This window comes from Pseudomonas sp. MPR-R2A5, assembly GCF_058793055.1.
The window spans coordinates 1-54,142 of sequence record NZ_JBXAFK010000032.1 but is presented as its reverse complement, the minus strand read 5'-3'; the positions used below and the strand labels follow the sequence as shown (position 1 = coordinate 54,142).

60 protein-coding genes, 1 tRNA gene and 1 pseudogene (1 of these 62 cut by a window edge) are annotated in these 54,142 nt (G+C 60.7%); 27 read left to right on the top strand and 35 right to left on the bottom strand.

Annotated features, from left to right (window positions below):
• The 4 genes from AC1Q6I_RS21920 to AC1Q6I_RS21905 all read right to left on the bottom strand — a co-directional run.
• Positions 1-136 carry the start of a DHA2 family efflux MFS transporter permease subunit gene (locus AC1Q6I_RS21920; protein ID WP_102624649.1) on the bottom strand. The gene continues 1,430 nt to the left of window position 1, outside the view, so 136 of the gene's 1,566 nt are visible here — the first part of the coding sequence; its start codon is at positions 134-136; its stop codon lies off the left edge, out of view.
• Positions 133-1,242 carry an HlyD family secretion protein gene (locus AC1Q6I_RS21915; RefSeq protein WP_102624648.1) on the bottom strand — a complete coding sequence of 370 codons (1,110 nt, stop codon included), beginning with the start codon at positions 1,240-1,242 and terminating at the stop codon, positions 133-135. The genes AC1Q6I_RS21920 and AC1Q6I_RS21915 overlap by 4 nt, the downstream gene beginning before the upstream one ends.
• Before the next feature lie 22 nt (positions 1,243-1,264).
• Positions 1,265-1,786 (bottom strand): winged helix-turn-helix transcriptional regulator, encoded by a 522-nt coding sequence (locus tag AC1Q6I_RS21910; protein ID WP_024075685.1) that lies wholly within the window; start codon positions 1,784-1,786, stop codon positions 1,265-1,267.
• 428 nt (positions 1,787-2,214) lie between these two features.
• Positions 2,215-2,301, bottom strand: a tRNA-Leu gene (locus AC1Q6I_RS21905).
• 224 nt (positions 2,302-2,525) lie between these two features.
• Here AC1Q6I_RS21905 and AC1Q6I_RS21900 point away from each other — a divergent pair.
• Complete coding sequence (locus AC1Q6I_RS21900; RefSeq protein WP_069076046.1) at positions 2,526-3,002, top strand: hypothetical protein; 477 nt, start codon at positions 2,526-2,528, stop codon at positions 3,000-3,002.
• Positions 3,003-3,050: 48 nt separating this feature from the next.
• On the opposite strand, the gene deoC is transcribed toward AC1Q6I_RS21900, so the two are convergent.
• Complete coding sequence (gene deoC / locus AC1Q6I_RS21895; protein WP_102624647.1) at positions 3,051-3,731, bottom strand: deoxyribose-phosphate aldolase; 681 nt, start codon at positions 3,729-3,731, stop codon at positions 3,051-3,053.
• 142 nt (positions 3,732-3,873) lie between these two features.
• On the opposite strand from deoC, the gene deoR reads away from it, so the two are divergent.
• The 10 genes from deoR (at position 3,874) to AC1Q6I_RS21845 (ending at position 13,673) form a co-directional block, all read left to right on the top strand.
• Entirely contained in the window at positions 3,874-4,632 is a 759-nt protein-coding gene (deoR, locus tag AC1Q6I_RS21890; RefSeq protein ID WP_041160948.1) for a DNA-binding transcriptional repressor DeoR, read from the top strand.
• A gap of 154 nt (positions 4,633-4,786) precedes the next feature.
• Positions 4,787-5,761: a substrate-binding domain-containing protein gene (locus tag AC1Q6I_RS21885; RefSeq protein WP_024075682.1), complete on the top strand. Its 975-nt coding sequence runs from the start codon at positions 4,787-4,789 to the stop codon at positions 5,759-5,761.
• Between the two features lie 42 nt (positions 5,762-5,803).
• The gene (locus AC1Q6I_RS21880) at positions 5,804-6,820 is read left to right on the top strand and encodes a galactitol-1-phosphate 5-dehydrogenase (RefSeq protein ID WP_024075681.1); all 1,017 of its coding nucleotides are present in this window, start codon (positions 5,804-5,806) and stop codon (positions 6,818-6,820) included.
• A gap of 99 nt (positions 6,821-6,919) precedes the next feature.
• On the top strand, positions 6,920-8,440 hold the full coding sequence (locus AC1Q6I_RS21875; RefSeq protein WP_102624646.1) for an FGGY-family carbohydrate kinase: 1,521 nt from the start codon (positions 6,920-6,922) through the stop codon (positions 8,438-8,440).
• Positions 8,437-9,423, top strand: a complete 987-nt coding sequence (locus AC1Q6I_RS21870; protein ID WP_102624645.1) for a sugar-binding transcriptional regulator — start codon at positions 8,437-8,439, stop codon at positions 9,421-9,423. The genes AC1Q6I_RS21875 and AC1Q6I_RS21870 overlap by 4 nt, the downstream gene beginning before the upstream one ends.
• Positions 9,416-10,903, top strand: a complete 1,488-nt coding sequence (locus AC1Q6I_RS21865) for a sugar ABC transporter ATP-binding protein (RefSeq protein ID WP_102624644.1) — start codon at positions 9,416-9,418, stop codon at positions 10,901-10,903. Before AC1Q6I_RS21870 ends, AC1Q6I_RS21865 begins: the two co-directional genes overlap by 8 nt.
• Before the next feature lie 20 nt (positions 10,904-10,923).
• A complete protein-coding gene (locus tag AC1Q6I_RS21860; RefSeq protein ID WP_024075677.1) occupies positions 10,924-11,952 on the top strand; it encodes an ABC transporter permease in 1,029 nt (342 codons plus the stop codon).
• 11 nt (positions 11,953-11,963) lie between these two features.
• Positions 11,964-12,638, top strand: coding sequence for an HAD-IA family hydrolase (locus tag AC1Q6I_RS21855; protein WP_024075676.1), 675 nt, complete (start codon positions 11,964-11,966; stop codon positions 12,636-12,638).
• 93 nt (positions 12,639-12,731) lie between these two features.
• Positions 12,732-12,923, top strand: coding sequence for a DUF2188 domain-containing protein (locus AC1Q6I_RS21850; protein ID WP_173903846.1), 192 nt, complete (start codon positions 12,732-12,734; stop codon positions 12,921-12,923).
• A 291-nt stretch (positions 12,924-13,214) separates the two neighbouring features.
• A complete protein-coding gene (locus tag AC1Q6I_RS21845) occupies positions 13,215-13,673 on the top strand; it encodes a GFA family protein (RefSeq protein WP_102624642.1) in 459 nt (152 codons plus the stop codon).
• 2 nt (positions 13,674-13,675) lie between these two features.
• Here AC1Q6I_RS21845 and AC1Q6I_RS21840 read toward each other — a convergent pair whose 3' ends face one another.
• The 11 genes from AC1Q6I_RS21840 to AC1Q6I_RS21790 all read right to left on the bottom strand — a co-directional run bounded on the left by AC1Q6I_RS21840 (position 13,676) and on the right by AC1Q6I_RS21790 (position 23,502).
• The gene (locus AC1Q6I_RS21840) at positions 13,676-14,203 is read right to left on the bottom strand and encodes a DinB family protein (protein ID WP_069076045.1); all 528 of its coding nucleotides are present in this window, start codon (positions 14,201-14,203) and stop codon (positions 13,676-13,678) included.
• 102 nt (positions 14,204-14,305) lie between these two features.
• Positions 14,306-15,127 (bottom strand): PA4824 family protein, encoded by an 822-nt coding sequence (locus AC1Q6I_RS21835; RefSeq protein ID WP_102624641.1) that lies wholly within the window; start codon positions 15,125-15,127, stop codon positions 14,306-14,308.
• Between the two features lie 18 nt (positions 15,128-15,145).
• Positions 15,146-15,493, bottom strand: a complete 348-nt coding sequence (locus AC1Q6I_RS21830) for a DUF2493 domain-containing protein (RefSeq protein WP_102624640.1) — start codon at positions 15,491-15,493, stop codon at positions 15,146-15,148.
• 77 nt (positions 15,494-15,570) lie between these two features.
• On the bottom strand, positions 15,571-18,285 hold the full coding sequence (gene mgtA / locus AC1Q6I_RS21825; RefSeq protein ID WP_041160946.1) for a magnesium-translocating P-type ATPase: 2,715 nt from the start codon (positions 18,283-18,285) through the stop codon (positions 15,571-15,573).
• Between the two features lie 235 nt (positions 18,286-18,520).
• Positions 18,521-18,814, bottom strand: coding sequence for a hypothetical protein (locus tag AC1Q6I_RS21820; protein ID WP_102642566.1), 294 nt, complete (start codon positions 18,812-18,814; stop codon positions 18,521-18,523).
• 318 nt (positions 18,815-19,132) lie between these two features.
• Positions 19,133-19,744 carry a LysE family transporter gene (locus AC1Q6I_RS21815; protein ID WP_024075668.1) on the bottom strand — a complete coding sequence of 204 codons (612 nt, stop codon included), beginning with the start codon at positions 19,742-19,744 and terminating at the stop codon, positions 19,133-19,135.
• A 74-nt stretch (positions 19,745-19,818) separates the two neighbouring features.
• The gene (locus AC1Q6I_RS21810) at positions 19,819-20,610 is read right to left on the bottom strand and encodes a helix-turn-helix transcriptional regulator (RefSeq protein ID WP_173903831.1); all 792 of its coding nucleotides are present in this window, start codon (positions 20,608-20,610) and stop codon (positions 19,819-19,821) included.
• A gap of 50 nt (positions 20,611-20,660) precedes the next feature.
• Positions 20,661-21,347, bottom strand: coding sequence for an arsenical resistance protein ArsH (arsH, locus tag AC1Q6I_RS21805; RefSeq protein WP_024075666.1), 687 nt, complete (start codon positions 21,345-21,347; stop codon positions 20,661-20,663).
• Between the two features lie 12 nt (positions 21,348-21,359).
• Positions 21,360-21,830, bottom strand: a complete 471-nt coding sequence (locus AC1Q6I_RS21800; protein ID WP_024075665.1) for an arsenate reductase ArsC — start codon at positions 21,828-21,830, stop codon at positions 21,360-21,362.
• Between the two features lie 12 nt (positions 21,831-21,842).
• Positions 21,843-23,126 (bottom strand): arsenic transporter, encoded by a 1,284-nt coding sequence (locus AC1Q6I_RS21795; RefSeq protein ID WP_024075664.1) that lies wholly within the window; start codon positions 23,124-23,126, stop codon positions 21,843-21,845.
• Between the two features lie 19 nt (positions 23,127-23,145).
• Positions 23,146-23,502 carry a metalloregulator ArsR/SmtB family transcription factor gene (locus AC1Q6I_RS21790; RefSeq protein ID WP_024075663.1) on the bottom strand — a complete coding sequence of 119 codons (357 nt, stop codon included), beginning with the start codon at positions 23,500-23,502 and terminating at the stop codon, positions 23,146-23,148.
• Between the two features lie 174 nt (positions 23,503-23,676).
• Here AC1Q6I_RS21790 and AC1Q6I_RS21785 point away from each other — a divergent pair, with 174 nt between their 5' ends.
• The 4 genes from AC1Q6I_RS21785 (at position 23,677) to AC1Q6I_RS21770 (ending at position 27,497) form a co-directional block, all read left to right on the top strand.
• A complete protein-coding gene (locus AC1Q6I_RS21785; protein WP_024075662.1) occupies positions 23,677-23,892 on the top strand; it encodes a hypothetical protein in 216 nt (71 codons plus the stop codon).
• A 145-nt stretch (positions 23,893-24,037) separates the two neighbouring features.
• Positions 24,038-26,389 (top strand): dermonecrotic toxin domain-containing protein, encoded by a 2,352-nt coding sequence (locus tag AC1Q6I_RS21780; protein WP_146015750.1) that lies wholly within the window; start codon positions 24,038-24,040, stop codon positions 26,387-26,389.
• A gap of 104 nt (positions 26,390-26,493) precedes the next feature.
• A complete protein-coding gene (locus tag AC1Q6I_RS21775) occupies positions 26,494-27,189 on the top strand; it encodes an AzlC family ABC transporter permease (RefSeq protein WP_024075660.1) in 696 nt (231 codons plus the stop codon).
• Positions 27,186-27,497, top strand: coding sequence for an AzlD domain-containing protein (locus AC1Q6I_RS21770; RefSeq protein ID WP_102625021.1), 312 nt, complete (start codon positions 27,186-27,188; stop codon positions 27,495-27,497). The genes AC1Q6I_RS21775 and AC1Q6I_RS21770 overlap by 4 nt, the downstream gene beginning before the upstream one ends.
• A gap of 175 nt (positions 27,498-27,672) precedes the next feature.
• On the opposite strand, the gene AC1Q6I_RS21765 is transcribed toward AC1Q6I_RS21770, so the two are convergent.
• The gene (locus AC1Q6I_RS21765; protein ID WP_024075658.1) at positions 27,673-27,912 is read right to left on the bottom strand and encodes a hypothetical protein; all 240 of its coding nucleotides are present in this window, start codon (positions 27,910-27,912) and stop codon (positions 27,673-27,675) included.
• A 109-nt stretch (positions 27,913-28,021) separates the two neighbouring features.
• On the opposite strand from AC1Q6I_RS21765, the gene AC1Q6I_RS21760 reads away from it, so the two are divergent.
• Positions 28,022-28,375 carry a hypothetical protein gene (locus tag AC1Q6I_RS21760; RefSeq protein ID WP_024075657.1) on the top strand — a complete coding sequence of 118 codons (354 nt, stop codon included), beginning with the start codon at positions 28,022-28,024 and terminating at the stop codon, positions 28,373-28,375.
• Between the two features lie 154 nt (positions 28,376-28,529).
• On the opposite strand, the gene AC1Q6I_RS21755 is transcribed toward AC1Q6I_RS21760, so the two are convergent.
• The 11 genes from AC1Q6I_RS21755 to AC1Q6I_RS21705 all read right to left on the bottom strand — a co-directional run bounded on the left by AC1Q6I_RS21755 (position 28,530) and on the right by AC1Q6I_RS21705 (position 38,382).
• On the bottom strand, positions 28,530-29,234 hold the full coding sequence (locus AC1Q6I_RS21755; RefSeq protein ID WP_102625022.1) for a YoaK family protein: 705 nt from the start codon (positions 29,232-29,234) through the stop codon (positions 28,530-28,532).
• 69 nt (positions 29,235-29,303) lie between these two features.
• A complete protein-coding gene (locus AC1Q6I_RS21750; protein ID WP_102625023.1) occupies positions 29,304-30,926 on the bottom strand; it encodes an ABC-F family ATP-binding cassette domain-containing protein in 1,623 nt (540 codons plus the stop codon).
• A 123-nt stretch (positions 30,927-31,049) separates the two neighbouring features.
• Positions 31,050-32,099, bottom strand: coding sequence for a DNA topoisomerase IB (locus tag AC1Q6I_RS21745; protein WP_024075654.1), 1,050 nt, complete (start codon positions 32,097-32,099; stop codon positions 31,050-31,052).
• Between the two features lie 79 nt (positions 32,100-32,178).
• Positions 32,179-33,264: a molybdenum ABC transporter ATP-binding protein gene (gene modC / locus AC1Q6I_RS21740; RefSeq protein WP_024075653.1), complete on the bottom strand. Its 1,086-nt coding sequence runs from the start codon at positions 33,262-33,264 to the stop codon at positions 32,179-32,181.
• Positions 33,264-33,944, bottom strand: a complete 681-nt coding sequence (gene modB, locus AC1Q6I_RS21735) for a molybdate ABC transporter permease subunit (RefSeq protein ID WP_024075652.1) — start codon at positions 33,942-33,944, stop codon at positions 33,264-33,266. The genes modC and modB overlap by 1 nt, the downstream gene beginning before the upstream one ends.
• On the bottom strand, positions 33,945-34,664 hold the full coding sequence (gene modA, locus AC1Q6I_RS21730; protein ID WP_370531124.1) for a molybdate ABC transporter substrate-binding protein: 720 nt from the start codon (positions 34,662-34,664) through the stop codon (positions 33,945-33,947). It abuts the gene before it with no gap.
• A 166-nt stretch (positions 34,665-34,830) separates the two neighbouring features.
• Entirely contained in the window at positions 34,831-35,889 is a 1,059-nt protein-coding gene (locus AC1Q6I_RS21725) for an NAD(P)H-dependent flavin oxidoreductase (RefSeq protein WP_102625024.1), read from the bottom strand.
• 201 nt (positions 35,890-36,090) lie between these two features.
• Positions 36,091-37,143: a bifunctional DNA-binding transcriptional regulator/O6-methylguanine-DNA methyltransferase Ada gene (gene ada, locus AC1Q6I_RS21720; RefSeq protein WP_102625025.1), complete on the bottom strand. Its 1,053-nt coding sequence runs from the start codon at positions 37,141-37,143 to the stop codon at positions 36,091-36,093.
• Between the two features lie 75 nt (positions 37,144-37,218).
• Positions 37,219-37,884: a DNA oxidative demethylase AlkB gene (alkB, locus tag AC1Q6I_RS21715; RefSeq protein ID WP_069076037.1), complete on the bottom strand. Its 666-nt coding sequence runs from the start codon at positions 37,882-37,884 to the stop codon at positions 37,219-37,221.
• Between the two features lie 4 nt (positions 37,885-37,888).
• The gene (locus tag AC1Q6I_RS21710; protein WP_168232635.1) at positions 37,889-38,053 is read right to left on the bottom strand and encodes a hypothetical protein; all 165 of its coding nucleotides are present in this window, start codon (positions 38,051-38,053) and stop codon (positions 37,889-37,891) included.
• 26 nt (positions 38,054-38,079) lie between these two features.
• Positions 38,080-38,382 carry a DUF1883 domain-containing protein gene (locus AC1Q6I_RS21705; protein WP_024075646.1) on the bottom strand — a complete coding sequence of 101 codons (303 nt, stop codon included), beginning with the start codon at positions 38,380-38,382 and terminating at the stop codon, positions 38,080-38,082.
• Between the two features lie 212 nt (positions 38,383-38,594).
• Between AC1Q6I_RS21705 and AC1Q6I_RS21700 the strand changes: the two genes are divergently transcribed.
• The 3 genes and pseudogenes from AC1Q6I_RS21700 (at position 38,595) to AC1Q6I_RS21690 (ending at position 39,480) form a co-directional block, all read left to right on the top strand.
• Positions 38,595-38,945 carry a hypothetical protein gene (locus AC1Q6I_RS21700; protein ID WP_024075645.1) on the top strand — a complete coding sequence of 117 codons (351 nt, stop codon included), beginning with the start codon at positions 38,595-38,597 and terminating at the stop codon, positions 38,943-38,945.
• 121 nt (positions 38,946-39,066) lie between these two features.
• Positions 39,067-39,172: pseudogene (locus AC1Q6I_RS21695) on the top strand (c-type cytochrome); the annotation flags it as partial.
• Positions 39,173-39,249: 77 nt separating this feature from the next.
• Positions 39,250-39,480 (top strand): hypothetical protein, encoded by a 231-nt coding sequence (locus AC1Q6I_RS21690; RefSeq protein WP_069076036.1) that lies wholly within the window; start codon positions 39,250-39,252, stop codon positions 39,478-39,480.
• Positions 39,481-39,491: 11 nt separating this feature from the next.
• On the opposite strand, the gene AC1Q6I_RS21685 is transcribed toward AC1Q6I_RS21690, so the two are convergent.
• Both AC1Q6I_RS21685 and AC1Q6I_RS21680 read right to left on the bottom strand, forming a co-directional pair.
• A complete protein-coding gene (locus AC1Q6I_RS21685; RefSeq protein WP_024075349.1) occupies positions 39,492-39,773 on the bottom strand; it encodes a hypothetical protein in 282 nt (93 codons plus the stop codon).
• Positions 39,774-39,916: 143 nt separating this feature from the next.
• Positions 39,917-40,102, bottom strand: a complete 186-nt coding sequence (locus AC1Q6I_RS21680) for a hypothetical protein (RefSeq protein WP_016969599.1) — start codon at positions 40,100-40,102, stop codon at positions 39,917-39,919.
• A gap of 309 nt (positions 40,103-40,411) precedes the next feature.
• On the opposite strand from AC1Q6I_RS21680, the gene galU reads away from it, so the two are divergent.
• Together galU and gorA are read left to right on the top strand one after the other, a co-directional pair.
• Positions 40,412-41,251, top strand: coding sequence for a UTP--glucose-1-phosphate uridylyltransferase GalU (gene galU, locus AC1Q6I_RS21675; protein ID WP_003212579.1), 840 nt, complete (start codon positions 40,412-40,414; stop codon positions 41,249-41,251).
• Positions 41,252-41,369: 118 nt separating this feature from the next.
• Positions 41,370-42,728 carry a glutathione-disulfide reductase gene (gene gorA / locus AC1Q6I_RS21670; RefSeq protein WP_069076035.1) on the top strand — a complete coding sequence of 453 codons (1,359 nt, stop codon included), beginning with the start codon at positions 41,370-41,372 and terminating at the stop codon, positions 42,726-42,728.
• Here gorA and AC1Q6I_RS21665 read toward each other — a convergent pair whose 3' ends face one another.
• A complete protein-coding gene (locus AC1Q6I_RS21665) occupies positions 42,729-43,736 on the bottom strand; it encodes a DNA-binding protein (protein ID WP_069076034.1) in 1,008 nt (335 codons plus the stop codon).
• Positions 43,737-43,906: 170 nt separating this feature from the next.
• On the opposite strand from AC1Q6I_RS21665, the gene AC1Q6I_RS21660 reads away from it, so the two are divergent.
• The 3 genes from AC1Q6I_RS21660 to ahpF all read left to right on the top strand — a co-directional run bounded on the left by AC1Q6I_RS21660 (position 43,907) and on the right by ahpF (position 47,228).
• Positions 43,907-44,839: a site-specific integrase gene (locus tag AC1Q6I_RS21660; protein ID WP_024075352.1), complete on the top strand. Its 933-nt coding sequence runs from the start codon at positions 43,907-43,909 to the stop codon at positions 44,837-44,839.
• 133 nt (positions 44,840-44,972) lie between these two features.
• Positions 44,973-45,536, top strand: coding sequence for an alkyl hydroperoxide reductase subunit C (gene ahpC / locus AC1Q6I_RS21655; protein ID WP_003173835.1), 564 nt, complete (start codon positions 44,973-44,975; stop codon positions 45,534-45,536).
• Positions 45,537-45,662: 126 nt separating this feature from the next.
• Entirely contained in the window at positions 45,663-47,228 is a 1,566-nt protein-coding gene (gene ahpF / locus AC1Q6I_RS21650; protein WP_069076033.1) for an alkyl hydroperoxide reductase subunit F, read from the top strand.
• Between the two features lie 51 nt (positions 47,229-47,279).
• Here ahpF and gloA read toward each other — a convergent pair whose 3' ends face one another.
• Positions 47,280-47,801, bottom strand: a complete 522-nt coding sequence (gene gloA / locus AC1Q6I_RS21645; RefSeq protein WP_024075354.1) for a lactoylglutathione lyase — start codon at positions 47,799-47,801, stop codon at positions 47,280-47,282.
• Positions 47,802-48,000: 199 nt separating this feature from the next.
• Here gloA and AC1Q6I_RS21640 point away from each other — a divergent pair, with 199 nt between their 5' ends.
• A complete protein-coding gene (locus AC1Q6I_RS21640; protein ID WP_069076032.1) occupies positions 48,001-48,537 on the top strand; it encodes a DUF4946 domain-containing protein in 537 nt (178 codons plus the stop codon).
• A gap of 109 nt (positions 48,538-48,646) precedes the next feature.
• On the opposite strand, the gene AC1Q6I_RS21635 is transcribed toward AC1Q6I_RS21640, so the two are convergent.
• The 3 genes from AC1Q6I_RS21635 to AC1Q6I_RS21625 form a co-directional block, all read right to left on the bottom strand.
• Positions 48,647-49,012: a histone-like nucleoid-structuring protein, MvaT/MvaU family gene (locus tag AC1Q6I_RS21635; protein WP_024075356.1), complete on the bottom strand. Its 366-nt coding sequence runs from the start codon at positions 49,010-49,012 to the stop codon at positions 48,647-48,649.
• 198 nt (positions 49,013-49,210) lie between these two features.
• The gene (locus tag AC1Q6I_RS21630; RefSeq protein WP_069076031.1) at positions 49,211-50,752 is read right to left on the bottom strand and encodes an EAL domain-containing protein; all 1,542 of its coding nucleotides are present in this window, start codon (positions 50,750-50,752) and stop codon (positions 49,211-49,213) included.
• 47 nt (positions 50,753-50,799) lie between these two features.
• A complete protein-coding gene (locus AC1Q6I_RS21625; protein ID WP_024075358.1) occupies positions 50,800-51,711 on the bottom strand; it encodes a LysR family transcriptional regulator in 912 nt (303 codons plus the stop codon).
• Positions 51,712-51,788: 77 nt separating this feature from the next.
• On the opposite strand from AC1Q6I_RS21625, the gene AC1Q6I_RS21620 reads away from it, so the two are divergent.
• Together AC1Q6I_RS21620 and hppD are read left to right on the top strand one after the other, a co-directional pair.
• Positions 51,789-52,712 (top strand): DMT family transporter, encoded by a 924-nt coding sequence (locus AC1Q6I_RS21620; protein WP_024075359.1) that lies wholly within the window; start codon positions 51,789-51,791, stop codon positions 52,710-52,712.
• A 245-nt stretch (positions 52,713-52,957) separates the two neighbouring features.
• A complete protein-coding gene (gene hppD, locus AC1Q6I_RS21615; RefSeq protein WP_102625026.1) occupies positions 52,958-54,034 on the top strand; it encodes a 4-hydroxyphenylpyruvate dioxygenase in 1,077 nt (358 codons plus the stop codon).
• Positions 54,035-54,142: the final 108 nt, after the last annotated feature.

Sequence of the window (54,142 nt, the reverse complement as noted above, 5' to 3'; positions counted from 1 at the left end):
ACAGCCCGCCGCCGATGTCCTTGAGGGAAGCGGACACGATCTGGATATCGATCAAGGCGATGAACATGCCCACGCACATGGTGGCGAAGGCTGTGACCTTTTGCGCAGTGCTGAGGGCGGGCAGCGGGTTGTTCATAGCTGGGCCTTGAGGGCGCTGGCCTGGTCTTCGAACGCCTCACGGGTGTTGACCTTTGCCATCACCGACAGGCCTGGGCGCAGGGCGCCAAAGTCGGCGTCATTGCTGTCGAGCCGCACGCGCACCGGCACGCGCTGCACGATCTTGGTGAAGTTGCCGGTGGCGTTTTCCGGCGGCAGCACACTGAATTGTGCGCCGGTGGCGGGGGCGAGGCTCTCGATGTGCCCGTGGAATTCGCGGCCGGGGAGGATATCGGCGCGGATGCTCACGCTTTGCCCAATCTGCAGGCGGCCCAGTTGGTCTTCCTTGAAATTGGCGTCCACCCACAGCCCTTTTGCCGGCACCACCGAGATCAACTGGCTGCCGGCCGCGGCGTAGGCACCGACCCGGGCGCGGCGATTGCCCACGTAGCCGTCCACCGGGGCCCGCAGTTCGGTGTAGCTGATGTTCAGTTGTGCCTGGTCGCGTTCGGCTTGGGCCTGCTGCAGTGCGGCGCGGGCCTGACCGCGTTGGGTTTCGATCACGTCGATCTGCCGGCGTGCCGCCATCAGCCCGGCTTGCGCTCGGGAGTGATCGGCGCGGGCGGTCTTCCACACGGCGTTGACCCGTTGCGCACTTTCCACCGACACGGCCTGGCTGCGTACCAGGTGCTGGTAGCGCGTCTGATCGTCGCCGGCCCGTTGGGCTTCGGCGTCGGTAGCGTCGATCTGCGCCCTGGCCTGGTTGATCACTGCCAGTTGCAATTGTTCGGTGGCGTCGAGGTTGGCGAGCGCGGCCTGTTGCGCTGCCACGGCGCCATCGGCCTTGGCCAGGGCGGTGCGGTAGTCGCGTACATCAATGCGGGCCAGTACGTCGCCGGCGTGTACGAACTGGTTGTCCTGCACGGCCACTTCGCTGATATAGCCCGGCACTTTGGCGCTGATCACCGTCACGTCCGCACCCACGTAGGCATCGTCGGTGTCCTCGATAAATCGGCTGACCAGCCACCAGTGGCTGGCGTTCCAGACGCCGCCCACCACGGCCAGGGTCAGCAGCCCCACGCGCAGTACGTGTTTGCGCCGGGAAGTTTTCGTGGGTTCGGGCAAAGCGCCGACTTGAGCGTCCATGACGAAATGACCTCATTGCGTATTAGTGGGGGAAGGGGCTGACCAGTTGATCTTTTGCGGTGTAGGCCCTACCGGTTCGCGCGCGCCACAGGCTCAATGGTTCGGCGTCGGCGGCGACATGCACGCGGTGGTCTTCGCGGGTGATGGGCTTGCCGGTGTTGGCATCCATCAGCGCGAGTTTCACGGGGCGCCCGGTGTCCTCATCGGCGAGAAACACCTTGGATGACCCCTCGGCATGCCGCGCGCCCCAGGCCATCAGCGTGAGAATCACCTGGCGCAAGTCCCGGCCGGCTTCGGTGAGGTGGTATTCGTGGCGCGGCGGGTTGTCCTGGTAGGGGCGCCGCTCCAGCAAACCGTTGGCCACCAGCGTGTTCAGGCGGCGAGTCAGCGTGTTAGAGGCGATCCCCAGGCTCGTGAGAAATTCGTCGAAACGACGCAGCCCATAGAACGCATCGCGCAAGATCAAAAGGCTCCAGCCATCACCGATGTGCTCCAGGGCACGGGCGACCGGGCAGGGCATGGACTGGAAGCTGGCTTTCTTCATGACGATCTCCGGGATTTGTTGCTAAGTATTACGATAATAATATTGCACGGTGAATTTCATAATGAAAGTGACTCGCGCGAATTTATTATTGTGTTCGGCGTGCGCCCCCTCGTGCACCCGCTCGCTTCGCTCGATACGGATGGTGCGTTGGCCTCGAATGGCTCACTGGTTGTTTCTACGCGGATGCAGCCTTGATGAGATGGGGAAAAACGGGGAGGGGAAGATCAATCCATGAGACAGAGGGGTATTCGACCGCTCCAGGAACGCCTTGCCTGCAGCGATTCCGTTAGCGTACGGGTGAAGAACAGAAACTGTTGATTTGAGTCGGCAGAACGCCAGGGAAGGGAAGTGCGGGACAGATCCTGAAATTGAGGAACACAAAAGATAAGGGCCTGCATGAAGTTCATCATGCAAGCCCTTGATATCTATGGTGCCCGAACCCGGAATCGAACCGGGACGCCCTTACGAGCGGGGGATTTTAAGTCCCATGCGTCTACCAGTTTCGCCATTCGGGCGGTAGCGCGGTGCAACAGGGTTGGGAATATATAGATCCAGGCTCCTGGGCGCAAGGTGGCCGGGCACCTTTCTTGTGCAAAGGGCTGGATGAAAAAGCTTGATAGATCAGTGATCTACATAGGCTTCACGAACAACGCAAAAGGCGTGCGAGACCCGGGAACAAGGCTCATAAATGACAGTCATAGCGATATGCCATCCCGGCAGTTCGGAAAGGAATCAATTGATGCTCCGTGTTCGTAAGCGTTCTTGGATGATGACAATAGGCGCCGTGGCGGTATTGGCGGGTGGTGTGGTCGGCCCGGTGCAGGCGGGGAGTGCGGTGAAGTGGGGGGATTTCAGTGCGTCGGCCGGTGACCGGTTGACGGCGACTTCGATGGAGGCGGGTAACCAATATGTGTTGAAGTCGTCGAGCCTTTCGGTGGGCGATATCGAAGCGTTGCAAGCGGAGCAGAAGCGTAGCACCAGCGCACTGCAAAGCCTGACCAGCAAAGTCGAGGGCCAGGGCCGCGAGCTCGACGAGCTCAAGCGTAAGGGCGGTTCCGCCGCCAGCGCCGGTGATAGCCAACTGTCGAGCCTCAAGAGCACGATCCAGGATCAGAAAAGCACGATTGACCGGCAGAAAAGTGACATCGACGCCTTGAAGCGTAGCCTGGACGATTTGAAACGCAGCGTTGAAAGCCTGAGCAGCAAAGTGAAGTAACCGACGCGTTACCGCAGGCGCGAGAATGTTCGCGCTTGCGGGTCTTGCTTAATAGGCGTCGGCCACTGCACTGGCCCCATTGACAATCGCTATCCCGGAGCTGCTGCCCAGGCGCGTAGCGCCTGCCTCGATCATTGCCTGAGCCGTTGCCAGGTCGCGTACGCCCCCTGAGGCTTTCACCCCGATCGCCGCGCCGACCACTTTGCGCATCAAGCGCACATCCTCCAAGGTGGCGCCCCCGTGGCCGAAGCCGGTGGAGGTCTTGACGAAGCCAACATTGAGTTCACGGCACACTTCGCATGCCTTGATCTTCTGTTCGTCATTGAGCAAACCGGTTTCCAGGATCACTTTCAATGGCACCTCGCCACAGGCCTCGAGCACCTGGGCAATATCGTCACGCACCTGGTCGAGCAAGCCATCTTTCAACCAGCCGATGTTCAGCACCATGTCGATTTCCCGCGCACCCGCCTGGATCGCCAGTTGTGCCTCGCAGGCCTTGGCCGCACTCAGCCCGGCGCCCAGTGGAAAGCCGACCACCGCGCACACCAGGGCAGCTGACCCGCGCAGGCATTCGGCCGCCAGCGGTACGTTGGCGCTGTTGACGCATACCGACTTGAAGCCGTACAGGCGAGCTTCGTCGCACAATTGGCGCAGGCTGGCCTGGGAAGCGTCTGCGGTCAGCAAGGTATGGTCGATGTAGGCAGCGAGGGACAGGGGGGCTTGGGGCATGGTCGGAGTCCTGTGGGGGAGGGTGCTGAGAAAAGCCTGTTTGTGTTAAGTTGGATGCATTAAATGTTAAATAAATAACATTGTAAATGGGATTTGTGAGCCTTGTTATCTATCGGCCACGTTCAAACCGAGTGAAAACGCAGTGGATTCAAAGAAAAGCGAACGATTCAAAGCCATGCACAGGGCCTTGCAAGGCGAGGCCGCCGTGCATTTACGCGAGATGGCGGCATTGCTCGGCGTGTCGGAAATGACGGTGCGCCGCGACCTGGTGGACAGCCCCCAGGGCCTGCGCCTGCTGGGCGGGCATGTCACCCGCAGCGGTGCGCCGGAGCCGGATTACCAGGTGGCCGAACAAGACCAGCGCAACCTCGTCGAGAAGCGTCGCATCGGCAGCGTGGCCGCCAGCCTGGTGCGCCCGGGCGATACCGTTTTCATCGATTGCGGCACCACCACGCCGTTTATCATCGACGCGTTGCCCGATGACCTGGAGTTCACCGCCCTGTGCAACTCCCTTAATGTCCTGCTCAAACTCCAGCAAAAGCCCCACTGCACGGTGATCCTGTGCGGAGGCATGCTGGATCGGCGCAACCTGGTCTTCGAGAGTCGCGCCGAGCTGGGCATCCTTGAGGGGATCCGCGTGGCCTGGGCATTTATCTCCGCCGCCGGGGTGAGCGCCGTGCATGGCGTGACCTGTTACAACCTCAATGAAGTGGAGGTCAAGCGCCGGGTCATGGCACGGGCGCAACGTTGTGTGCTGGTGGCCGACCACACCAAGTTCGAGCAGGTACGTGCGGCGCATTTTGCTGAACTGGCCGACTTCCAGCGGGTGATCAGTGACGTTGGCCTGCCAGTGGCGCAGCGGCAGCTCATCGAGGAGGCCGGGGCGATTCTGATGCTGTGATTTATTTATCGTATGTTTGGATTCTAACAAAATTGCCTTGACACCCTGGCGGGCAAGGCATAATTTTTCAAATGTGATCGCTGTTCACATTTGTGAGCACTGCCTCGCTGAAGGCAGTGCCCGAATCCAGACAACAATAAAAATAGGAATCACCATGCTACAGATCGCCCGTAAACCTGTTCAGGTGCTGTCCCTTGCACTGGCTGTCGCGGCCTCGGTACTGGCGTTGAATGCCCAGGCCAAGGATCTGAAGATCGGTTTCAGCCAGGTCACCCTCCAATCGCCTTTCTATGTGCAACTGCGTGACGGTGCCAAGGCGGCCGCCGCGAAAGATGGCGACGAGTTGATCTTCCTCGACGCCAATGGCGACATCAGCAAGCAAAACAACGATATCCAGGACCTGCTGACCCGCAAGATCGACGTCCTGATCATCAATGCAGTCAACCCCGACGCCGTCGGCGCCTCGCTGGATGCCGCCAAGCGCGCCAAGGTCCCGGTGATCGCCGTGGACCGCGCGATCAACGCGCCTGTCGCCGCCACCATCGGTCGCAACAATGCCGAGATGGGCGAGCTGTCCGGCAAAGCCCTGGTGGCCGCGCTGAAACAAAAAGGCGTGGTCAGCGGCAAGGTCATCGAGATCCAGGGCGATGCCGGCGGTACCGTGATGCAAGAGCGGCGCAAGGGCTTTCATACCGCGCTGGCCGGCACCGACTTCAAGATTATCGAAGGCCCCTACAGCGAATACATGCGCGCCAATGCGGTGACGGCGATGCAGGATCTGTTGCAGGCCCACCCCGACCTCAAGGCCGTGATCGCGCACAACGACGATATGGCCATGGGCGCCCTGCAAGTGCTCAATGAAAGCGGCAAGAAAAACGTACTGGTAGCGGGCGTCGATGGCCTGTCGGAAGCGATCAATGCCATTCAGAACGGTGACCAATACGTCGCCACCGCCCTCAACGATCCGCGTTACCTAGGCGAAGTCGCGATTGAAGCGGCGCGTGGCCTGGTTACCGGCAAGACCATCCCGGCCTTCGTCGACGCCGGCACCAAAGTCGTGACCCAGGCCGATGCGGCCCAGATCAAGCACGACGCTACCTTCGGCGAATACCGTCCCGGCGCACTCTGAAGCGCTCACCGCTGCATTGCCTATCCAACAGGGGATTTCACTGTGAAAGCTGCCGTCATGTACAAACCGGGTGATATCCGGGTCGAAGATGTTCCAAAACCTGCCGTCAAGGCCGGCCACGCCTTGGTTCGAGTAGCGGCCTGTGGGGTCTGCGGCTCGGATATCCCGCGGATGCTGAGCAAGGGCGCCCATGTGATGCCGCTGATCTGCGGCCATGAGTTTGCTGGTTTCATCGAAGAAATCGGCAGTGGCGTCGAAGGCTACGCCATTGGCGAATTGGTCACTGTGCCGCCGATGATCCCGGACGTGACCAGCGACCAGTATGCCCGTGGCTTTCCGTCGCGCTCCGAACAGTACGACTACTTTGGCAGCCGCCGCGACGGCGCTTATGCCGAGTACGTCAATGTGCCGCTGAGCAACCTGATCAAAGTGCCCAAGGGCATGGACCCGATTGCCGCGTCCCTGGTCGACCCGGCGGCGATTGCGCTGCACGCCATCTGGAAAGCCGATTTCAAGGCTGGGCAGAGTGGCGCGGTGGTGGGGTGCGGGCCGATCGGGCTGTTTGTGATCCAGTGGCTGCGCATCATGGGCGCCAAGGACATCGTCGCCATCGATATCGCCGAAGAGAAACTTGCCATGGCCCGCCAGGCCGGTGCGACCCACACCTTGCTCAGCGGTGCCTCGGATGTCGAGTTGCCGCGCTGCCAACTGGTCGTTGAAGCCGCGGGTCATCCGAGCTCGATCAACCAGGCGGTACAACTGACCAAGGCCGGCGGGCACGTGGTATTTATCGGCATTCCAACGGGCGAAGTGCCGATCAGCACCGCGACTTTTTCGCACTTCCTGCGCCAGGAAATTTCCTTGCATGGCGCGTGGAACTCCTTCTCGGCGCCGTTCCCCGGTGACGAGTGGACCGCGTCGATCGACAAGCTGGCGTCGGGTGAATTGCAGTGGCAATTCATGATCACCCACGACTTGCCGTTGGAAGAGTTGCCCACCATGTTCAAGCGTTACGCCGACCGCAGCGAAGTGGCCGCCAAGGTGATTTTCCGCCCCTGATCCAAGGCTTAGGCTGTGATTCGCCCAGCCCTGCAATGCAGGTGGTTGCAGGGCTCAAAACAAAAAGCGTCGGCGGCACAAGACGCAGGAGGACTACCGATGACGTTGGTGTTGGGACTGGATTTCGGAACAGGTGGGGTGCGTGCCGGGCTATATGACTTGCACAGCCATAAACTGATACAGGTGGCCGAGGCTGCCTACGCCACGCAGTACCCGCAATTGGGTTGGGCTGAACAAGCGCCGGCTGACTGGTGGACCTCGCTGGGCAAAGCCTGTCGGCAATTGATGGCCCAGGCCGGGCATCTACCGGTGGCCGCGGTGTGTGTCGCGACCACTGCGTCCACGGTAGTGGCCGCCCAGGCGGACGGCGAACCGTTGGCCCCGGCCTTGTTATGGATGGATTGCCGCGCGGCCGTTGAGTCGGCGCGCAGCGCCCGGATCAGCCACCCGATGATGAACCAAGGGGGGGACGCCGTGGAGTGGCTGGTGCCCAAGGCCATGTGGCTGGCTGAGCACGAACCCGAGGTGTACCGCCGCGCGGCGCGAATCTGCGAAGCGGTGGACTGGATCAATTACCAACTGACCGGGCGCTGGGTTGCCTCTCAACTCAACGCCAGTTGTAAGTGGAACTACGACACGTTGCAGCAGCGTTTCCCCGTGGAACTGTACGCCGATCTGGGCATTCCCGAACTCGCACAGAAGCTGCCGCCGGAAGTGATCAAGGTCGGTGGGCGAATCGGTCCGTTGACCGCAGAGGCCGCCAATCACCTGGGCCTGAGCCGCGACACCCTGGTGGCCCAGGGCGGTATCGATGCGCACATGGCCATGCTCAGCGCCGGCACCACGGGCGCGGGTGAAGTGCTGTTTATCGGCGGCACCTCCGTGGTGCAACTGATGCATACCCCCAAGCGTATCGACGTGCCGGGTATCTGGGGGCCTTACCCCGGCGCCTTGCTCGACGGCCAATGGCTGATGGAAGGCGGGCAAGTCTCGGCTGGCTCGATTCTCAACTGGCTCGCGCAAAAAATGTTCGGCCTGGACGATGCCGGCCACCAGCAATTGATCCGCCAGGCCGCTGCCCTGCAACCGGGCTCCACCGGCCTGCTAGTGCTCGATTACTGGATGGGCAACCGCACGCCGTATCGCTCGCCGGACATGCGCGGGGCGATCATGGGCCTGTCGCTCAATCACGACCGCCACGATCTCTATCGCGCCTCGGTGGAAGCCATTGCCCTGGGCTCGGCGAACATCTTCCACACCTGGCGCAGTGAAGGCATTGAGATCACCCGCGTGGTCGCTGCCGGCGGTTTCCAGAAAAACCCGTTGTGGTTGCAAGCCACTGTCGATGCCACCGGCGTACCGTTCGAGATGGTCCCCCATGACAACCTGACGTTGATCGGGACTGCGGCGGCGGCGGCTTGCGCCCTCGGTGAATTCAGTGACTTGCAGCAAGCCGCCACGGCCTTCACCACCGTCGGCCGCCTGATCGAACCCGACCCTTACGCCCATGAGCAGTACATCGAATTGCTTGGCCGTTACCGCGCCGCCACGGACAGCGTGGCGCCCATCAGTTGCAAACCGCCGGCGAACCGCACGCTCGGCGTAAGGCCGGCCGCATGAGCACCCAAACCTGCGCCGATTCATTGCCGCCCAAGCTCACCGCGGACTCCCAACGTGATGACCTGATGGTGCAAGTCGCCAAGCTGTACTACGACCTGGAAAAGACCCAGAGTGACATCTCCCGTGAAACCGGCCTGACCCGCTGGCAAGTCAGCCGCCTGCTGCGCGAGGCCCGCGACTGCGGCGTCGTACGCATTGACATTGTGGCCCGCTCGGCCCGCGTGCCGGCGCTGGAAGTGGCGTTGCAAAAGCGTTTTGGCCTGCGCGAGGCGCTGGTGTTGGAGGTCGACGATGACGATGCACTCAATGTCGTGACCCAGGCTGCTGCGCGCTACCTGTGCAACCTGCAACCGATGCCTGCCCTGATCGGCGTGTCTTGGGGCCGCACCCTGACCAAGATGGCCCAATGGTTGGTGCCGCGCTGGAACGAAGGGGTCAATGTGGTGCTGCTCAATGGCGCGATCAACACGCGCTCGGTCGGCGAACCCAGCCATAACGTGGCCGAACGCTTCGCCCAGGCGGCGCGTGGCCAGGCCACCTTGCTGCCCGTGCCGGCCATCCTGGGGCACGCCCATACCCGGGAAGCGCTGGAACAAGACCCGGTGATCGCCCAGGTCATGCACTTGGGCGAGCAGGCGCCAGTTGCCTGCTTCAGCCTGGGCGAGTTGTCCGACCATTCGGTGCTGATGGAGTCGGGCTACATCGACCGTCCCTTGCTCCAGGAACTTGAGCGCCTCGGTGCGGTGGGCGACATCATGGGCCGGTTTATCGGCATGGACGGCGAACCGGTCATGCCCGAACTGGATGCCCGTACCCTTGGCCTGCGCCTGTCGGCGCTGCGCGACAAAGCCTGGTCGATAGCCGTGTGCGTGGGGGCCCACAAACATCGCATCGTGCACGCCAGCGTCAAGGCCGGTTACGTCAATGTGCTGGCGACCGACGCTGGCACCGCGCGCTATTTGCTGGAGCAGGATCATGAATGATTTGGCGCTGGAGATTCAGCATGTCAGCAAACGCTTTCCACCCAATGTCATCGCGTTGACCGACGCGTCCCTCGATGTGCGCCCCGGTGAAGTGCATTGCCTGCTGGGCGCCAACGGCGCGGGCAAGAGCACCCTGCTGAAGATCGTCGCCGGCGCCCATCGGCCGGACGCTGGCGAGATGTTCATCGGCGGCCGGCGCGTCGAGTTGAAAAACCCGCAGCAGGCGCGCCAGGCCGGGATCGCCATGATCTACCAGGAACTGGACCTGATCGCGCAGATGACCGTGGAAGAAAACCTGATGCTCGGCTACGCGCCACGGCGCTTCGGCATGATCGACCGTGGCAAGCGCAGTGCCTTGGCCAAGGCTGCGCTGGTGCGGGTCGGCGCCACGTTCTCCAGCACCGACTGCGTGGGCAGCTTGTCGATTGCCAACCAGCAACTGGCGGCCATTGCCCGGGCGCTGACCTGTGAGGCCAAGGTCGTGGTGATGGATGAGCCGTCCGCCGCGCTGAACGAAACCGAACTCAAGCAGGTATTCCGGGTGATCCGCGAGATCACTGCCGCCGGGGTCGCGGTGTTGTACGTGAGCCATCGCTTGAATGAGATTCGCGAGATCGGCGACCGGGTCACCGTGCTACGTGCCGGGCGCACGTTGCGCACCTATGAATTGGCGCAGATCGATGACCAGGCGCTGGTGGCCGCGGTGGTCGGCGAACATCGCGACCTGCTGGAGCGCAGCCCGCGCCAGCCGCCGCGCGAGGCGCTGGCCCTGGATATTCGTCGCTTGCAGGGTGCCCAGGGCTTGGATGTGCGTGGATTGCAGGTGCGCCAAGGTGAAATTGTCGGCCTGGCGGGGCTCAACGGCGCAGGGCGCAGCACCTTGCTCAAGGCGTTGTTCGGTGTGGGCCGTACCGACAGCGATGTCGAACTGTTCGGTGAGCCCTACCGCCCATTGACCTCACGCCAGGCTATTCGCCAGGGCGTCGGCCTAGTCCCGGAAAACCGCAAGACCGAAGGTCTGCTGCTGGACGCGCCGATCTACCGCAACGCCTGCCTGGTGCATGCGCGGCATCTGGGCTGGTTCTCCCATCGCCAGGCCAAGGACCGTGCGGGCCCGGTGCTGCAACGCCTGCAAACCAAGCTCGACAACCTGGAGCAACCGGTACGCCAGTTGTCCGGCGGCAACCAGCAAAAAGTGGTCATGGCCAAGTGGGTGATCGACGGTGCGCGGTTGTTGCTGCTCGACGAGCCCAGCCGTGGCTTGGATGTCGGCGCCAAGGCCGACCTCTACGCCCTGGCCCGCAGCCTCGCGCAGGAGGGGGCGGCCGTGTTGGTCGCCAGCAGTGAGCTGGATGAGTTGTACGTCAATTGTGACCGGATCTGGGTCATGCACGAAGGGCGTAACGCGGTGTGTTTCGACCCGTTGAGCGCCAGCCGTGACCAGATCGACCAGGCCATCCTTATTGGTCGACATCCTTGAACGGTAAAGAGTGCAGAACCATGACTATTGCCAGCAACCCGACACCCGTTTTCGACAAGCCCATGGCCCTGACGCCCAGCCGACGCAGTGCGGTGCTGGAATGGGTGATGCGCTACAACTTCGTGTTCATTTTCCTGTTCGCCGTGACAGTGGCGACGTTTTTGTCCGATGACTTCCTGACCTTCGGCAATATCGCCAACCTGTTCCAGCAAGGGGCGATCGTGGGGATCGTGGCCATCGGCATGACCTTCGTCATCCTGACCGCGAACATCGATTTGTCCGTCGGCAGCTTGTGCGCCTTTGGCGGCATCCTGGTGGCGGTGCTGTTGCAGCAACAGGTCAGCGGTTGGCTGGCAGTGCCGGCGACGTTGCTGGTGGGCCTGGCGATAGGCACCTTGATGGGCAGCCTGACGGTATTTGGCAAGGTGCCGAGTTTTATCATCACCCTGGCCGGCCTGGTGTCGTTGCGCGGTGCGACCTTCCTGGCCTCCGATGGCGCACCGATTGGCGGGCTGCCGGCAAGCTTCACCGGGTTTGGTTCATCGATGATCGACATCCTGCCGAGTGCCGGCATCGCGTTTCCGGTGTTGGGCCTGATCTTCATCCTGATCACGCTCATCGCCTGGCTGGTGCTGCGCTACACGGTGTTTGGCGAGTATGTGCTTGCCACGGGCGGTAACCTGGAAGCGGCGCGCTTGTCCGGTGTCCCGGTGCGGGCGGTGACCATTGCGGTGTTCGCCATTTGCGGGGGGCTGGCTGCGTTCGCCGGGCTGTTGATGACCTCGCGCCTGCATGTCGGCCAACCCACGGCGGCCCAGGGCCTGGAATTGGACGCCATCGCTGCCGTGGTGCTGGGCGGCACCAGTCTGTTCGGAGGGCGCGGTAGCGTGGTCGGCACGGCGGTGGCGGTGATGCTGCTGCAAGTGCTGCGCAATATCTTCAATTTGCTCGGGCTGGGTTCGTTCTATCAGATGGCGATCACCGGGGTGATCATTGTGCTGGCGATTCTGCTCAACCGCCTGATCGACCACTACGCTGGCCGAACGTGAGGAAAGCCCTGATGACTGCACCACAGATCAAGGCGGTGATTTTCGATATGGACGGCTTGCTGCTCGATACCGAAGGCATCTACACCGAAGTCACCCAATTGATTGCCGACCGCTTCGGTGGCCGGCGGTTTGACTGGAGTATCAAGCAGCACACCATCGGTCTGGGCGCATACGCGCTGGCGAGCTATATCGTGCAGGCGCTGGAACTGCCGATCAGCGCGCAAGCGTTCCTGGAACTGCGCACGCCCCTGATGAATGAGCGTTTCCCCCAGGCTGCGGCCATGGCCGGCGCTGAAGCCTTGGTGCGTCACCTGTCGGCCAAGGGCATTCCGATTGCGGTGGGGACCAGTTCGTCGCGGCATTATTTCGACCTGAAAATTGCCCGGCATCGTGAGTGGTTCGAGTTGTTCGATGCGGTCGTCACGGCGGATGACCCGCAGGTCGGCGCTGCCAAGCCGGCACCGGATATCTTCCTGGTCGCCGCCCAACGCCTGGGGGTTGCGCCGGCCGATTGCCTGGTATTCGAGGACTCACCGTTTGGTATCAGCGCGGCGAAAGCGGCGGGCATGTACGCGGTGGCCATCCCGGACCCGGCGATGGCCGACGACAAGTTCCTCCACGCCGACCGGCGCCTGCACAGCCTGGAGGCCGTCGACTTGAAGGCATGGGGTTTGCCCACGGACTAGCCGGGCGCTGCGACATGCGGTCGGCCACGCCCGCGGATGTGGGTGTAAGGTAGGGCGCGTACTGCGTGGAAATCTCAGGAAAGCGAGGTGACTATGAGCGCTCCAATGCTGAATAAGCTGCATCTGAATGGCTACGATATCGTGCAGGTGAACTTCGGACCGTGGCGGGTCTGTACCCATAAGGACCGGTTGGCGTCCTTCAATTCCCGCGAACAGGCACTGGCGTATGCGGCCGCGCTGCCGGTGTACAAGGCACGCACCAGGCGGGTGTCCAACGATAATTGAGGGCAGGCTTGTTGTGGCGAGCGGGCTTGCCCCGCGTTGGGCTGCGCAGCGGCCCCAATAAGGCCACCGCGTTTATCCAGGCATATTAAATCGCCAGGTTTTGGGGCTGCTTCGCAGCCCAACGCGGGGCAAGCCCGCTCGCCACAACAGCCCGATCGGCCGGGCGTTCAGCGTTGAGCCATGAGGGACACGCGAGCACGCGCAACAGCGTTCGTTTTACGCCGCGCACCTGTTCAACCCTATAGTGGGACGCTACCCTGGCGCGGTCCCAATCATAAAAAGGAATGAGTGATGAGCATCAACAACCTGCCCCAGGAAGGCAGTTGCCGGTGTAACCAGGTGCGCTTCAGCGTGAGCCAGCCACCGGTGATCACCATGGCGTGCCATTGCACCGGGTGCCAGAAAATGACCGCCAGCGCGTTCTCCCTCAGTGCATTGATTCCCGCCAGCGCATTCACCGTGACCCAGGGTTGCCCGGTGATCGGCGGCTTGCATGGCGTGGACCGCCATTACTTTTGCCCCCATTGCATGAGCTGGCTGTTTACCCGGCCCCACGGCATCGATGAGTTCGTCAATGTGCGCGCCAGCTTGCTGGATAACGCTCGGGAATACGTACCCTTCATGGAGACCTGGACCAGCGAAAAGCTGCCGTGGGCGTCTACCCCGGCGCGTGAGAGTTTCGCGCAACTGCCGGCCCCGCAAGACTTCCCCCGACTGTTGCAAGCCTATGCCGAGTTCAGCGCCCGCTGAGTTCAGTCGATCAGCGCCAGCAGGTCCGTATCGCCCACATCGTGCCCCGCCTGGGTCAGCAGTGTCGTCACCTGGCCCCGGTGATGGGTCTGGTGATTGAAAAAGTGCACCAGCAGGCCAAAAAACGGCTTGTCGGCGGCGGTGCCACGCATGTTGTGGTAACGCAGGCGCTGGTCAAGCTCGCTTTCTTTCAGGGTGCCGGCCCAATCGATGATCAGTTGATCCAGCCAGGCGCGGTGCGTCCAGAGTTCACCCAGGTTGGCGAAGGCCAGTTGCTTGAGGTCGGTGGGGGTGGCGATGGCGGTTAACGGTGCCAGCGCCCCATAGCCTGCCGGGTGCTGGGCAAAGCGCTTGAGCCACACGGTGTCGCCCAACATCAGGTGGTTCAGCGTGCCCAGGATCGAACCAAAAAATGCCCGACGATCTTCCATCAGCGCGGCATGGCTGAGCTGGTGGGCGGTGTCATACACCTTGCGGTTCATCCACTGGTTGTAGGTCGCCATCAGGGCAATCTGTTCGATACGGTCCACGGGGTGATTCCTCCTCGGCGCGGTGGCGCCATCATAAGGTGTGCCCGCCCGACGGTCATGGTGTTCCGGCAGGCGGGTGGACAGCAGCGCCGCTGCCAGCGACTAGAAGCGCACTGTGGCGCCGGTGGTCAGCCATTGGTCACGCTCACCGATCAGGCTGCGCCCGAGCACCAGGTCGACATCGACCCACGGCCCGACATGCAACCGCGGCCCCGCCTGCCAGGCCTGGTCACCGCCTGCCTGGCCGTAGCGTTCGGCGATCAGCGTCAGGGACTGCGCCAGCGGGTATTCGAAGCCTGCGCCCCAGGTCAGGCGGTGGGTTTGATCGCCGTCGTTGTAGGCATGGCTCCAGCCAGCATTCAGGTTCAGGCGCAGGGGCAGCGAAGATTGCCAGGTCAGCGGCACGTTGAAGTCCGCGCCGTCAAACCCGTGTCGCCGATCCAGGGCAAAGTGCGCCCCGGCGGCAATCGCCATTTCCAGGCCCAACGCTTCGCTCGACAACAGCTGCGCCTTGAGTTGCGGGTTGACCTGGGTTTCACCCGGGCCACCAGTGGTGGCCCGGGACAGTGCCGCGCCCCATTGCACCGAAGGCAGTGCGCTGAACGTGCAGGCGGGTGACAGGGTCGCGTTGTGGGTGCCGCCATCGTGGCGGTTGGCGGTGTACCAGGCGTCGACGTTGCATTCGCCCGGTGCATTGATCGCGCCATCGTCGACCGTATAAGACCCGCCTGCCGCCTGGGCTTTGGAGAGCACGGCGATGAGCAACAGGATCGCCAGGGTTATGCCGATAAAGATCAGGTTGCGTTGCAACGCGCGGCGTTTTGCCGGGGGCAGCAGCAACAGCGTGGCCCGAGGGCCGCGATGGTTACGCGCGCGGTATTTGGCAAACCCGTCCGGGCGCCGAGGGGTGTGTTTTTTGTGCATGAGGCACCTCGCTTGAATTCAGCTTTCTACGGTCAGCACCGAAATGCCGCTGGCTTTGGCCTGGCAGACCAGCTCCGAGGTGTCATCACCACCCGGCAGGGCGATGACCACGTCGGGGCGGCTGTCGGTGAGCATGAAATGGTTGCGCTGGCGTTCCGCCTGTTTGCCGTGGTGTTGCCAGTTGGGCGGGTAGCGCACCACGTCGATGCCGAGTTCCCGCGCCCATTCCTCGATATCGCTGCCCAGGAACTGGTTGCCGCCGTGGATCAACACATGCACCGGGCGCAGGCGGTGGTAGGCATCCAGTACTTGGCGGGACAGCTTGGTGTCGGCGTAATGACGACCTGCACAGATCAAGACGCGCATAGGCCCTTTTTCCTTGTAGTAGCGCTTGTATTGCACGGTAGCGGTCGGGCGACCGCCACCGGTTAAACGGCGGGGGATCAGTACCACTGCTTGAAGCGGCGGATGTAGATCGTCTTCATCAGTTGAGCCACGCAGCAGTAGGCGAGCAGGGTGCCCACCAGCCAAGGGAAGTACGCCAGCGGCAGCGGTTGCAGGCCCACCAGTGTGCCCAGCGGCGAGAACGGCACGTAGATGCCCAGGGCGATGACCACGCCGGTCATCAGCAGTACCGGCCAGGCGGCGGTGCTCTGGAAGAACGGGATCTTGCGGGTGCGCAACATATGCACCACCAGGGTTTGTGAGAGCAGGCCCTCGATAAACCAGCCGGACTGGAACAAGGTCTGCATTTCCACACTGTTGGCGGCGAACACGTACCACATCAGCGCGAAGGTTGTGATGTCGAAGATCGACGAGGTCGGTCCGATCCAGATCATGAAGCGGCCAATGTTCTTCGCGTCCCACTTGCGGGGCTTGGCCAGGTATTCCTTGTCCATCTTGTCCCACGGCAGGGCCAACTGGGAGATGTCGTACATCAGGTTTTGCAGCAGCAGGTGGATCGACAGCATCGGCAGGAACGGGATGAACGCACTGGCCACCAGCACCGAGAACACGTTGCCGAAGTTGGAACTGGCGGTCATGTTCAGGTACTTCATGATATTGCCGAAGGTTTCGCGGCCCTTGAGCACGCCTTCTTCCAGCACCATCAGGCTTTTTTCCAGGAGGATGATGTCGGCCGATTCCTTGGCGATGTCCGTGCCGCTGTCCACCGAGATGCCCACGTCGGCATCGCGCAGGGCCGGCGCATCATTGATGCCGTCCCCCAGGAAACCCACGGTGTGGCCGTTGGCTTGCAGCGCCTTGAGCACCCGTGATTTCTGCAGCGGTGTCAGCTTGGCGAACACCGTGCGTTCTTCCACGCGGCGTTGCAGGGTGGCGTCGTCCATCGCTTCGATGTCCATGCCCAGCAGCGGCTCGCCAGGCTCGAGGCCGACCTGGCGGCAGATCTTGCTGGTGACCACCGCGTTGTCGCCGGTCAGCACTTTCACCGCCACGCCAATTTGTTGCAGTGCCGCAATCGCCGGCCCTGCGGTTTCCTTGGGTGGATCGAGGAAGGTCAGGAACCCCTGGATCACCAGATTGCGCTCATCGGCCGTGGTGTACTGCTGGCGGGCCAAGGCCTTGGGAATATTACGTGTCGCCACCACCAGGACGCGGAAACCGTCCTCGTTATAGTCGTTGGCAAGCGCCAGCAGTTCAGTACGGCGACGCTCATCCAATGGCACGGCGGCCCCGCCTTCCATCACATGGGTGGAAATGCCGAGCATTTCTTCCACGGCACCTTTGCACACCAGCAAGTGGTCGGCGGCGGTGTCCTTGACCACGATCGACAGGCGACGGCGGACAAAATCGAACGGTAATTCATCGACCTTGCTGTAGGCAAAGGGCTGCTGGAACTTCGGGTTCTGTTCCGAGAACTGCACCACGGCCTGGTCCATCAGGTTCTTCATGCCGCTCTGGTGATGGCTGTTGAGCCAGGCCAGGGACAACACCGCGTCATCCCGCTGGCCAAAAGCGTTGACGTGGTGCTCGAGGATGATCTTGTCCTGGGTCAGGGTGCCGGTCTTGTCGGTGCACAGCACATCCATCGAGCCGAAGTTCTGGATTGCGTTGAGGCGCTTGACCACCACTTTGCGCTTGGCCATCGCCGTGGCGCCCTTGGCCAGGTTGGCGCTGACGATCATCGGCAGCATTTCGGGGGTGAGGCCCACCGCGACCGCCAGGGCAAACAGGAAGGCATCGCCCCAGTCACCCTTGGAGAAACCGTTGAGGAAGAACACGATCGGCACCATCACCAACATAAAGCGAATCAGCAGCCAGCTGACGCTGTTCACCCCGCGATCGAAGGCGGTTTGCACCCGCGAGCCGACGATGGCCTTGGCCAGGGAACCAAAGTAGGTGCGCGCGCCGGTGGCCACGACGACGGCTTTGGCCCGGCCGCTGACCACGTTGGTGCCCATGAAGCAGATGTTCGGCAGGTCGAGCAAATTGCCCTGGTCAGCGGCCGGGGAGTGGGCGGACTTTTGCGTCACATCCCCCAGCGTGTCGTACTTCTCCACCGGCAAGGCTTCACCGGTCAGCACGGCCTGGCTGATAAACAGGTCGCGGGATTCGATCAGGCGGATGTCGGCCGGAATCATGTCACCCGCCGACAGTTGCACAATGTCGCCGGCCACCAGGTCGCGCATCGGCACTTCGCGCAGGGTTGGCTGGCTGCCCACTTGTTCGCGGCGCAGCACCGTCGCGGTGGTGCGCACCATGGCTTTGAGGGCCTCGGCGGATTTGGCCGAACGGTGTTCCTGCCAGAAACGCAGCAAGCTGCTGAGCAGGACCATGGTCATGATAATGATGACTTTGGTCGGGTCGACCTCTTCTCCTGCCTGCATCGGCAACCAGCAGTCGGTGAAGAAGCTGATGGCGCCCAAGGTCAGCAGTACGTAGATAAACGGGTTGTTCAATGCCTGCAGGAACTGGACGATGGCGTGAGGCGGCTTGTCGTGGGCGACTTCGTTATAGCCTTCGCGTTGCAGACGCGCGGCGGCGTCGAGTTCGGTCAGGCCATCCTGGGTGGCGCGTACGTTGGCCAGGGTGGCCGACAGGCCGTTGTGGGCTTCGCGGGCGGCACGCATCGACAGTTTGGTGTCGGCGTCGCTGCGCGCTTTTTGCTTCAATGGGGCGTTTTTTACGGCGCTCATGGTGTGTGCTCCTGTCGCCAATTCTCGACAAAACATACCCGTTACTGGCCTGATGACAGGCGAGCGAAAGCATGCCGAGTCGCTAACTTCGCGATCGGTTTAAATAAGGTCTCGATATAACTTTTACTGCGCCCGCCAATAGCGCGTTAGTTAACTAACGCGCAGCGGGTTACGACTGGGCTTGTTCATAAAGAACACCAGGTTATTAATCAGGAAGTTGCTGTTTCCAAACGGTTCAGGCAGCGCGAGTGCTCAGGTAAAGATCGAGCATCAGGCTGGCTTGAGCCAGGCTGGAAACGAGAGGTCTCTGAGGGTCCAGCGGGTCGGCGTGATCCCAGTGCAGCACGCGTTGGCCGCTGGCTGGGCAGATACGCCAGCGCGCCAGCGGGTGAGCCGGGCGCACCGGGGGGGAGGCGGTGGTACAGGCAGGGCGGGCAGGGCAAACGCCCGCGGGCCCACGGCATAGCTTGGCGCGCAAGGCCGCGGCCAGCATGCGTGCATCGGGTAGAGCAATGAGTTGGAAGGTCATAACACACCTCGGGACCGGACGGGCGACCGGTGAGGCAGTTACGGTGGAGCATCAAGCTCTAGCGCAGCTTACCGGACCGGGGAGGCGAGTCCTGTCATATTCTGGGTTGGGCGCCCGATGCCCGCGTTCGCGGTGCTCGGACAGCGACTAGATACTGTGTCCATTGGCTTCTTTTGTGAGGTTTAAAAAAGGCCCCAGTTGCGGGCAGGGGCAATCTACTTAGGCAGTTACAAAATGTCAACGCATAATTAATTAAAGTATCCGGCGTTCAGAGTTCATTCAGGCAAGCCGCGCTCGGAAGTTGCTGGATATATAACTTCATATACCGCGTGCGGCCAAAGCCGCCAGGTAGATCAATACCAAACCGCAGGCGCCGTAACTGATACGTTGCCAGGTCGGTGAGGCGTTCTGGCGCAACAGATTCACCAGCGCCGCAATCAGAAAACACGACAGCACCGAAGCCAGCATGAACCCTGCAAAAAACATCAGCGTTTGCCCATGGCTGGGCGTGGCCCCGACGATGCCCGACAAGGCGCTGCCCAGCGCCCCCCAGTAAACAATGTTCTTCGGGTTGGCCAGGGAAATCGCCGCGCCCACGGCCAACGCATTGGGCCCGGAGCGGGCTGGTGCGCTGTCTGCTTCGGGCAGGTGCCAGGCATCGATCAGGCTGCGTATGCCGAGCCAGGCCAGGTACAACGCGCAAATAATCGTCAGCGGTACGCGCACCGCATCATGCTGGATCAACAGGGCAATACCCGTCAGGCCGATCACCGCCCACACGGCATCGCCCACCAGTGAACCTATCTGTACCAGCAGCGCCGGCATGAAGCCGTGGAGCAACCCGCGGCGCAAGGTCTCTGCCAATACCGCGCCGGGAGAAAGGCAAAACACAAAACCGAATACCAGTGCGTAGAAAAAGATCGTCAGCATGCCCGCGTTCCTTCAAATGTGGGTGGGCAGTGTGAGGATGTGTGCGGGGGGGCGTCTTGAACCAGATTGCGCTTTCAGCGATTCAGGAGGCGTTGGTAGTGCCCCGGCGTCATGCCGTAGGCCGCGCGGAAATGCCGGTTGAGGTGGCTTTGGTCGGCGAACCCCACGTGATGGGCGACCTCGCAGGCCGCCACGCCGTTGCGCAATAGACCTTTGGCCCGCCGAGTGCGCAGTTGCATGGCCCATTGCCGGGGGCTGAGCCCGGTTTCTTTCTGGAAGGCGCGCAGCAGGTGGAATTTGGACAGGCCCAGCTCATCCCCGAGAAGGTCCAGGGACACTGAGCGATGCAGTTGTGCGGCGAGCACTTCCTGGGCGCGACCGATCAGGTTGTGGCCGAGTGTCGTGCTGCCGGGCAGGCGCACGCCACTGGCGTAGACCACTTCCCCCAGCATCAGCACCAGCGCTTCTTCTTGCAGCTCGCGGACCAGGGTGTCATCGCTTAAAGCCGCTTTCACCGCGCCGGCCAATCGTTGCGCAAGGTCGGGCTGAAAGCACAGCGAACGATCGAACTCCACGTGCGCCAACCCCAGGTCAGCCGCCAGTTGATCGGCCGTGGCGTACAGGCTGACGAACTGCCAGGGCGCCCCGTCCGGCGCACCGCCGCCTTGAATCTGCCCTGGGTTGTACAAGGTAATGCTGCCCGGGCCGGCCTCGAACTCACGGCGGTCCAGCCAGACTTTTTCTTCGCCCACCAGGTTCACGCCGATCACGCATTCGTCATGGCTGTGGCGGGCAAACGTCAGGCCGGTGCAGGACGTGGAACTGACTTCGTAGTTGCCCAACCAGGCGTGTTGCATGACGCTCATCGACTCGACTCGGTAAGAGATTGGGCACGAGCATACGCTGGCACAGGGGCTCAGATCGACCGTTGATTGACACGTTGTGACAGCTCATCGGCGCTTTCCTTGCGCTCCGAGTAACGGTCCACGAGGTCCGGGCGTTCACGCAGCAGTACGGTGAACTTGACCAGTTCTTCCATCACATCCACGACGCGGTCATAGAGGGCCGACGGCTTCATGCGGTCGTGCTCATCGAACTCCATGAACGCCTTGGGCACCGAGGATTGGTTGGGGATAGTGAACATGCGCATCCAACGGCCCAGCACGCGAAGCTGGTTCACCGTGTTAAAGGATTGAGAGCCCCCGGAGACTTGCATCACCGCCAGCGTCTTGCCCTGGGTCGGGCGAACGGCACCGAGGGCCAGCGGCACCCAGTCGATCTGCGCCTTGAACACTGCCGACATCGAACCGTGGCGTTCGGGAGAGCACCAGACCTGGCCTTCCGACCACTGCATCAGCGCCAACAGCTCTTGAACCTTGGGGTGGTCGTTGGGTGCATCGTCAGGCAATGGCAAGCCGCTGGGGTTGAAGATTTGCGTGTCGGCGCCGAAGTGGCGCAGCAAGCGCGCGCACTCCTCAACCAGCAACCGGCTGAACGAGCGGGGTCGGTTGGAGCCATAGAGCAGCAGGATACGCGGAGGGTGAGCCAGCCCGGTCTGCCGGGGCGGTGCGAGGCGGGTGTCCAGGTTGGGCAGGGTGGTCATGACGCTCTCCGGTTATAACAGCGCAATGCGCTCGAGTTCAGCCTTCAGCTCAGCGGCGCTGAGGCGGTCGAACGGCAGGGCGAAAAAGGCACGACAGCGGGTCTCGATGGTCTCCAGCGTGGCCTTGAATGCTGCATCGACAAGTGCCTCGTCACCTTGCACATCCGAGGGGTCTTCCAGCCCCCAGTGCGCCTTCAGCGCAGGCCCGAAATACACCGGGCAGGCTTCGCCGGCGGCCTTGTCGCAGACCGTGATCACCACGTCTGGCGGGCTGCCTTCAAAGGCGTCATTGCCCTTGCTGTACAAACCCTCGGTACTGATGCCCGCCGCCTGCAACGTGCTCAGGCTACGGGGCAGGACCTGGCCCTTGGGGAAGCTACCGGAGCTGATCGCCACGAAACCGGGCGGCGCAAGGTGGTTGAACATGGCTTCTGACAGGATGCTGCGGCAGCTATTGGCGGTGCACATGAACAGGACTTTCATCACAGAGTTCCTTCAGAACGTGAGGCGCAAGGCGAGGGCGGCGAGGGTGATCAGCAGCACCGGCAAGGTCAGTACGATGCCGACCTTGAAGTAGTAGCCCCAGGTAATGTTGATGCCCTTGCGCGCCAGGATATGCAGCCACAGCAACGTGGCCAGGCTGCCGATAGGGGTGATTTTCGGACCCAGGTCGCTGCCGATGACGTTGGCGTAGATCATCGCGTCCTTGACCACGCCCACGGCATGGCTGGACTCGATGGACAGCGCACCGATCAATACGGTCGGCAGGTTGTTCATCGCTGACGACAGCAGCGCGGTGAGCACCCCGGTGCCCATCGCTGCGCCCCATACGCCATAGGTGGCGAAGCTGTCGAGCCAGGTCGCCAGGTAGGTGGTCAAGCCGGCGTTACGCAGGCCATAGACCACCAGGTACATGCCCAGGGAGAAGACCACGATCTGCCAGGGGGCTTCCTTGAGTACTTTGCGTGTGGAGATCTTGTGGCCTTTGGCTGCGATCACCAACAGCAGCACGGCGCACACCGCGGAAATCGCGCTGATGGGAATGCCCAGCGGCTCCAGGGCAAAACAGCCCACCAGCAGGATGCCCAGCACCCACCAACCGGCGCGAAAGGTGGCGCGGTCATGGATCGCACTGGCGGGGTCTGCCAGGTCGGCCGGGTCGTAGGTACCGGGAATATCGCGACGGAAAAACCACAGCAGCACCGCGAGGGTCGCGGCGACGCTGACCAGGTTCACCGGCACCATGACTGCCGCGTATTCGTTGAAGCCGATCTTGAAATAGTCTGCCGAAACAATGTTCACCAGGTTGGAGACCACCAGCGGCAGGCTGGCGGTGTCGGCGATAAACCCAGCACCCATGACAAATGCCAGGGTCGCGGCAGGGGAAAAACGCAGGGCCAGCAGCATCGACATCACGATAGGTGTGAGGATCAATGCGGCGCCGTCATTGGCAAACAGCGCCGAGACCAGCGCCCCCAGCAGCACCATATAGGCGAACAACCGACGGCCCCGGCCGCGTCCCCAACGCGCCACGTGCAGGGCGGCCCAGGCAAAGAAGCCGGCTTCGTCCAGCAACAGGCTGATGATGATCAAGGCGACAAAGGTGCCGGTGGCATTCCAGATGATGTGCCACACCACCGGGATGTCCGTCAGGCTGATAACGCCACACGCCAGGGCCAGGATCGCGCCCAGGCTGGCGCTCCAGCCGACGCCCAGGCCCTTGGGCTGCCAGATGACCAGAATGATGGTGAACAGGAAAATCGCACTAGCGACAAGCATGAATAAAAGCTCCGATGGCTCAGCAGCAGGTGCCGGCCCGTTGTGGTCTGTCGCCCATTGCATCAAGACGCAGCGCGTCGTTTTGCAACCATGGCTGATTGGCTTGCAAGGTGGTGTCCAGGACGTGACGCACCCAGTCGGGCAGTGCCGGATTGATGCGGTAATAAATCCATTGCCCTTGGCGACGATCCAGCAGCAGCCCGCCACTGCGCAGTTGTGCCAGGTGGCGGGAGATCTTTGGCTGGCTGTCGTCCAAGGCATGGATCAATTCGCACACACAAAGTTCGCCTTCGCGCAGGATCAACAGCGTCAAGCGCACCCGGGTTGGGTCGGCGAGGCATTTGAACAGGGCTGGAGGGGAGAAAAGATCCGACATGACTGATGCACATATATATGGATATACGAATATACGTATTTCCATATGTTTCAGTCAAATCCTGTTTCGATTGATATGGATCAAGTCAGCGCAAATGCGCCACAAGTGTTTGAAATTAAAATGAAACATGAATGTCCTAAAGTGCCTGCTATTGCCGATGAAGGAATACCTCGCGTGACCCGTGCCACTCGCAACCTGCGCAAGACCCTGGATTCCGTCGCGGAAAATAACGAAACCGCGGCATTCGACCTGATGCGCGCGGTCGAAAAACTCAGCGATGAAGTGCTGCGCCAGCGCCTGCTCAATACGATCCATCGGCTCAACCAGGACGCCCACGAACTGCGTGAAGCGCGGGATTCGGTGGAGCAGGTATCGGTCAGACTGGCTTGAGCCGACGATCACATGAGGAAAACAACTCAAAGGAACGCCTGAAGGGGGAATCTCTACTCAGGGTCAGGAAGCAATCATAGACCTGACAACCTGAGGCCCTAATATGATACCGCCGAGAGTCATAGGCTCGTATTTTGACGCAACGGTGCGTCGCAACGAAGTCAACAGCCCTGCGCAACAACCGCCAGGGCCTGCATCAGGTTCGATACCCCGTACTGAAGGTGTTAAAAAAACCGTCCGCTTGCAATCTCCCCTTGTTACGCCTGAACTCAGGGATTATGTGAAGGCGATAACGTCGAGTTTTCTTACCCCCGCACAAAACACTTCGGCTCTTATCGCGGCCGCACTCAAGAGTCAGTGGAAAATAGAGATAGACCCTGATGTCGCGCGTATCGCAACGTTCAATTATCACCTCGGTCAGCCCAAGCCGGCGGGGGGTAAGTTACTGAACAGCAGCACGCTGACAGAGGCTGCCCTTACAAACATGCGCGACAAAAATCCGGACGATGAAACGGCCAAGGTGCAAAAGCCATGGTGGCGTAAAGTTATCGACCTGGTAGAAGAGAATTCGCCGTTGGCGATGGCCATCCAGCAGCGCCAGCATGTTGCGGATTACGCGGGCGCTCACGAATATATTATTCCGCTGTTCGATCCCAACGCTCAGCACACTTATCATGCGAATGAAACGCTACACCATACGCCGCAGGCATTCCGGGACTTGTTGCGGCAGACCGAACTCAGTGAGCCCTACAAGGCCCACCTGGATAAGTTTTGGCCTGCCCATGAAGATAAATATACGCAATGCAGCAAGTTTGCTTTTGCCGCGGCGGCACAGATCCAGCATAAAGAAGGCAGCCTCAGTAACTATGAAGCAAGCCTCGCCATGCGCGCCGCAGGGTTTGGTGTCGGCAGCCGTCTGAGCGATATGACGGCGGCTGACCTGAAGGCGCCGTTTCGCCAGGACGCCACGCTTGAAACCGGCCTGTTGTCCATTGACGGCAGTCCTTCCACCGATCTCGTCTACGTCACTGACAAGCGCCCGCGCATGAATGGCAAAGGCCAGAAAATCAATCACACGCTGCTGTATATCCCCGGAAACTCCTCACCGATTCATCGATTTGACAGCGTTGCGCAGATGAAAGGCTGGTTGGCGGATCAGGCGGCCGATCCGAACAAACGAGCGCAGTTGAGTACGCATTTCAAAGAAAACGATCAAGACGACAAGGTGTTTTCGGACGGTGTCAAACAAGCGCTTAAGGGGCTGGGCGGCTGGTCCGAGGCAAAAACGCCCAATAAGTGGGGGTTTGAAGCACCCAATGGATGGGACCCGCAGGCCTATATCACCACAGAACCTGTGAGCGATGATCCGTTCCGCGCCATGACGCTGCGACAAAAGGCACGCTCCTATGCAGACGCCGACCATGAGATTGTCACCAACGCCGATGTGCTCAAGCGCCGCCTGACCACGCTTGCCGAGGCCGCGACCACGGCCGCGCTCATGCTGACGCCACTGGCAATGGTCGTTCCAGAAGTAGCGATTGCCGCTGAGGCCGTTTACGTCGCCGCTGGAGCCACTGAAATCGGCGTAGGTGTTGATGATGCGGTGCATGGCAAATCAACGGCCACGGATCGCACAGTGTTCGGTCTGCTCAATGCCGTGCCGAGCGTTTTTCATGCTTCTGCGCGCTTGCCTGGCCTTTCCGTCAGCGGCCTTGGAAAGTTACCGGATGCGATTGAAAAAGCGGCTGGCGAGAACAAGAAACTCTTGGCGTTCGAGGCGGTATTTGACAGCGATGAAGTCGCGCAGACCACCGATGTTGTCGAGTTGTCCGGGGATGCGCCATCCACCAGCGATAATAAACGTGTACGCCTTGATGAATCGCACCCTTCGGAGGACGCCAAACGTATCAAGCTGAATGAGCAGCCCAGGGACCTGAATAAATTAAACGACCTGATTTTTACCTTTGTGGACACTTATAACGGAGCGGAGCGACTGAATATCGTGGCCCATGGCATGCTCGCAGACGACGGCGCAGAGCCGGTGGCGAATATGGTGCTCAATGACGTGAGTTATGACGCCGACGAGTTGACGGAGATGCTGTGGGATAACAACGTGCCCACCGATAAATACGCAAATATACGTTTGTTGATGTGCCATTCGGGGGCCGGCGGAGAGCGTTCTTTTGCTGCGCAGTTTCAGGCGAACGTCGGGGTTCCGGTTAAGGCTTATGCAAACAGAGTCAATGCTGAGTTCACGCTGGACGATATCGAGGCTGTTTTTGCATCGTCGGATCGAAGCAAAAAATTAGTGCAGTTCGATGATGTACTGCCTGCCGAGCGCCGGCATCGAGTGATCAAAAAAAATCCCTATGCTTCCGACGTTGACAGTAAGGATTACGAAAAATACAAAAATTTCAGTTATGAACCTGTGCATTTTCCTCCACGGTCGGAAAACCCTAAACAGGCTGTGGCCGCAGCGTCGATGCCGGCACTCTAGGGCCGCCGTAGAGGCAAGGACGGCGGGGCCCGTGCAATATCGTTCAAGACAACCTGATTAGTACGCTGGCATGCTTGTCGACTGTCTGTCGATGAGCTGCCTTCATGCCTACTGCCTTGCCTCATTACGCGTTCGCCCGTGGCGCGATCGCCGTCATTCCGTTATCCCTGGCCTGTGCGCCGTGGGGACTGCTCGCCGGTTCCATGGCCATTGATGCGCAATTTACGCCGCTGCAAGCCCAGGGTTTATCCGCGATTGTCTTTGCGGGGGCCGCGCAGTTGGTGGCCATCGGCATGGTCAAGAGCGGCGCCAGCCTGGTGTCGATCGTGCTGACGACGCTGTTGCTGACCTCCCAGCATTTGCTCTACGGCATGCACATGCGCCCGACGTTATCCGCGCTGAACACGCGCTGGCGCATGAGCCTGGGTTTTTTGCTGACCGATGAGTTCTTCGCGCTGGTCAACCACTATGACCGTGAGACGTTCAACCGCTGGTACGCCCTGGGGGTGGGCCTGACGTTCTATATCGTCTGGAACCTGTTCACCCTGGTCGGCATCGTGCTCGGCAAGAGCATTCCCGGGCTTGATCAGCTCGGGCTCGAATTTTCTATCGCCGCCACCTTCATCGCCTTGATTACACCGGTGGTTCGTGACGTGCCGACGGTGGTGTGTGTCGCGGTTGCGCTGCTGTGCTCGGTGTGGCTGAGTTACTTGCACTGGGAGTCGGCGGTGGTGGTTTCCGGTGTGTTGGGTATGAGTGCAGGGTTTGCCTGCAAGCGATTGGGGGTAGGGCAGCGATGATCTACCTCATGATTGTGGCGATGGGGCTGGTGGTGTTTCTCAACCGCTACCTGTTTCTCGAGCCGCGGCTGCCAGTACGGCTCAACCGTGGCGCACGGGAGTTTCTCGGTTTTGCCGTGCCGGGCATGCTCACGGCGATCTGCGGGCCGATTGTTTTCCTCGCCGACCACCAGCTCAACCTGAGCCCGGCCAATCCTTACCTGTTGGCCGGAGTCTGCGCGGTCGCACTGATGTTCTGGACGCGTAACGTGCTGCTCACGGTGCTGCTGAGCATGGCGTTGTTCTATCTGTTTCGCTGGTGGCTCTGATACGCAGGCAAAAAAAGCCCGCGGGAGGGCGGGCAGAAGGGAGACTTCTAAAAATGAGCTTGGCCAGTATGGGTGGCACGGTCTTCCTTCACAGTGAAACTAAATTCATACGGCTGACAGCAAAGCAGCCCTGGGCGGGGCTGCGACGGCGCTTTAGGCTAAAACCGGCGCCTGGTCATTTCTTCCTGGACTGCGCCTCGGCAGCCAGGCACTCCAGGGCGAATTGCTCGGTGTAAGTCATCTGGATTGGCGTGCTTTCGCCTTTGACCGTGCGCTCGCCATCGAGAATGTAGCGAATGCGCTTGTCGGTGACACCGATGCGCTTGGCGATCCAGGTGGGTGTCTGGCCGATGCGGCTGATCAGCTTGTCGGCGTAATCGGTGGACGGGTTGTAGTGTTCGGCGTTGGGTGTCATCGGTTTTCCAGGTAGAAGCGAACTCGCAAGTAGGCGACAGGGTGACGTAATAATCCTTGGGTGTCGCCTGCTAATGGTAGAGTCGCGTTTTTTTCAAGGAGGCAATGGCATGCGGAAGGTAGTAGTGGGCGCATTGGTGCTGGCGATGCTCGGCGGTTGCGCAGGTTCGAAGATGAACACGGCGCGCGCCGGTACACCCTACAAGACCCTGGCTTCGGACAAGGCCGCCCTGGTGGTTGCTCAATGCATCCAGTTCGGCTGGCAGGACGAGAGCGTGTTCGGCGTCGATGCCGGCGGGTTCAAGGAGCCGACCGAGGCCGGAGGTTTCACGGTCTACACCACCGGCGGCGATTACTTTGTGGATGTGCGCACTGCCGGTGCCGGCTCCACCATCAATTACTTCGCCGCCCAGGACGATATGCCAGCCAAGCGCCGGTTGGCCGCTCTCGCGACCTGTCTGTAATCCGTTGCCTTAGCCGTTTTCGGAAATGCCCGGCGGGACAGCCACTGGGCATTGCCTTATGATTCACTCGCTCGCTCGACGTGATGGCTCTTTGCCAGTACACGGATGTCGAGGCCCAACGTCGGGCGGGCACCCTTTGCATCGGCGCGTGCCTTCAACGAGGCATATAGCCCAGGTGCCAGCGGCGGGGGATCTTCAACGTCACCACCCCCAGGAATGCCGCCAGGGCACCGCTGACCAACAGCGCACGCAGGCCCAGCTGGTGCTCCAGCAGCGCCCCGAGCACCGCGCCGACAAACATCCCCGTCCACGGGATCAATTGCACGCGCCAGCCACTGCGCCGTTCTCCCATCATCCAGCGGCCCAGCCCGCGCCCGAAGCGTGAAAGCGCCCCGGTGACATAGGTGAGACCCACCGGCAAGCCGTTGACCTCCTCGACCGCCGCATTGAGCATGCCCATGGCCACGATCGCCGCCAGCAACGCCGGCAACATTTCCGCAAACGGCCATAGCGCACCGCCGCAGAGCAGGGCCGCGATGCACAACAGCAAAGGCAGGGCATGGCGTTGACTGACGCGACTGACGACCACCCCCAACGCGTTGCCAGCGATAAAGGTGGCAACCAGCAACAGCAGGCGCCCGGTCAGGCCGAGGTCCCCCTCGCTGATCGCTACCGCCAGGCGCGTGGTATTACCGCTCATGAACGAAACAAAGTCGCCGCTGGCCATGAAGCCAATGGCGTCCGTCATACCCGCCAGCACCGAAAGGCTGGCGACCAGCATCAAGCCGACTCGGCCGCGCCATCGCTCTCGGTGAGCGAGTGCGGCGTTGGTGTAAGGCTTGCGGGATGAAGGCAGCATGGGGCCGGGTTCCTCGGTGAGATTATCCGGCCACTACCGTAGGACGCTTTGTGCGTCCGCGCAATGATCTCAGACACCCTCCAGTCGCCAACCCTCGTTTCGCCAGGTCAAGTAGTGGGTGGGCTCGATGGCCTGCAGAAAGGCTGCGTCGTGTGACACCGCGACGATCGCCCCATTAAAACCTTTCAACGCCTGTTCGAAGGCGAGCACCGACTCCAGGTCCAGGTGATTGGTCGGCTCGTCCAATAACAGCAGTTGCGCCGGGACTTGCCGCCACAGGGCGACCGCCATCGCGGCCTTCAAGCGTTCGCCGCCGCTGAGGTGCCCCGTCGGTCGTGTCACCCGCACCGCATCCAGTTGCAGCAGGGCCAGGCGGGTGCGCACGTCGGCTTCCGCCAGCGGTGTGTCGAGCAGGTTGAGTTGCTCGATGATGGAGCGCTGGTCGTCCAGCAATGCCAGGTGCTGATCGATGTAGGCACACGGGACCGGCACTGAGCATTCGCCACTGACCGGCTGCCATTGGGCCGCCAGCAGCTTGAGCAAGGTGGATTTACCGCAACCGTTCGGCCCACGCACGGCGACGCGCACGGGGCCCGCCAGGCTGAACGTGATCGCCGGCTGATCCACCCACGGCAGGCGGGCCTCGACCAGGGCCACGACTTGCCGGCCATTGGGGACTGCCGAATCCGGCAAGGCCAGCAACGTTGGTGTCTGTTGCGCCACCCGTTCGTAGGCGTGGCGCACCTGCGCATCCAGCTCGTTCTTGCAGGCCTGATGGGCACTGCGCAGCTTGCTGACGATTTGCGTCGCCGCGCCTTTCCAGCGGGCCTTGGTGAAGCGGTCGACGTTGGCGGTCTCGGCATGCTTGCGTGAACGGGCGGCGCTGCGCTGCAGGCTGTCATGGTCATTTTGCAGGCGCCCACGCTCGCGGCTGCGTTCCAGGCGGGCGTGTTCCCAGGCCGAGACGGCGGCGTGTTGCTCGGTGTCGCGCTGTTTACGATAGGCCTGGTAATTGCCGCCATACACACGAGCGCCGAGGGGCGAGAGTTCGATGATGCGGCCCAGGCTGTCGAGCAGTTGCCGATCATGGCTGACCACCACCAGGCCGCCGCGCCAGTCGTGCAGCGCTTGCAGCAGCCACTCGCGACCGGCGCTGTCGAGGTGGTTGGTCGGTTCGTCCAGTACCAGCAACTGCGGCGCCGCCAGGAGGGCGCCGATCACCGCGACTCTGGCCAACTGGCTACCGCTGAGTCGATCGGCTGCGGCGTTGAAGTCGAGGCCGTGCAGTCCGGCTGCATCCAGGGCTGTACGCAGGCGTTCGGCAAGGCCCCAGCGCTCGTCAATCAGTTCCAGGTCATCGCTTTGCCCCTGGCCTTGGGTCATGCGTGCAAGCGCGGCCAATACTGGAGCGGTGCCCGTGACATCGGCCACGGTTGTTCCAGCCCGGATGGCCAGGGCCTGCGGGACGTAGGCCACGCTGGCGTATGCCTTGAGTGTCCCGGAGGAGGGGCGCAGAACCCCGGCGATCAATTGCGCCAGGATGCTTTTGCCGCAGCCATTTCGGCCAACTATCCCGGTGGGGGTGTGATCGATGGACAGGTTCAGGTCTTCCAGCAAGGTTTCGCCATGGGCGAACTGGAAGGACAGGTGTTGCAGGGATACAAGCACGGGCAGCCGGTTGACGTCAGTCATCAGCACCTCCAAAAAAATGTCGACAGGCCAACAAGCGCGCCAGGCGGCTCGTTGCAGATACATTTTGGAAGGTTTAGTGATTCACGTCGGCGGTCGTCCCGTGAGTTGGAAGGGAGGCAGAGGCTAGCCTACCTTGGCCTTGTCCGGCAAGTCGGCAGCCAGTTGTTCCAGGAACATCGCCAGCGCGACTTCCTCGGCTTTCAGGCCCTTGCGTACCCGCGGCCTGGGCAGTTTCGATAGCTGGCCGAGGCTGAAATGCTCAAGCACCGCCGGGTGGATATAACACTTGCGGCATACCGCCGGCGTGTTGCCCAGTTGCTTGGCGACGTCCTTGACCATCGCCACCACATGGCGTTTGGCGTCGGACTCCGGTTGCCACTCCAGTTCGCGCAGGACCGCCAGCGCCATGGCGGTGCCGGCCCAGGTGCGGTAGTCCTTGGCGGTGAAGTCGGCGCCGGTGAGGCTGTGCAGGTAAGCGTTGACGTCATGGGAGCTGACAGTGCGGCGTTCACCGTCTTCGTCCAGGTACTGGAACAGGTTCTGCCCCGGCAACTCCAGGCAGCGCTTGACCACGCTGGCCAGGCGTCGGTCCTTGACGCTGACTTGATGCTCGACACCACTCTTGCCGCGAAACTGGAACTGGATCTCGCTGCCCTTGATGTCCACATGCCGGTTGCGCAGGGTGGTCAGCCCGTAGGATTTGTTGGCACGGGCGTATTGGGTGTTACCGACCCGAATCAATGTGGCATCCAGCAGCATGACCACGGTGGCCAGCACCTTTTCCCGAGTGAACCCCGGTTCGGCGAGTTGCGCTTGCAGCTGCTTGCGCAGTTTGGGCAGGGCTTCGCCGAACGCTTGCAGGCGTGCGTATTTGTCAGTGTCGCGTACTTCACGCCAGCGTGCGTGGTAGCGGTACTGCTTGCGTCCGCGCGCGTCGCGGCCGGTGGCTTGCAGATGGCCGCGCGGGTCGGCGCAGATCCATACATCGGTATAGGCGGGCGGTACGGCCAGGGCGTTCAGGCGCTTGATGTCTTCGGGATCGGTGATGCGCTTGCCCTGGGGATCAAAGTACTGGAATTTGCCACGCAGCTTTTTACGGCGAATGCCTGGCTGCGTGTCATCAACATAATGCAGGTCGTGGGGCAGGTCGGCGGGCAACGCAGAATCGGGCATGGCGCAGGGTCCTTGGCAATCAGTCAGGCCGGTATGTCTGATTGACCGCAGGGTTTTGCGGTCGTGCCAAAAAGGTTTGTCATGCCAATACGGCAACCGCCTTGATCTGCGCCCATAGCATCTGCCCAGGGTGCAGTTGCAATTGGTCGCGGGAGAAACGGGTGATCCGCGCCAGCAACGGCGTGCCGCCAGCATCCAGGCGCACCAACACGTGGGCGCTGTTATCCGCTGAAATTTCCTGGGTAACCGTCACCGGCAGGCGGTTGAGGATGCTGCTGGGTTCTTCGCCTTGCAGGCTGAGGCTGACATCCCGCGCCTGCACCTTGATCCGCAGGGCCTTGCCCAGTGCGAGCGGTGCATGGGCCACACGCATGCGCAAGGCGCTGCCGGGCAATTGCAGGGTGAGCAATTGGTAATGCTCATCGTAGGCGCTGACGGTGCCGCTGATCACCACACCGGCGTCGTCGCCCAACGCCAGGGGCAAGTCCAGGCGAGCCAGGGTTTCACCGATGGGGCCACTGGCCAAGGCTTTGCCTTCGCTGAGTAATACGATGTGATCGGCCAGGCGTGCCACCTCGTCCTGGGCGTGGCTGACATAGAGCACCGGGATATCCAGTTCGTCATGCAGGCGCTCCAGGTACGGCAGGATCTCGCCCTTGCGTTTGCTGTCGAGCGCCGCGAGCGGTTCATCCATCAGCAGTAACTTGGGGCTGGTCAGTAATGCCCGGGCGATGCCAATGCGCTGGCGTTCCCCCCCGGACAGGTGCTGTGGATGACGTTCGAGCAAATGCCCGATACCCAATAAGTCCGTGGCCTGGGCCATGTCAACGCGCCGCGCCTGGCGAGGGATGCGCTTGAGGCCGAACTCCAGGTTGGCCCGCACGGACAAATGCGCAAACAGGCTCGCCTCCTGGAACACATAACCCAGCGCGCGCTTATGCGGCGGCACGAACAGCCCGCTGCGGCTGTCCTGCCAGATTTCATCGTTGACCTGGACAAACCCGTCCTTGGCGCGCTCCAGCCCGGCGATGCAACGCAGGCAGGTGGTCTTGCCGGAACCCGAATGCCCGTACAGGGCTGTCACGCCGCGACCGGGCAAATGCAGGTCCACCTCCAGCGCAAACGCGGCGTACTTGAGATGCAGGCGCACATTAATCATCGACATCAACTCCAGCCCATCTTGGTTTTACGGCTGGAGTAGAGCGCCAGCAATACAAGGAACGCGAAGATCACCATGGAACCGGCCAGCCAATGGGCCTGGGCATACTCCATCGCTTCGACATGGTCGTAGATCTGCACTGAGACCACCCGGGTCTTGTCCGGGATATTGCCGCCGATCATCAGCACCACGCCGAACTCACCGACGGTATGGGCAAAACCGAGAATCGACGCGGTGATGAATCCCGGGCGTGCCAGGGGCAGGATCACCGTGAAAAACGTGTCCCAGGGATTGGCGCGCAAGGTCGCAGCCACTTCCAGCGGGCGTGTGCCGATGGCGGAGAAGGCGTTTTGCAACGGCTGCACCACAAACGGCATGGAATAGATCACTGAACCGATCACCAACCCGGCGAAACTGAAGGTCAGGGTGCCCAGGCCCAGCCATTGGGTGAACTGGCCGAAATAGCCATTGGGCCCCATGGTTAACAGCAGGTAGAAGCCAATGACCGTGGGCGGCAGCACCAGCGGCAGGGCGACGATCGCACCAATGGGGCCGCGCCACCAGGAGCGGGTGCGCGACAGCCACAGGGCAATCGGAGTGCCGATGACCAGCAGGATCACGGTGGTCAGTGAGGCCAGCTTGATGGTCAACCAGATAGCGGAAAAATCGGCACTCGAAAGTGGCATTTAGAGCTCATAACCGTAGGATTTGATAACGGCAGCGGCTTTTGGCCCTTTCAGGTACTCCACCAGTGCCTTGGCTGCGACGCTGTCTTTGCCTTTGTTGAGGATCACCGCGTCCTGCTTGATTGGGTCGTGCAGCGACGCGGGGACAATCCACGCCGACCCGCTGGTGACTTTGCCGTCTTTATAGATCTGCGACAAGGCGACGAATCCCAGCTCGGCGTTGCCGGTGGAGACAAACTGGTAGGCCTGGGTGATGTTTTGGCCTTCAACGATCTTGTCCTTGACCTTCTCGGTCAAGCCTTCTTTGGCCAGCACCTGGGTGGCAGCGAGGCCGTACGGCGCGGCTTTCGGGTTGGCAATGGAGAGGTGCTTGAAGTCGTTCTTGTTCAGGACCTCGCCCTTGGCGTCCACATAGCCTGCTTTGGCCGACCACAGCGCCAGGGTGCCCACCGCGTAGGTGAAGCGCGAGCCCTTGACGGTGGCGCCTTCGTCTTCGAGTTTTTTCGGGGTGGTGTCGTCGGCGCTCAGGAACACCTCGAACGGCGCGCCGTTCTTGATCTGGGTGTAGAACTGCCCGGTGGCGCCATAGGCCGCGACCAGTTTATGGCCGGTGTCTTTTTCGAAGTCAGCGGCAATTGCCTGGATCGGTGCGGTGAAGTTGGCGGCCACGGCCACCTGCACTTCATCGGCATGGGCCGAACCCACGGCGAAGGCAGCCATCAGGGTGGCCAGGGCGGTTGGGGCCAGGCGTGCGGCGCGAATCATCATGAAGCAGCTCCTTGGGACGTGTACGGCTCGTTATAGGTTGAAGGCTTAACCGCTATGTATGGGAATATATAGCGGTTGGCCATTGCCGGTACAGTGCAAAGTTGCCACAGGCCTGCTTCTACTTGAGCTTCGCCAGGGTTTGCCTGGCCAGTTCGCGGGTCAGCTCAAAGGTTCCGATATCCTTGCCCAGCCGCAGCGCTTGGCCTGACCACAGGTTGCTGAAGCCCGCTTCGTCCTTGGCCTTGAGTGGCATCAAGGCCCCACCAGCCCGCGGAAACGCCGGAGCCAGCGGGTTGATCGCCCCCAGTTCACGCATGACGCGGTTGACAATGCCACGCGCCGGCCGGCCGGTGAACAAGTTGGTCAGTGCAGTTTCGCTGGCCTGGGCATGACGTAACGCATGATGGTGGGACGCACTGACGTTCGCTTCGGGCGTGAACAGGTAGGCGGTGCCCATTTGCACGGCAGAAGCACCCAGGGCGAACGCCGCCACAATGCCACGCGCGTCACCAATACCCCCGGCCGCAATCACCGGCACGCTGACCGCGTCGACAATCTGCGGCACCAGTGCCATCAAGCCAATCTGGGTGTTGAGGTCGTCGCTCAGGAAAATCCCACGGTGCCCGCCCGCTTCAAGGCCCATGGCAATGATTGCATCGCAGCCCTGCTGTTCCAGCCACACGGCTTCTTCGACGGTGGTGGCCGAGGAAAGCACCTTGGCCCCCGTGGCTTTTACCCGGTCAAGCAACGCTTTTTCCGGCAGGCCGAAGTGAAAACTCACCACCTCGGGGCAAAATGCTTCTACGACCTGGCACGCCGCGTCGTCGAACGGCGCACGGTTGGACACGGGAGTCGGCGCATCGAAGTCGGCGCCCAGTTCGCGGTAGTAGGGTTCCAGCAGATGCTTCCATTGACGGTCACGCTCGTCGTCGACCAATGGCGGCTGATGGCAGAAAAAGTTCACGTTGATCGGCCGCGTGCTGCCCTGGCGGATAGTGGCCAAGGCTTCGCGCAGTTGCTCGGTGCTCAGCGCCGCGGCAGGCATCGAGCCCAGCGCGCCGGCTTGGTTGGCGGCGATGACCATGGCCGGGGTGGTGGCACCGGCCATGGGTGCCTGGATGATGGGCACGTCAATGCCCAACAGGTCGAGAATACGGGTGTCTGGCCAGGTGCTCATAGGATGCGTCTCCAGCGTCAGTAGGACTGTGCGCTGTTTTAGCAGGGCCCTTGGCACCCGGCCAGTCTGTTTTATTCACTGGACGAAGCGGGTATTTCGTGCGCTGTCATCAGTCGATGGCGTAGATCTGCGGGGCAAAGTGGCCGGCAAGGTCGAGGCTTGCCAGGCGCAGGACCTGGCGTTGATCTACATCGGCATCCGTCAGGCTTTTGTCGGGCTTTCCCGTTCCAGCAGTTGCCGCTTGCGCTCCACGCCCCAGCGGTAGCCCGACAGTTCGCCATCACTGCGCACCACGCGGTGGCAGGGAATGGCCACCGCGAGGCTGTTGGCCCCACAGGCCTGGGCCACCGCCCGAAACGACTGGGGCGCGCCAATCCGCTGGGCGATCTGCGCGTAGCTGGCGGTACTGCCCGGCGGAATGTCGCGCAAGGCCCGCCATACCCGTTCCTGGAACGCCGTGCCGCGCAGGTCCAATGGCAGGTCGAGGCCCAGGGCCGGCGCTTCGATAAAACCCACTACTTGCGCGATCAATTGTTCGAAATCGCGATCGGCGCCGATGATGTCGGCTTTAGGAAATTGATCCTGCAGGTCGCGTACCAGCTTGTCTGGGTCGTCGCCCAGCAGGATCGCGCAGACGCCGCGATGACTCTGCGCAACCAGAATCGCGCCCAGCGAACATTGGCCAACGGCAAAACGAATCGCGTTGTTGGTACCGCCGGCCTTGTAGTCGCTTGGCCTCATGCCGAGTAACTGATTGGCAGATTCATAGAAGCGGCTGTTGGAGTTGAAGCCGGCGTCATACAGGGCGTCGGTGACCGAACGCTGATCCTTGAGCCCATCGCGGATTTTGCGCGAGCGATGGGCACTGGCGTAGCCCTTCGGGGTCAGGCCGGTGACGGACTTGAATACCCGGTGGAAGTGAAAGGGGCTCAACCCGGCGTGCTGGGCCAGTTGCTGCAGGCCTGGCGCGGTGTCGGCCTGCTCGATCTGCCGGCAGGCGTCGGCCACCAGGCGGGCGTGATGCGCGGCCCGTTGCGTCTGATCGCCGGCGGCACGCTTGCTGGGCCGGTAGCCTGCCGCTTCGGCCTGTTGCGCGGTGTCAAAGAATTCGACGTTTTCCGGGCGCGGCAAACGCGAAGCGCTGCTGGGGCGGCAATACACGCCGGTGGTCTTCACGCCGTAGACAAACAGCGCGTCGGCCTCGGGGTCACGGGCCAGGATGGCTGCCCAGCGGGGGTCTTGTGGATTGATCATTGCCTGCACTCCTGACGGGTCACCGCCAGATTAGTCGGGACGCCTCGGCCTGGCACTCTGAAGCTTGCGGTCAAATCAGCCGGCGGTGCGAAAGGTCAGGTTGATACGTTGCGGGCCCATGATGGGATGCACGCCATCCTTGATCGGCATCACCCCATGGAAACGCAAGCGATCGACACCGCCCCACACCACCACATCGCCGTGGAACAACGAGACTTTTTGCGCCTTGTCGCTGCGTTCATGGCCACCAAACAGGAAGATCGCCGGTAGCCCCAGGGACACACTCACGACGGGCGCCGAGTAGCGGCGCTCGTTTTTGTCCTGATGCAAAGACATCTTTGCCCCTGGCACGTAACGGTTGATCAGGCAGGCGTCGGGCACAAAGTCGTTGAACCCGGCTTGCGCAGCCGCCTGCACCGCCAGTTGGCGCATCGCGTCGGGCAGTGCCGGCCAAGGCTGCTGGTTGCGCGGGTCCAGCGCGCTGTAGCGGTAGCCGTTGGCATCCGTGTTCCAGCCCAATTCGCCGCAGCTGCTCAAGGCCGCCGACATGGTAAATCCGCCTGGGGTGACCATCTTGCGAAATGGCGATTGCGCCAGTACACGGCGCAATTCGGGTAGGAGGCGCTCAATCCAGGGCAGGGCATAACCTCTGAGGACGTAGGACTGTTCGCCAATCTGCTCGCGCTTCTGCGGTTGTTGCAGCGCATCATCGGCAAACAGGTCAGCGGTAGGGCCGGTCATGTCCTTACAGCGCCTTGCTCACATTGATGTCGGTGATTTCGTCGTTGGCATCGTGAATTTTTGCCAGGGCTTGCTTGGCTTCTTCAACGCTGTTGGTGTGCAACTGGGCAAATTCAAAACGACGCTCGCCGTTGAGCTTGTACTTGATGACGTATTTGGTGGTAGTCACAGCTTCTTTCCTGTCGAGAGTCCGGATCAGCTCAGTTTGGAGCTGGTGCGACGAACGATGCGGATCTTGTGGGACAAGGTGGGTTTACGGGTGACGCTGATGGCGCGGCGGGTCACGACGTCCAGGGTGATGTTCCAGAACCCGGTGCTCGGCGCGGTGATTTTTGCCGGGAATTTGTCGAAAGCGCCGCCGTGGTAGGTGTGGCGCCCGCCATTTTTGAAGCTGCGAAAGTTGGCGTCGCTCATCAGGCGAATGTTGCAGGTTTGCGAGCATTCGATAACAACGATGTCTCCTTCGTTGAGGTGCTCGCGCTGGTGGATGAATTTCATGGGGGTGTCTCCAGAAGGGCTTTTTCTGAAAAATCAGAACGATACGTAGGTTAAGATGGAGTTTATCAGCCCCAGCGCGTTTATTATCGGGCCGTCGTCGACGACTTTGACAATTTAAAACAGTTATCTACCGAGTTATCAGGGATAAATCCTACTTTGGCGGGAGAAAATTACCATCCCCGCTGTCGTAGGGTCTTTATCGGAGGTTTTTTATGAAGTGGAGTGTGTTGGTTCTGGCCCTGGCGCTAGGTGGGTGTGCTTCGGTTGCAGACATCAAGCAGACCCCGCCGACGTTGGCGGTTATATCCGGGAAGAAACCACAGGAATATGCTGCCTGTGTGGTGCGCAAACTGTCCACGACGCGCCGGCCGCCGCAGATCGAACCTCATAAGGAGGGGGTACAAGTCATCGTGCCACAGAAGTTCTCCGCCGACCCTTCTGCGATTTTCGAGATCGAAGAGCGTTCCAGTGGCAGCAGCATCAAGCTCTACGAGAGCATGTCCAACGTGCCTATCCGTCCGGGTGACGTCAAGAAGGCCGGTGAAGAGTGCATTTCCGGCTAAGCCGCGTGAACCCGCCGCCCCTTGAATCCGATAAAAGAAGCCTGGCCCTGTCGTAACAGCGCCAGGCTTTTTTATGAGTTGTCGCCACCCGCCAAGCGTTACAACCTGAGCCAGGACGCCGGCCTGGGAGGTGGCCGCCGACGTCAGCAGCCACGAGCGGCCACGCGGGGGTCAATCTTTACGCTCAAACCGCAGAGGGCGTGCTGATCGGGCAGGGCATCCGTTAAACTGTCGGTCATTCAATGCAAAAATGCCGCTCAAGCCTTGGGTTTGCGCGGCATTTGTCTTTATGTGGAAACCTGTCATGAAACGCGAACACGTCAGAGCCCAACATGCCGAGGGTCAGATTTCGGCCACCCATGTCATCCAGAACCCCGCCGATCCGGGCGAGTGGATCGTATTCTTCAAGAAAAGCGGTGGGCGCAGTTTTTTCCTGGTGGATGATCAGGATGAGGTGGAGTCGTTCCAGCGCCTGGACGACCTGATCGAGACCATTCGCGGCCTCGGCATCAAGTTTGCGGAAATTCACATGTAGGGCACTTGCGCCTACTTGCAGACCACTACCACGCTGCGGCTTTTGAAGTTGCCGACGTCCTTGCCCAGGGTCTTGTCATCTTCACTCAACGCCGGCGTACCCTCGGTACCGACGATGCGATAACCGGTGCCCGCGCAGGAGGCGTCAGCCTTTTCGTAGCAACTGGCCCAGGAGTTGGCTTCGCCCGAGCAATCGATGGTCAGCCCCTGTTCGCCGTTTTTCAGATAGACGTCAGAGGTGGTGGTGCAACCGGTAAGCGCCAGTACCGCAGTCAGGGCCAGAATCTTGTTCATGTGTGTTCGTCGTCAAAGGTGTTGGAAGGAGCGCGGACACTGTCGTGGGGCGTTTGCGGAAGATTATAGCGAACTGCCATGTAGGTACAGACAAACACAAAAAAGCCCCGTTGAACGGGGCTTTATGCGCTGGGCGGCGAGGTTTACTTGCCCTTCGGGCGCTTGCTCGACGCATGGCCTGCTTCATCCACGAACACTTCGGCAACCGCAATCGCTTCACGTTCGGTCGCGAATGTGCCGGCGACGCTGTCTCCGTGGAAGTTGATCAGGTGCCAGCCGTCCGCACGCTGGGTGATCAGGTAGCCATTTACGCCTTTGGGTTCTGACATCTATTAACAATCTCGTGGTCGGATTCAAAGGCGTAATGATAGCGCCAAATGTCGCAGGCTCGCCGAAGTTATTCCATGTCAATGTCTGGCGCCGAAAAGCGTGCTAAAAAGGTTGGGTCCCTTTTAAATCGGAGGAAAAGTCTGATTTGGGGATGTCGTTAGTGAAGCGCTTCGTAGGATTAGCGGAACTTACGACGACATTTTTTCTCTATGTTGACATCGCAACGCCAGCAGGACCCATTGTAAGGTGACTGCGGCCTGATTAGACTGCGCCGAATTCCGTACGCACAGCCCTTTGTAAGGACTCATATGATCAAGAAATGCTTGTTCCCAGCAGCCGGTTACGGCACTCGCTTCTTGCCAGCGACCAAGGCCATGCCCAAAGAGATGCTGCCGGTGGTGAACAAGCCACTGATTCAGTACGGCGTCGAAGAGGCACTGGATGCCGGCTTGAACGAAATCTCTATCGTTACTGGCCGCGGTAAGCGCGCGCTGGAAGACCACTTCGACATCAGCTACGAGCTGGAAAACCAGATCAAGGGCACCGACAAGGAAAAATACCTGGTCGGCATCCGTAAACTGCTCGACGAGTGCTCGTTCTCCTACACCCGCCAGACCCAGATGAAAGGCCTCGGCCACGCCATCCTCACCGGCCGCCCACTGATCGGTGACGAACCGTTCGCCGTGGTCCTGGCGGATGACCTGTGTGTAAACCTGGAAGGCGACGGCGTCCTGACCCAAATGGTCAAGCTGTACCAGAAATACCGTTGCACCATCGTCGCGGTTCAAGAGGTTGACCCTCAGGAAACCAACAAGTACGGCGTGATCGCTGGCGACGACATTGGCGACGGCCTGATCCGCGTACGCGACATGGTCGAGAAGCCAGCACCGGAAGATGCACCGTCGAACCTGGCGATCATCGGTCGTTACATCCTGACCCCGGACATCTTCAAGTTGATCGAAGAAACCGAGCCAGGCAAGGGTGGCGAGATCCAGATCACCGACGCCCTGTTGAAGCAGGCCAAAGACGGTTGCGTGATTGCCTACAAGTTCAAAGGTCGCCGCTTTGACTGCGGTGGTGCCGAAGGCTACATCGAAGCGACCAACTTCTGCTACGAGCACTTCTACAAGACTGGCAAGGCTTACTGATTCACGGTTGCCCGCCTGATTTAAAGTACGAACGCTAGAGAAAGCCACCTTCGGGTGGCTTTTTCGTTTTTCAGCCCCATGTAAGTCGGTATGCTGATGGCCTGCCGAGGAGAGTGAAATGGCCTACGATTTTGACCTGTATGTAATTGGCGCCGGTTCCGGTGGCGTTCGTGCGGCGCGCTTTGCCGCCGGTTTTGGTGCCAAGGTGGCTGTCGCAGAAAGCCGCTACCTGGGGGGTACCTGCGTGAACGTCGGCTGCGTGCCGAAGAAGCTGTTGGTATACGGCGCGCATTTTGCCGAAGATTTCCAGCAATCCAGTGGCTTTGGCTGGTCCCTGGGGGAGGCGAACTTTGATTGGGCGACCCTGATCGCCAACAAGGATCGCGAGATCAACCGTCTCAATGGCATCTATCGCAACCTGCTGGTCAATAGCGGCGTCACCCTGCATGAGGGGCACGCACGACTGGTCGACCCGCATCAGGTGGAGATCAATGGTGAGCGCTTCACCGCCAAGCATATCCTCATCGCCACGGGCGGCTGGCCGCAGATCCCTGAGATTCCGGGGCGCGAGCATGCGATCGGTTCGAATGAGGCGTTTTTCCTGAAAGAGCTGCCCAAGCGTGTGCTGGTGGTGGGGGGCGGTTATATCGCCGTCGAGTTCGCCGGGATATTCCATGGCTTGGGGGCCCACACTTCCTTGTTGTATCGCGGCGACCTGTTCCTGCGTGGTTTCGACGGTTCGGTGCGTACGCATTTGAAGGAAGAGCTGACCAAGCGCGGCCTCGACCTGCAGTTCAACGCCGATATCGAGCGCATCGACAAGCAGGCCGATGGCAGCCTCAAGGCAACGCTGAAAGATGGTCGAGTGCTGGAAGCCGATTGTGTGTTCTACGCCACCGGCCGTCGTCCGATGCTGGATAACCTGGGGTTGGAAAACACTGGCGTCAAACTCGACAAGCGCGGCTTTGTCGAAGTGGATGACCTGTACCAGACCGCCGAATCGTCGATCCTGGCCATTGGCGATGTGATAGGGCGCGTGCAATTGACCCCGGTCGCCCTGGCCGAGGGCATGGCTGTGGCGCGTCGCTTGTTCAAACCTGAGCAATATCGCCCGGTGGACTACGCGATGATCCCGACGGCGGTGTTCAGCTTGCCGAACATCGGCACCGTCGGCCTGACGGAAGAAGAAGCGAAAGAAAAGGGCCATGCGGTGCAGGTCTTTGAAAGCCGGTTCCGGCCAATGAAGCTGACGCTGACAGACTGTCAGGAGAAAACCTTGATGAAGCTGGTGGTCGATGCCGACACCGACAAAGTGCTGGGTTGCCATATGGTTGGCCCGGACGCCGGCGAAATCGTGCAGGGCCTGGCGATCGCGCTCAAGGCGGGCGCGACCAAGCAGCATTTCGATGAAACCATCGGCGTGCACCCCACCGCGGCGGAAGAGTTCGTCACCATGCGCACGCCCGTGGCTGGCTGATCAGGCTTTAGGCGTGGCCTCTGGCGCCGTTGCAATGACGGCCGCCAGGCGCAACGCGTCGATGGTGGCCTGGGCCTTGATCAGGTCCAGTTCCAGTGCCTTGTTCGTCTGCTGGTGGGCGATCAGCGCTTCCTGGCGTGATTGACTGTCCAGTACTGCGACGCGCAGGCGCTCCTGAAGCACGGTGCGTTCGTTGTCGATCTGATTGACCTGTTCGCTCAGCTTGAGCTGGTGAGCCTGATCCTTGCGGATTTGCTCCTGCAATGCACTGAGTTCCTTCGTTGTTACCCGTTGCTCGATCAGCAACCGCTCGTTGTCGCGGTGCAGTTGAGTGATCTCGTCCTGGCGCACCATGGCGCTTTGCTGGGCCTGGCGCAGTTCCGCCTGGACCTGCTGCAGCTGGCCTTCATGGCGACGCTGTTCCTGCTCGCGTTGCTCCTTGATTGCAGTGCGGTAATGCTCCAGCGCATCCCTGGCATGCAGGTGCTTTTCTTCCAGGGAGCGAATCTGTTCGTCCTTGTCACTGATCCGCAGCTCGTAGTCACTGCACGCCTGGCTGAGGCCGGCGTTGCGGGTTTGCTCGGTCTGCAGGCTGGTGCTGGCGGTTTGCAGGGCGGCACTTTCTTCGGCGAGGGCCGCGGCCTGGATATCGAATTGCTGCTGCAGCTGGCTGTGGGCCTCTTCCAGCGCTTTGATCTGGGCGAGCAGGGCGGTCTTCTGCTGTTCAAACTGCGCCAAGGCCAGGTCAATCGGCTCCTGGGCTTTCTCTTTCAAGCGCTGGGCCAAGCGCGCCACCAGTTCGCCAAGCTCCTCGTCGATGGGGGCTTCGGTAATGGTCAGGCGGGTTTCACTCTCATCCAATTCTTTCAAATAACGATGAATCGTGGTTTTCGAGCCGGTATTGCCCATTTCGATGCGCACGGCGTCGATGCTGGGGTTCTCGCCGCGGGCAAGGATCGCCAGGCGTGCCGTTTGAACTACTGCTTTGTTTATGCCGCCGCGAGCCATGGGGTCTCCGTCGATTTAGTACTGTGGTACGTATTATGTAGATACATACTGTATCACGAATAAAATAGGGTTCAAATTCATGATTTAACAGATGGGATATTGGCGTATTATCCCGTGTCAAACAGGTTTCAGCCGCCGATACCCCCGATAGCAGTACGAATAGGCCTTTCATGAGCGATCTGGATCGTTACCTCAACGCCGCCACCCGCGATAACACGCGCCGCAGCTATCGCGCGGCCATCGAGCACTTCGAAGTGAGCTGGGGCGGATTCCTGCCGGCGACGAGCGACAGCGTGGCGCGTTATCTGGTGGCGCACGCTGGGGTATTGGCGGTCAACACCTTGAAGCTGCGGCTCTCGGCGCTGGCGCAATGGCACACCAGCCAGGGGTTCCCCGACCCGACCAAGGCGCCAGTCGTGCGCAAGGTGCTCAAGGGCATTCGCGCCGTGCACCCTGCGCAGGAAAAACAGGCCGAGCCGTTGCAGCTCAAGCATCTGGAGCAAGTGGTGGCGTCCCTTGAGGTTGAGGCGATCGAGGCGGGCAAGGCTCAGGACCAAGCTCGATGGTTGCGCGCCAAGCGCGACACTGCACTGATCCTGCTGGGCTTCTGGCGGGGGTTTCGCAGCGATGAGTTATGTCGGCTGAGCATCGAGCATGTCCAGGCCGTGCCCGGAGCCGGCATCAGCCTGTATCTGCCACGCAGCAAAAGCGATCGCGACAACCTCGGCAAGACCTACCAAACCCCCGCTTTACTAAGGTTGTGCCCGGTGCAGGCCTACAGCGAGTGGCTCAGCGCGTCGGCCCTGGTGCGCGGTCCGGTATTTCGCGGTATCGACCGCTGGGGCAACGTGGGCGAGCAGGGGTTGCACCCCAACAGTGTGATTCCGCTGCTGCGCCAGGCCCTTGAGCGTGCGGGCATTGCTGCCGAGCACTACACCAGTCACTCCCTGCGCCGCGGCTTTGCGACCTGGGCCCATCGCAGCGGCTGGGATTTGAAGTCGCTGATGAGTTACGTCGGCTGGAGCGACATGAAATCGGCCATGCGCTATGTTGAAGCAACACCCTTTCTCGGCATGACCTTGGCCACTCCCGCGCTGATTTGATGTTTCTTCTATTAATACGGTTGCCTGATAGAGAAAGCCAATCGTCAGCATCAGGTTTGCCAATGAGCCATCGTCCAGAAGAGTGGGTAGGATTCACTTCATCAACTTCTTAACCCCTGACGGAGAGTCAACGATGCCTATCATCAACAGCCAAGTAAAACCGTTCAAAGCTACCGCATACAAAAACGGCAACTTCGTAGACGTGACCGACGCTGACCTGAAAGGCAAATGGTCTGTAGTGTTCTTCTACCCAGCCGACTTCACCTTCGTTTGCCCTACCGAGCTGGAAGACCTGGCTGACAACTACGCCGAGTTCCAGAAACTGGGCGTGGAAATCTACAGTGTTTCCACCGACACCCACTTTGCTCACGCTGCCTGGCACAACACTTCGCCAGCCATCGGCAAGATCCAGTACACCATGATCGGCGACCCGACCCTGACCATCTCCCGCAACTTCGACGTACTGATCGAAGAAGCTGGCCTGGCAGACCGCGGCACCTTCGTCATCAACCCTGAAGGTCAGATCAAGATCGTTGAGCTGAACGACGGTGGTGTTGGCCGTGACGCTTCCGAGCTGCTGCGCAAAATCAAGGCAGCCCAGTACGTCGCTGCTCACCCAGGTGAAGTGTGCCCAGCCAAGTGGAAAGAAGGCGAGGCCACCCTGGCGCCGTCCCTGGACTTGGTCGGCAAGATCTAAGTCTGTGAAGTATCAAGGGCGGATTACCGCACCTAAGTAAGCAACACCGCCCTCGAAACGCCCGGGCGAGATTCGCTCGGGCGTTTTTTTGTCTGCAATAAACCGAATGAACAGGAAATCGCCCGTATGTTGGACGCCAATCTTAAAGCTCAGTTGAAGTCATACCTGGAACGGGTCACCCAGCCGATCGAGATCGTCGCCTCCCTCGACGACGGCGCGAAATCCCAGGAAATGCTTGCCCTTTTGCAGGACGTAACCAGCCTCACCACGCTGATTACCCTGAAAACCGATGGCGATGATGCGCGCAAGCCGTCGTTCTCCATCAACCGCCCGGGTGCCGATATCAGCCTGCGTTTCGCCGGTATCCCCATGGGTCATGAATTCACTTCGTTGGTGTTGGCCCTGCTGCAAGTCGGTGGCCACCCGTCGAAGGCCAGTGTCGAAGTGATTGAACAGATTCGCGCCCTTAAAGGCGAGTTCAGCTTCGAGACGTACTTCTCGCTGTCCTGCCAGAACTGCCCGGACGTGGTCCAGGCGCTGAACCTGATGGCTGTGCTGAACCCGAACATACGCCACGTCGCCATCGACGGCGCGCTGTTCCAGGCGGAAGTCGATGAGCGCCAGATCATGGCGGTGCCCAGTGTCTACCTCAACGGGGTGAACTTCGGCCAAGGCCGCATGGGCCTGGAAGAAATCCTCGCCAAGCTCGACACCAGCGGCATCGAAAAAGCCGCTGAGAAAATCAGCGCCAAGGACGCCTTCGATGTACTCGTCGTCGGTGGTGGCCCGGCCGGTTCGGCAGCCGCCATCTACGCAGCGCGCAAAGGCATCCGTACCGGCGTGGCAGCCGAACGTTTCGGCGGTCAGGTGCTGGACACCATGTCCATCGAGAACTTTATTTCGGTACAGGAAACCGAAGGGCCGAAACTGGCCAGCGCGCTCGAAGCCCATGTGCGCCAGTACGACGTCGACATCATGAACCTGCAGCGCGCCAGCAGCCTGATCCCGGCGAAAAATGCCGGTGAGCTGCACGAAATTCGCTTTGAAAGCGGTGCGACGCTCAAGTCCAAGACAGTGATCCTGGCCACTGGCGCCCGCTGGCGCGAAATGGGTGTGCCGGGGGAGCAGGAATACAAGGCCAAGGGCGTGTGTTTTTGCCCGCACTGCGATGGCCCGCTGTTCAAAGGCAAGCGCGTGGCCGTGATTGGCGGCGGTAACTCCGGCGTCGAAGCCGCCATTGACCTGGCAGGTATCGTCAGCCACGTCACGCTGCTCGAGTTTGACAGCAAGCTGCGCGCCGATGCGGTGCTGCAACGCAAGTTGTACAGCCTGCCCAACGTTGACGTGATCACCAGCGCGTTGACCAGTGAAGTCAAGGGGGATGGCCAGAAAGTCACCGGCCTGGCATACAAGGATCGCGACAGCGGCGAGTTCAAGACCCTCGAGTTGGAAGGCATCTTTGTGCAGATCGGCTTGCTGCCCAACACCGACTGGCTCAAAGGCACCGTGGAGCTGACGCCCCGTGGCGAGATCATCGTCGACGCCCGTGGCGAAACCTCATTGCCCGGTGTATTCGCTGCCGGTGACGTGACCACGGTGCCGTACAAGCAGATTGTGATCGCGGTTGGAGAGGGCGCCAAGGCTTCCCTGAGTGCGTTCGATCACCTGATTCGGACGTCCGCTCCGGCGTAAATCCGGGCCCGGAAATGAAAAACCCCATGAGCGATCATGGGGTTTTTTCGTTTACAGCGGCGCTGGCTGAATGATCTCAACCCAGTACGCATCCGGGTCCTTGATGAACGCCAGGCTTTTCATGCGACCATCGGTCAGGCGCTTCTGGAAATCGCAACCCAAGGCTTCGAAACGTTCGCATGCCGCCACGATATCCGGCACCGAAATGCAGATATGGCCAAAGCCGCGCGGATCGGTGTTGCCGTTGTGGTAGGCAAAGTCGGCATCGTTTTCGGTGCCATGGTTGTGGGTCAGTTCCAGGATGCCTGGGATCGACTTCATCCACTGGGTGCGCTCGGCAGCGTCGGCCGGGATCTGGGCCTTATCCACCAACGCCAGGAAGTACAGGCTGAATTCGGCTTCCGGGAAGTCGCGTTTTTCAACCAGGGAGAAACCCAGTACGCGGGTGTAGAAATCCAGCGATTTGGTGATGTCCTTGACCCGCAGCATGGTGTGGTTGAACACGAAGTTCGCGGTGGCGGTGTCAGGTTGGGCGGTGACGCCCGGGAAAGTGTTCAGATCGTGCAGGCTCATGGGCCCTCCAGGAAAAAATCGGGCAAATGCGGCTCGATGTGAGATGAGCGGTCCCTTGGCTTGCGGCTGGCATCCGTGCAGTCGAACCATGATACGCAAGGCCTGCGCGCAGCGCCAAATGAAAAAGCCCACACGGACCTTGCGGCCTGTGGGTGCCGAGGCTCAAACTTTGTCGCTTGAACCTTGGGCGTTTTTTGCAATGATCGAATTTCGTAGACCGCTGTTGAGTTCCTTGTGTTTGCTGATGGGCAGCCCCTTTGTGCTGGCGGCCGACCCGGAAATTCATTGGCCCAGTGGCTGGCAGGTGGAGGAGGTGGTGCCCGACGACCAGGCACCCGCCAACCCTGCCGCCGTGTCGCGCCAACGGGCCATCAAGAACGATGAAAACGGCAGCACCCTGATGGTCATGGAGTTGACTGGCACGCCGATCGAGGCCGGACATAAAGTTAATCTTCAGGGGGTATTGCTGGAAATGCGTAAATCCATCCAGAAGGATTTTGCCCAAGGCGGTTATCAAAGCGTTTGCACCAAGATGCACCCCACGACGTTGAGTCGCCTCGATGCGCTCGAAACTACTTGCGTGATTACCGAAAACGGGCGGCATGTGCTGTCGCAAACATTGGTGGGCGCTGTTGATGTCGATAAAGCCTATGTATTTTCATACGCGGGCCAAGCGCAAGCTTACGAAGCGAGCAAGGATGAAGTCAGTTCGGTGCGTGACAGCTTGAAACTTTGATGGCGTTACATCAATCGTTTTTGAACCGAATGAAATGTTATTTAAGTTCGTTTTCGAACTCGAAAATAAAAAGCCTCGCTTATGCGAGGCTTTTTGTTAGTGCGGTGGATCAGCCGCGAAGCCAGGAGTCTACAGTGGCGGCGCCATACTGTTCTTTCCAGGCTTTCAGGCCGCGGTGATTGCCGCCCTTGGTTTCGATCAGTTCGCCGGTGTGCGGGTTTTGGTAAACCTTGACCACGCGTGCGCGGCGCTGTTTTGGTGCGGCGACAACCGACGCACCGGCCTTGCCCAGGTTGGGATCGAGGATCGAGATGATATCGCGCAGCCCTTTGCCATAGCTCTTCATGAGCGCTTGAAGCTTTTCTTCGAATTCGATTTCTTTCTTCAGGCCGGCATCGTTCTTCAAGGACTCCAGCTGGGCAAGCTGTTCTTGAAGGGCTTTTTCTGCTGCGCGAAATTCGGCGAGTCTGGACAAAATCTGTACTCCAATAGTGTATTTGACTGATATCAACTGCAGACAAAGCTACAAGCCAAGCGCGTTAAGGCGACTCGAGGAAAAAGCCGTCCTGCGGACTTCTGCACAGGCAAGAAAAATTGTAGTAGTTAATCCGTCATGAGTAAATCATGTCTTTTGTCTGAACAACATTATTTCATCGTATTAGTCGCTGGCTATTCAATGGCGGGCCAGGGATTTAATGAATTCATCACAAGGTAAAGGACGACCAAACAGATAACCCTGTAGGAAGTGCACACCGTGTGCGGCAAGGTATTCACATTGCTCTGCTGTTTCCACGCCTTCGGCAACGATGCCCAGGTCGAGCTTGACGGACAGTTCTATGATGCTGTCCAGGATGTGCCGCGAGAGCGCGTCCACACCGATCATGGCGACAAAACTTTGATCGATCTTCAAGTAGTCCACATTGAAGTTACGCAAGTAACCCAGGCTGGAATGACCCGTGCCGAAGTCGTCGATGGCGATCATGACGCCCAGCGCATGCAAGGCGTCGAACAGGCGGCGGGTGATGTCCGTGGGCTCGATCAACTCACGTTCGGTCAGCTCCAGTACCAGTGTGACCTGGCCAGGCGTGAAGGCCGCCAGAAACTCCCGGCAGTCTTCCACGAGCGCCAGGTCCTCGCAGTGGCGGGCGGTAATATTCACGCCGATATGAAAGCCTGGGCTGAAGCGCGCGGCATGGGGCGCCAGTTGCGCGGCTGTTTGGCGTAGCAGCGCGCGGGTCATCGGTACGATCAGGCCGCAATCCTCGGCCAGCGGAATGAACAGGTCGGGGCGCACCAGGCCTTCCTTGGGGTGTTTCCAGCGCATCAGCACTTCACAGCCCGCCCACTGGCGGGTATCGCCGCGGACCACGGGTTGAAAATAAGGCATGAACTCGTTGGCCCCCAACGCGCGCTGTAACTCATGGGAGGGGGCCGACACGCGTTTTTGCAGCCAGTGCGCAAGCAGGCCCGCCAGGATGCCGAAGAACACGACCAGGCTGAACATCGCCGGGTAGCGCGCTTGCATATAACGCCAGGTTTCACCCGCCGGCATACCGGCTTCGACGCTGTAGTGATAGCGCGGCGAGACCAGGTGGTGGTGGGCCACCGCGAACTGCGGCACGGCCGTGTCATGCACGTTGCCCTCAGCGTCCAGCCAATGGGGGCCCACTTGCAGGACCAATTGCGCATAGCGGCTGATCAGGCGCAGGGCGTTGGTCAGGTGGTAGCCATCGATCGAGGCAAAGGCACCTTGGTCGCCTTCGACCAGGCGATAGACCAGCAGCGCGGTATCCGGTGTGACCGGGTTGCCATTCATCAACCACAGGCGACCGTCCACATAATCATCCGGATTGACCTGCGATGCGTAGTGGCTGCCGAACAATGAGCTGCAATAGATGTTTTCCTGCCAGGACAAGGTGGTGGCGCGTACGAACGGTCGGCGCGTGACCTGTTCGCGCAAGGCCAATTGCGTAGCGGCGTCGCAGGGTTGGCCGGCCAGCGGGAGCAAGGCTTGGGCCGCCAGTGCGGTGTTGTCGAGCATCAGGTCGAACTGGCGCACGGCCTCCTGGGCCGTCTGGGCCGTGCTCTGTTCAAGCGTGCCTTCGGCTTGCCAGTACAGGATGACGACACCCATCAGGATCGGCAGCAGCCCGGACAATGCACTGATCGAGTAGCGTGTGAAGGGCTTTCGAGGACCTTGGACGGTGAGCGGCATGAGTTCTACGGCCTGTTACACAGTGGGGGAATGTACCGGTAGGCCGGTCAGGGATGCGTCGATGATAGATGGCCGGCTGGAAATATGCTCGCCATTCCCGGGGCCTGTGCCATCGCGATAAAGGCCAGCGTGGCAGGAGACGACTGACGCCGGTCCAGCACGGCGAGGCCGATCTGGCGCGGCACGCGGGGTGACAACGCGCGTTTGACATAACGCGGGTCGCTTGCCTGCGGTAACGAGGCTTCTGCCACGATGCTCAGGCCATCGCCACGACTGACCGCTTCCAGGGTGCTGAGCAGTTGGGCGCAGCGATAGCGTACCTTCGGCTGCAACCGGGCCGCGCTGAACAGGCGAGTGACCAACTCCGAGGAGCCGGCCTCGGTGAGAATGAACGGATCGTCACACAGGTCTCGCAGGGTCAGGGCCTCTCGTGCGGCCAGGGGATGATCGGCGGGCAACAGCGCCACCAACTGGTCTTCGAACACCGCAAAGGTATCGAGGCGCTCTTGTTCCAGTACCACGAAACCGACGTCGATACGCCGCTCATCCAGCCACTGGAGTACTTGCCGATCAGGCCCCTCGTCCACGTGCACTTCAATGCCGGGATGCGCTGCGCGAAACCGCCTGAGAATGCTCGGCAGCAAGCGATTTGACGCAGTGGGCCCAAACGAACCGATGCGCAAGGTGCCGCGCTTCATGCCTCGGGCATCGGCGGCCTCCTGTTGCAGGGTGTTGGCCAGGCCCAGCATGGCACGGGCGCGTCCGAGTAATTGCTGGCCAATATCGCTCGGCTCCACCAGGGTTTGGTGACGTCGAAACAGTTCCACGCCCAACTCCTGCTCCAGCGCCTTGATGGCGTGGGATACCGCGGATTGGCTGATGCCCAGCCGGTGGGCCGCACTGGTAAAGCCTTGCAGCTCGGCAACCAGGGCAAAGATTTCCAATTGAGTCAGGGTCATGAGCAAACACTCATTTTACGATGAGGAAGTATTAGCAAAAGAATAACTGCATTCTTTCGCCCCTCGAGCAACTTTCTATGAGCCCCAGCCCGGATCGCCTGACTTACTGCAAACTCGCCGCCGTTACCATGGTCTGGGGCGGCACCTTCGTCGCCGGGCGTTACCTGGCCGATCAGATCAATCCATTGCTGGCCGCCAGCCTGCGTTTTCTCCTGGCGAGCCTGGCGCTGCTGCTGTACCTGGCTTGCGCGCGCATTGCGCTGGTACGCCCAAGCCCCCGCCAACTGGCACGGTTGGCGGTATTGGGGTTTTTTGGGATCTTTTTCTACAACCTGTGCTTCTTCTATGGGCTGCAGTACATCAATGCTTCGCGGGCATCACTGATCGTCGCGCTGAACCCGGCGGTGATCGGCCTGGCGTCCTGGCTGTGGTTCAAGGAGCGCCTGGGTCGCGCCCAGTGGCTGGGCATCGTGTTGTGCCTGGTTGGCGCGGCGGCGGTGATCGTCAGCCGCAACCCGCACGTGTTGCAGGGGGCCAGCCACGCCTGGATCGGCGACCTGCTCATTCTCGGCTGCGTGGCGGGGTGGGGCGTCTACTCGCTGCTGTCTCGTGGACTCAACCAAAGCCTGGGCCCCTTGCAGACGGTGACCTGGTCGATATTGCTGGGGACGTCGATGCTGGGCACTGCCACGTTGGCCACGGGAAGCTTCACCACCGCAGCACTCGGCAACGTTCATCTGCCACAACTCTTGAGCTTGCTGTACCTGGGTGTGCTGGGCTCGGCCCTGGCGTATATCGGCTACTACGAGGGTATCCGGCGCATTGGCGCGACACGTTCCGGGGTATTTATCGCGCTCAATCCGCTGACGGCCGTGATCTGTGGCGCATTGCTGCTGGGAGAGCCTCTGACTGCGCCGATGCTGATGGGGGGCGCGGTCATCCTGCTGGGGATCTACCTGTGCAACAAACCCCTTGCGCGGGTCAGGGCAATGGGGATTTGATAAGAGTACGGACAAACTCGGTTACGCTGTGTAGAATCGATTTACGCATACAAGAATATGGACTTGCGCTCACGCAAGCCTCGGCCGTCAGAGACTGATGTAACCATGAAGCTACTCGGCTCCCCCCTCATCTTTGGTGATTTCCTCGCCCGCAGCGTGCGGGGCCTCTCGTGTGCACCGCCCTCGCGCTTCATCCTTGCTGGCAATTGATATCCGTTAATCATAAGCATGATGAGGCGCCGAACATGGCAGACCAATACGAAAACCCGATGGGCCTGATGGGCTTTGAATTTATTGAATTCGCATCGCCCACCCCCGGCACCCTGGAACCGATCTTCGAGATCATGGGCTTCACCAAGGTCGCGACCCACCGTTCCAAGAACGTGGAGCTGTATCGCCAGGGCGAGATCAACCTGATCCTCAACAACGAGCCCCACAGCATCGCCTCGTATTTCGCCGCCGAACACGGCCCGTCGGTGTGTGGCATGGCGTTTCGCGTCAAGGATTCACAAAAAGCCTACAACCGTGCTCTGGAGTTGGGCGCGCAACCGATCCATATCGAAACCGGGCCGATGGAACTGAACCTGCCGGCCATCAAGGGGATTGGCGGAGCACCGCTGTACCTGATCGACCGGTTCGGTGAGGGCAGCTCGATCTATGACATCGATTTCGTGTACCTCGAAGGCGTGGAGCGCAACCCGGTAGGCGCCGGCCTCAAGGTCATCGATCACTTGACCCACAACGTGTACCGCGGGCGCATGGCTTACTGGGCCAACTTCTACGAGAAGCTGTTCAATTTCCGTGAAGCCCGCTACTTCGACATCAAGGGTGAATACACCGGCCTGACTTCCAAGGCCATGAGCGCCCCGGATGGCATGATCCGCATCCCGTTGAACGAAGAGTCGTCCAAGGGCGCCGGGCAGATCGAAGAGTTCCTGATGCAGTTCAACGGCGAGGGCATCCAGCACGTGGCGTTCCTCACCGACGACCTGGTCAAGACCTGGGACGCGTTGAAGCGCATGGGCATGCGCTTCATGACGGCACCGCCGGACACCTACTACGAAATGCTCGAAGGCCGCCTGCCGAACCACGGCGAACCCGTGGACCAACTGCAAGCGCGTGGCATTCTGTTGGACGGCTCGTCCATTGAAGGCGACAAGCGCCTGTTGCTGCAGATTTTCTCGGAAACCCTGATGGGCCCGGTGTTCTTCGAATTCATCCAGCGTAAGGGCGACGATGGGTTCGGGGAGGGCAACTTCAAGGCGTTGTTCGAGTCGATCGAGCGTGACCAGGTACGTCGCGGTGTATTGAGCGCCGACTGAACAAAAAAAGCCCGGCCGAGGTCTGCCTCGGCCGGGCTAATGAGATGGTCACCCCCACACCCTGCGAGGGCTACGCTTTCGCAGGGTGTTTTGTTTTTGGAGGCCATC

Excerpts from the sequence above, each read along its gene's own strand:
- AC1Q6I_RS21865 (WP_102624644.1), top strand. The coding sequence starts at position 9,416 with ATGAATGATTTGGCGCTGGAGATTCAGCATGTCAGCAAACGCTTTCCA.
- AC1Q6I_RS21760 (WP_024075657.1), top strand. The coding sequence starts at position 28,022 with ATGCGGAAGGTAGTAGTGGGCGCATTGGTGCTGGCGATGCTCGGCGGT.
- AC1Q6I_RS21810 (WP_173903831.1), bottom strand. The coding sequence starts at position 20,610 with ATGAGCGTCATGCAACACGCCTGGTTGGGCAACTACGAAGTCAGTTCC.
- AC1Q6I_RS21640 (WP_069076032.1), top strand. The coding sequence starts at position 48,001 with ATGATCGAATTTCGTAGACCGCTGTTGAGTTCCTTGTGTTTGCTGATG.
- AC1Q6I_RS21690 (WP_069076036.1), top strand. The coding sequence starts at position 39,250 with ATGAAACGCGAACACGTCAGAGCCCAACATGCCGAGGGTCAGATTTCG.
- gloA (WP_024075354.1), bottom strand. The coding sequence starts at position 47,801 with ATGAGCCTGCACGATCTGAACACTTTCCCGGGCGTCACCGCCCAACCT.
- ahpF (WP_069076033.1), top strand. The coding sequence starts at position 45,663 with ATGTTGGACGCCAATCTTAAAGCTCAGTTGAAGTCATACCTGGAACGG.
- AC1Q6I_RS21800 (WP_024075665.1), bottom strand. The coding sequence starts at position 21,830 with ATGAAAGTCCTGTTCATGTGCACCGCCAATAGCTGCCGCAGCATCCTG.
- AC1Q6I_RS21795 (WP_024075664.1), bottom strand. The coding sequence starts at position 23,126 with ATGCTTGTCGCTAGTGCGATTTTCCTGTTCACCATCATTCTGGTCATC.
- AC1Q6I_RS21775 (WP_024075660.1), top strand. The coding sequence starts at position 26,494 with ATGCCTACTGCCTTGCCTCATTACGCGTTCGCCCGTGGCGCGATCGCC.
- AC1Q6I_RS21770 (WP_102625021.1), top strand. The coding sequence starts at position 27,186 with ATGATCTACCTCATGATTGTGGCGATGGGGCTGGTGGTGTTTCTCAAC.
- AC1Q6I_RS21745 (WP_024075654.1), bottom strand. The coding sequence starts at position 32,099 with ATGCCCGATTCTGCGTTGCCCGCCGACCTGCCCCACGACCTGCATTAT.
- AC1Q6I_RS21700 (WP_024075645.1), top strand. The coding sequence starts at position 38,595 with ATGAAGTGGAGTGTGTTGGTTCTGGCCCTGGCGCTAGGTGGGTGTGCT.
- AC1Q6I_RS21845 (WP_102624642.1), top strand. The coding sequence starts at position 13,215 with ATGAGCATCAACAACCTGCCCCAGGAAGGCAGTTGCCGGTGTAACCAG.
- AC1Q6I_RS21630 (WP_069076031.1), bottom strand. The coding sequence starts at position 50,752 with ATGCCGCTCACCGTCCAAGGTCCTCGAAAGCCCTTCACACGCTACTCG.
- AC1Q6I_RS21830 (WP_102624640.1), bottom strand. The coding sequence starts at position 15,493 with ATGCGCGTCTTGATCTGTGCAGGTCGTCATTACGCCGACACCAAGCTG.
- galU (WP_003212579.1), top strand. The coding sequence starts at position 40,412 with ATGATCAAGAAATGCTTGTTCCCAGCAGCCGGTTACGGCACTCGCTTC.
- gorA (WP_069076035.1), top strand. The coding sequence starts at position 41,370 with ATGGCCTACGATTTTGACCTGTATGTAATTGGCGCCGGTTCCGGTGGC.
- AC1Q6I_RS21885 (WP_024075682.1), top strand. The coding sequence starts at position 4,787 with ATGCTACAGATCGCCCGTAAACCTGTTCAGGTGCTGTCCCTTGCACTG.
- AC1Q6I_RS21875 (WP_102624646.1), top strand. The coding sequence starts at position 6,920 with ATGACGTTGGTGTTGGGACTGGATTTCGGAACAGGTGGGGTGCGTGCC.
- AC1Q6I_RS21620 (WP_024075359.1), top strand. The coding sequence starts at position 51,789 with ATGAGCCCCAGCCCGGATCGCCTGACTTACTGCAAACTCGCCGCCGTT.
- AC1Q6I_RS21685 (WP_024075349.1), bottom strand. The coding sequence starts at position 39,773 with ATGAACAAGATTCTGGCCCTGACTGCGGTACTGGCGCTTACCGGTTGC.
- arsH (WP_024075666.1), bottom strand. The coding sequence starts at position 21,347 with ATGACCACCCTGCCCAACCTGGACACCCGCCTCGCACCGCCCCGGCAG.
- AC1Q6I_RS21660 (WP_024075352.1), top strand. The coding sequence starts at position 43,907 with ATGAGCGATCTGGATCGTTACCTCAACGCCGCCACCCGCGATAACACG.
- ahpC (WP_003173835.1), top strand. The coding sequence starts at position 44,973 with ATGCCTATCATCAACAGCCAAGTAAAACCGTTCAAAGCTACCGCATAC.
- AC1Q6I_RS21680 (WP_016969599.1), bottom strand. The coding sequence starts at position 40,102 with ATGTCAGAACCCAAAGGCGTAAATGGCTACCTGATCACCCAGCGTGCG.
- AC1Q6I_RS21860 (WP_024075677.1), top strand. The coding sequence starts at position 10,924 with ATGACTATTGCCAGCAACCCGACACCCGTTTTCGACAAGCCCATGGCC.
- modC (WP_024075653.1), bottom strand. The coding sequence starts at position 33,264 with ATGTCGATGATTAATGTGCGCCTGCATCTCAAGTACGCCGCGTTTGCG.
- AC1Q6I_RS21835 (WP_102624641.1), bottom strand. The coding sequence starts at position 15,127 with ATGCACAAAAAACACACCCCTCGGCGCCCGGACGGGTTTGCCAAATAC.
- AC1Q6I_RS21820 (WP_102642566.1), bottom strand. The coding sequence starts at position 18,814 with ATGACCTTCCAACTCATTGCTCTACCCGATGCACGCATGCTGGCCGCG.
- deoC (WP_102624647.1), bottom strand. The coding sequence starts at position 3,731 with ATGCCCCAAGCCCCCCTGTCCCTCGCTGCCTACATCGACCATACCTTG.
- ada (WP_102625025.1), bottom strand. The coding sequence starts at position 37,143 with ATGATCAATCCACAAGACCCCCGCTGGGCAGCCATCCTGGCCCGTGAC.
- modB (WP_024075652.1), bottom strand. The coding sequence starts at position 33,944 with ATGCCACTTTCGAGTGCCGATTTTTCCGCTATCTGGTTGACCATCAAG.
- modA (WP_370531124.1), bottom strand. The coding sequence starts at position 34,664 with ATGGCTGCCTTCGCCGTGGGTTCGGCCCATGCCGATGAAGTGCAGGTG.
- AC1Q6I_RS21755 (WP_102625022.1), bottom strand. The coding sequence starts at position 29,234 with ATGCTGCCTTCATCCCGCAAGCCTTACACCAACGCCGCACTCGCTCAC.
- AC1Q6I_RS21705 (WP_024075646.1), bottom strand. The coding sequence starts at position 38,382 with ATGAAATTCATCCACCAGCGCGAGCACCTCAACGAAGGAGACATCGTT.
- AC1Q6I_RS21665 (WP_069076034.1), bottom strand. The coding sequence starts at position 43,736 with ATGGCTCGCGGCGGCATAAACAAAGCAGTAGTTCAAACGGCACGCCTG.
- AC1Q6I_RS21625 (WP_024075358.1), bottom strand. The coding sequence starts at position 51,711 with ATGACCCTGACTCAATTGGAAATCTTTGCCCTGGTTGCCGAGCTGCAA.
- AC1Q6I_RS21790 (WP_024075663.1), bottom strand. The coding sequence starts at position 23,502 with ATGTCGGATCTTTTCTCCCCTCCAGCCCTGTTCAAATGCCTCGCCGAC.
- AC1Q6I_RS21870 (WP_102624645.1), top strand. The coding sequence starts at position 8,437 with ATGAGCACCCAAACCTGCGCCGATTCATTGCCGCCCAAGCTCACCGCG.
- AC1Q6I_RS21850 (WP_173903846.1), top strand. The coding sequence starts at position 12,732 with ATGAGCGCTCCAATGCTGAATAAGCTGCATCTGAATGGCTACGATATC.
- AC1Q6I_RS21915 (WP_102624648.1), bottom strand. The coding sequence starts at position 1,242 with ATGGACGCTCAAGTCGGCGCTTTGCCCGAACCCACGAAAACTTCCCGG.
- AC1Q6I_RS21765 (WP_024075658.1), bottom strand. The coding sequence starts at position 27,912 with ATGACACCCAACGCCGAACACTACAACCCGTCCACCGATTACGCCGAC.
- AC1Q6I_RS21815 (WP_024075668.1), bottom strand. The coding sequence starts at position 19,744 with ATGCTGACGATCTTTTTCTACGCACTGGTATTCGGTTTTGTGTTTTGC.
- AC1Q6I_RS21900 (WP_069076046.1), top strand. The coding sequence starts at position 2,526 with ATGCTCCGTGTTCGTAAGCGTTCTTGGATGATGACAATAGGCGCCGTG.
- AC1Q6I_RS21750 (WP_102625023.1), bottom strand. The coding sequence starts at position 30,926 with ATGACTGACGTCAACCGGCTGCCCGTGCTTGTATCCCTGCAACACCTG.
- AC1Q6I_RS21910 (WP_024075685.1), bottom strand. The coding sequence starts at position 1,786 with ATGAAGAAAGCCAGCTTCCAGTCCATGCCCTGCCCGGTCGCCCGTGCC.
- hppD (WP_102625026.1), top strand. The coding sequence starts at position 52,958 with ATGGCAGACCAATACGAAAACCCGATGGGCCTGATGGGCTTTGAATTT.
- alkB (WP_069076037.1), bottom strand. The coding sequence starts at position 37,884 with ATGACCGGCCCTACCGCTGACCTGTTTGCCGATGATGCGCTGCAACAA.
- AC1Q6I_RS21855 (WP_024075676.1), top strand. The coding sequence starts at position 11,964 with ATGACTGCACCACAGATCAAGGCGGTGATTTTCGATATGGACGGCTTG.
- mgtA (WP_041160946.1), bottom strand. The coding sequence starts at position 18,285 with ATGAGCGCCGTAAAAAACGCCCCATTGAAGCAAAAAGCGCGCAGCGAC.
- AC1Q6I_RS21725 (WP_102625024.1), bottom strand. The coding sequence starts at position 35,889 with ATGAGCACCTGGCCAGACACCCGTATTCTCGACCTGTTGGGCATTGAC.